Source organism: Pseudoalteromonas phenolica (genome assembly GCF_005886345.1).
Classification (GTDB): domain Bacteria; phylum Pseudomonadota; class Gammaproteobacteria; order Enterobacterales; family Alteromonadaceae; genus Pseudoalteromonas; species Pseudoalteromonas phenolica_A.
Map to the genome: position 1 here is coordinate 1 of NZ_PNEC01000006.1, position 56,422 is coordinate 56,422.

51 protein-coding genes, 1 tRNA gene, 1 other RNA gene and 1 pseudogene are annotated in these 56,422 nt (G+C 40.9%); 13 read left to right on the top strand and 41 right to left on the bottom strand.

Features of this window, described 5'->3' with window-relative positions; all coding sequences use genetic code 11:
- Positions 1-331: 331 nt before the first annotated feature.
- The gene (locus CWB72_RS03180) at positions 332-481 is read right to left on the bottom strand and encodes a hypothetical protein (RefSeq protein ID WP_212747869.1); all 150 of its coding nucleotides are present in this window, start codon (positions 479-481) and stop codon (positions 332-334) included.
- Between the two features lie 341 nt (positions 482-822).
- Positions 823-1,773, bottom strand: a complete 951-nt coding sequence (locus CWB72_RS03185) for an AraC family transcriptional regulator (RefSeq protein ID WP_138629200.1) — start codon at positions 1,771-1,773, stop codon at positions 823-825.
- Between the two features lie 143 nt (positions 1,774-1,916).
- Between CWB72_RS03185 and CWB72_RS03190 the strand changes: the two genes are divergently transcribed.
- The 5 genes from CWB72_RS03190 to CWB72_RS03210 all read left to right on the top strand — a co-directional run bounded on the left by CWB72_RS03190 (position 1,917) and on the right by CWB72_RS03210 (position 5,820).
- A complete protein-coding gene (locus CWB72_RS03190; RefSeq protein ID WP_138629202.1) occupies positions 1,917-2,768 on the top strand; it encodes an NmrA family NAD(P)-binding protein in 852 nt (283 codons plus the stop codon).
- Positions 2,769-2,818: 50 nt separating this feature from the next.
- Positions 2,819-3,274 carry an anthrone oxygenase family protein gene (locus CWB72_RS03195; protein WP_138629204.1) on the top strand — a complete coding sequence of 152 codons (456 nt, stop codon included), beginning with the start codon at positions 2,819-2,821 and terminating at the stop codon, positions 3,272-3,274.
- A 499-nt stretch (positions 3,275-3,773) separates the two neighbouring features.
- Positions 3,774-4,742 carry an MBL fold metallo-hydrolase gene (locus tag CWB72_RS03200; RefSeq protein WP_138629206.1) on the top strand — a complete coding sequence of 323 codons (969 nt, stop codon included), beginning with the start codon at positions 3,774-3,776 and terminating at the stop codon, positions 4,740-4,742.
- 118 nt (positions 4,743-4,860) lie between these two features.
- Entirely contained in the window at positions 4,861-5,142 is a 282-nt protein-coding gene (locus CWB72_RS03205; RefSeq protein WP_138567397.1) for a hypothetical protein, read from the top strand.
- A 237-nt stretch (positions 5,143-5,379) separates the two neighbouring features.
- Positions 5,380-5,820, top strand: coding sequence for a GNAT family N-acetyltransferase (locus CWB72_RS03210; RefSeq protein WP_138629208.1), 441 nt, complete (start codon positions 5,380-5,382; stop codon positions 5,818-5,820).
- Positions 5,821-6,449: 629 nt separating this feature from the next.
- Here the strand turns inward: CWB72_RS03210 and CWB72_RS03215 are convergent.
- From CWB72_RS03215 to CWB72_RS03240, 6 genes are all read right to left on the bottom strand, one after another.
- Positions 6,450-6,953, bottom strand: coding sequence for a hypothetical protein (locus tag CWB72_RS03215; protein ID WP_138629210.1), 504 nt, complete (start codon positions 6,951-6,953; stop codon positions 6,450-6,452).
- A gap of 26 nt (positions 6,954-6,979) precedes the next feature.
- A complete protein-coding gene (locus tag CWB72_RS03220) occupies positions 6,980-7,639 on the bottom strand; it encodes a phytanoyl-CoA dioxygenase family protein (RefSeq protein WP_138629212.1) in 660 nt (219 codons plus the stop codon).
- A 1,040-nt stretch (positions 7,640-8,679) separates the two neighbouring features.
- A complete protein-coding gene (locus CWB72_RS03225; protein WP_138567395.1) occupies positions 8,680-8,997 on the bottom strand; it encodes a hypothetical protein in 318 nt (105 codons plus the stop codon).
- Positions 8,998-9,156: 159 nt separating this feature from the next.
- Positions 9,157-9,327, bottom strand: a complete 171-nt coding sequence (locus CWB72_RS20840) for a transposase (RefSeq protein WP_289508437.1) — start codon at positions 9,325-9,327, stop codon at positions 9,157-9,159.
- Between the two features lie 181 nt (positions 9,328-9,508).
- Positions 9,509-10,123, bottom strand: coding sequence for a response regulator (locus tag CWB72_RS03235; RefSeq protein WP_138629214.1), 615 nt, complete (start codon positions 10,121-10,123; stop codon positions 9,509-9,511).
- The gene (locus CWB72_RS03240) at positions 10,116-11,243 is read right to left on the bottom strand and encodes a sensor histidine kinase (RefSeq protein WP_138629216.1); all 1,128 of its coding nucleotides are present in this window, start codon (positions 11,241-11,243) and stop codon (positions 10,116-10,118) included. The genes CWB72_RS03235 and CWB72_RS03240 overlap by 8 nt, the downstream gene beginning before the upstream one ends.
- Before the next feature lie 153 nt (positions 11,244-11,396).
- Between CWB72_RS03240 and CWB72_RS03245 the strand changes: the two genes are divergently transcribed.
- Together CWB72_RS03245 and CWB72_RS03250 are read left to right on the top strand one after the other, a co-directional pair.
- Positions 11,397-12,566 (top strand): acyltransferase family protein, encoded by a 1,170-nt coding sequence (locus tag CWB72_RS03245; protein ID WP_138629218.1) that lies wholly within the window; start codon positions 11,397-11,399, stop codon positions 12,564-12,566.
- Positions 12,567-12,703: 137 nt separating this feature from the next.
- Positions 12,704-14,185: an alpha/beta hydrolase-fold protein gene (locus CWB72_RS03250; RefSeq protein WP_138629220.1), complete on the top strand. Its 1,482-nt coding sequence runs from the start codon at positions 12,704-12,706 to the stop codon at positions 14,183-14,185.
- A 187-nt stretch (positions 14,186-14,372) separates the two neighbouring features.
- Here the strand turns inward: CWB72_RS03250 and CWB72_RS20995 are convergent, their stop codons facing one another.
- From CWB72_RS20995 to CWB72_RS03280, 7 genes and pseudogenes are all read right to left on the bottom strand, one after another.
- Positions 14,373-14,495 carry a hypothetical protein gene (locus CWB72_RS20995; protein WP_289508436.1) on the bottom strand — a complete coding sequence of 41 codons (123 nt, stop codon included), beginning with the start codon at positions 14,493-14,495 and terminating at the stop codon, positions 14,373-14,375.
- A 97-nt stretch (positions 14,496-14,592) separates the two neighbouring features.
- Complete coding sequence (locus tag CWB72_RS20845) at positions 14,593-14,754, bottom strand: hypothetical protein (protein ID WP_252371485.1); 162 nt, start codon at positions 14,752-14,754, stop codon at positions 14,593-14,595.
- 327 nt (positions 14,755-15,081) lie between these two features.
- A pseudogene (locus CWB72_RS03260) lies at positions 15,082-16,123 on the bottom strand (transposase).
- A 975-nt stretch (positions 16,124-17,098) separates the two neighbouring features.
- Positions 17,099-19,990 carry an aminomethyl-transferring glycine dehydrogenase gene (gene gcvP / locus CWB72_RS03265; RefSeq protein ID WP_138629222.1) on the bottom strand — a complete coding sequence of 964 codons (2,892 nt, stop codon included), beginning with the start codon at positions 19,988-19,990 and terminating at the stop codon, positions 17,099-17,101.
- A 363-nt stretch (positions 19,991-20,353) separates the two neighbouring features.
- Positions 20,354-20,743: a glycine cleavage system protein GcvH gene (gcvH, locus tag CWB72_RS03270; protein WP_130256766.1), complete on the bottom strand. Its 390-nt coding sequence runs from the start codon at positions 20,741-20,743 to the stop codon at positions 20,354-20,356.
- Between the two features lie 56 nt (positions 20,744-20,799).
- On the bottom strand, positions 20,800-21,882 hold the full coding sequence (gene gcvT / locus CWB72_RS03275) for a glycine cleavage system aminomethyltransferase GcvT (RefSeq protein ID WP_138629224.1): 1,083 nt from the start codon (positions 21,880-21,882) through the stop codon (positions 20,800-20,802).
- Positions 21,883-22,006: 124 nt separating this feature from the next.
- Complete coding sequence (locus CWB72_RS03280; protein ID WP_138629226.1) at positions 22,007-22,579, bottom strand: hypothetical protein; 573 nt, start codon at positions 22,577-22,579, stop codon at positions 22,007-22,009.
- Positions 22,580-22,707: 128 nt separating this feature from the next.
- Between CWB72_RS03280 and CWB72_RS03285 the strand changes: the two genes are divergently transcribed.
- Positions 22,708-23,553 (top strand): LysR family transcriptional regulator, encoded by an 846-nt coding sequence (locus tag CWB72_RS03285; RefSeq protein WP_130256769.1) that lies wholly within the window; start codon positions 22,708-22,710, stop codon positions 23,551-23,553.
- A 735-nt stretch (positions 23,554-24,288) separates the two neighbouring features.
- Here CWB72_RS03285 and CWB72_RS03290 read toward each other — a convergent pair.
- Genes CWB72_RS03290 through CWB72_RS03305 form a run of 4 tightly spaced genes read right to left on the bottom strand, consistent with a single transcriptional unit; the run spans position 24,289 to position 28,513 of the window.
- Entirely contained in the window at positions 24,289-25,455 is a 1,167-nt protein-coding gene (locus tag CWB72_RS03290; RefSeq protein WP_138629228.1) for an FAD-dependent monooxygenase, read from the bottom strand.
- The gene (gene ubiH, locus CWB72_RS03295) at positions 25,455-26,636 is read right to left on the bottom strand and encodes a 2-octaprenyl-6-methoxyphenyl hydroxylase (RefSeq protein ID WP_138629230.1); all 1,182 of its coding nucleotides are present in this window, start codon (positions 26,634-26,636) and stop codon (positions 25,455-25,457) included. Before ubiH ends, CWB72_RS03290 begins: the two co-directional genes overlap by 1 nt.
- Before the next feature lie 9 nt (positions 26,637-26,645).
- Positions 26,646-27,956, bottom strand: coding sequence for a Xaa-Pro aminopeptidase (pepP, locus tag CWB72_RS03300; protein WP_138629232.1), 1,311 nt, complete (start codon positions 27,954-27,956; stop codon positions 26,646-26,648).
- Complete coding sequence (locus tag CWB72_RS03305) at positions 27,956-28,513, bottom strand: UPF0149 family protein (protein ID WP_058028872.1); 558 nt, start codon at positions 28,511-28,513, stop codon at positions 27,956-27,958. The genes pepP and CWB72_RS03305 overlap by 1 nt, the downstream gene beginning before the upstream one ends.
- A gap of 346 nt (positions 28,514-28,859) precedes the next feature.
- On the opposite strand from CWB72_RS03305, the gene ssrS reads away from it, so the two are divergent.
- Positions 28,860-29,042, top strand: a non-coding RNA gene (ssrS, locus tag CWB72_RS03310) — 6S RNA.
- 307 nt (positions 29,043-29,349) lie between these two features.
- On the opposite strand, the gene lysS is transcribed toward ssrS, so the two are convergent.
- From lysS to xerD, 5 genes are all read right to left on the bottom strand, one after another.
- Positions 29,350-30,891: a lysine--tRNA ligase gene (gene lysS, locus CWB72_RS03315; RefSeq protein WP_138629234.1), complete on the bottom strand. Its 1,542-nt coding sequence runs from the start codon at positions 30,889-30,891 to the stop codon at positions 29,350-29,352.
- A gap of 27 nt (positions 30,892-30,918) precedes the next feature.
- Positions 30,919-32,017 (bottom strand): peptide chain release factor 2 gene (prfB, locus tag CWB72_RS03320; protein WP_130256774.1). Its coding sequence is split into 2 segments (ribosomal slippage): positions 30,919-31,941 and positions 31,943-32,017, totalling 1,098 coding nucleotides; the frame shifts between segments, so codons are not numbered across the junction.
- Between the two features lie 132 nt (positions 32,018-32,149).
- A complete protein-coding gene (gene recJ, locus CWB72_RS03325; RefSeq protein ID WP_138629236.1) occupies positions 32,150-33,880 on the bottom strand; it encodes a single-stranded-DNA-specific exonuclease RecJ in 1,731 nt (576 codons plus the stop codon).
- A gap of 144 nt (positions 33,881-34,024) precedes the next feature.
- Positions 34,025-34,762 carry a bifunctional protein-disulfide isomerase/oxidoreductase DsbC gene (gene dsbC, locus CWB72_RS03330; protein ID WP_138629238.1) on the bottom strand — a complete coding sequence of 246 codons (738 nt, stop codon included), beginning with the start codon at positions 34,760-34,762 and terminating at the stop codon, positions 34,025-34,027.
- 59 nt (positions 34,763-34,821) lie between these two features.
- Positions 34,822-35,718, bottom strand: a complete 897-nt coding sequence (gene xerD / locus CWB72_RS03335) for a site-specific tyrosine recombinase XerD (protein ID WP_436409842.1) — start codon at positions 35,716-35,718, stop codon at positions 34,822-34,824.
- Between the two features lie 109 nt (positions 35,719-35,827).
- On the opposite strand from xerD, the gene fldB reads away from it, so the two are divergent.
- Positions 35,828-36,349 carry a flavodoxin FldB gene (gene fldB, locus CWB72_RS03340; RefSeq protein ID WP_138629242.1) on the top strand — a complete coding sequence of 174 codons (522 nt, stop codon included), beginning with the start codon at positions 35,828-35,830 and terminating at the stop codon, positions 36,347-36,349.
- 273 nt (positions 36,350-36,622) lie between these two features.
- Here fldB and CWB72_RS03345 read toward each other — a convergent pair whose 3' ends face one another.
- The 11 genes from CWB72_RS03345 to CWB72_RS03395 all read right to left on the bottom strand — a co-directional run bounded on the left by CWB72_RS03345 (position 36,623) and on the right by CWB72_RS03395 (position 47,134).
- A complete protein-coding gene (locus CWB72_RS03345) occupies positions 36,623-37,840 on the bottom strand; it encodes an EAL domain-containing response regulator (RefSeq protein ID WP_138629244.1) in 1,218 nt (405 codons plus the stop codon).
- Positions 37,841-37,870: 30 nt separating this feature from the next.
- Positions 37,871-38,956 carry a protein-glutamate methylesterase/protein-glutamine glutaminase gene (locus CWB72_RS03350; RefSeq protein WP_138629246.1) on the bottom strand — a complete coding sequence of 362 codons (1,086 nt, stop codon included), beginning with the start codon at positions 38,954-38,956 and terminating at the stop codon, positions 37,871-37,873.
- A gap of 23 nt (positions 38,957-38,979) precedes the next feature.
- Entirely contained in the window at positions 38,980-39,447 is a 468-nt protein-coding gene (locus CWB72_RS03355) for a chemotaxis protein CheD (RefSeq protein ID WP_138592302.1), read from the bottom strand.
- 11 nt (positions 39,448-39,458) lie between these two features.
- Positions 39,459-40,286, bottom strand: a complete 828-nt coding sequence (locus CWB72_RS03360; RefSeq protein ID WP_138629248.1) for a CheR family methyltransferase — start codon at positions 40,284-40,286, stop codon at positions 39,459-39,461.
- Positions 40,287-40,300: 14 nt separating this feature from the next.
- Positions 40,301-41,995 (bottom strand): methyl-accepting chemotaxis protein, encoded by a 1,695-nt coding sequence (locus CWB72_RS03365; RefSeq protein ID WP_252371486.1) that lies wholly within the window; start codon positions 41,993-41,995, stop codon positions 40,301-40,303.
- 39 nt (positions 41,996-42,034) lie between these two features.
- Complete coding sequence (locus tag CWB72_RS03370) at positions 42,035-42,538, bottom strand: chemotaxis protein CheW (RefSeq protein WP_130255210.1); 504 nt, start codon at positions 42,536-42,538, stop codon at positions 42,035-42,037.
- Between the two features lie 8 nt (positions 42,539-42,546).
- Positions 42,547-44,706, bottom strand: coding sequence for a chemotaxis protein CheA (locus tag CWB72_RS03375; protein ID WP_138629250.1), 2,160 nt, complete (start codon positions 44,704-44,706; stop codon positions 42,547-42,549).
- Complete coding sequence (locus CWB72_RS03380; RefSeq protein ID WP_130255208.1) at positions 44,696-45,034, bottom strand: STAS domain-containing protein; 339 nt, start codon at positions 45,032-45,034, stop codon at positions 44,696-44,698. The genes CWB72_RS03375 and CWB72_RS03380 overlap by 11 nt, the downstream gene beginning before the upstream one ends.
- A gap of 17 nt (positions 45,035-45,051) precedes the next feature.
- The gene (locus tag CWB72_RS03385) at positions 45,052-45,420 is read right to left on the bottom strand and encodes a response regulator (RefSeq protein WP_130255207.1); all 369 of its coding nucleotides are present in this window, start codon (positions 45,418-45,420) and stop codon (positions 45,052-45,054) included.
- Between the two features lie 42 nt (positions 45,421-45,462).
- A complete protein-coding gene (locus CWB72_RS03390) occupies positions 45,463-46,725 on the bottom strand; it encodes a methyl-accepting chemotaxis protein (RefSeq protein ID WP_138629252.1) in 1,263 nt (420 codons plus the stop codon).
- A gap of 324 nt (positions 46,726-47,049) precedes the next feature.
- A tRNA-Leu gene (locus CWB72_RS03395) sits at positions 47,050-47,134 on the bottom strand.
- A 241-nt stretch (positions 47,135-47,375) separates the two neighbouring features.
- Here CWB72_RS03395 and CWB72_RS03400 point away from each other — a divergent pair.
- Positions 47,376-47,873, top strand: coding sequence for an RDD family protein (locus CWB72_RS03400; RefSeq protein ID WP_138567366.1), 498 nt, complete (start codon positions 47,376-47,378; stop codon positions 47,871-47,873).
- Between the two features lie 85 nt (positions 47,874-47,958).
- On the opposite strand, the gene mdh is transcribed toward CWB72_RS03400, so the two are convergent.
- Positions 47,959-48,900, bottom strand: coding sequence for a malate dehydrogenase (mdh, locus tag CWB72_RS03405; protein ID WP_138629254.1), 942 nt, complete (start codon positions 48,898-48,900; stop codon positions 47,959-47,961).
- A 287-nt stretch (positions 48,901-49,187) separates the two neighbouring features.
- Between mdh and argR the strand changes: the two genes are divergently transcribed.
- The gene (gene argR / locus CWB72_RS03410) at positions 49,188-49,655 is read left to right on the top strand and encodes a transcriptional regulator ArgR (protein WP_138629255.1); all 468 of its coding nucleotides are present in this window, start codon (positions 49,188-49,190) and stop codon (positions 49,653-49,655) included.
- Here the strand turns inward: argR and CWB72_RS03415 are convergent.
- The 5 genes from CWB72_RS03415 to CWB72_RS03435 form a co-directional block, all read right to left on the bottom strand.
- Complete coding sequence (locus tag CWB72_RS03415; RefSeq protein WP_138629257.1) at positions 49,652-50,569, bottom strand: Dyp-type peroxidase; 918 nt, start codon at positions 50,567-50,569, stop codon at positions 49,652-49,654. The genes argR and CWB72_RS03415 overlap by 4 nt on opposite strands.
- 27 nt (positions 50,570-50,596) lie before the next feature.
- Positions 50,597-51,628, bottom strand: a complete 1,032-nt coding sequence (locus CWB72_RS03420) for an ABC transporter ATP-binding protein (protein WP_130255202.1) — start codon at positions 51,626-51,628, stop codon at positions 50,597-50,599.
- Positions 51,625-53,259 carry an ABC transporter permease gene (locus CWB72_RS03425; protein WP_138629259.1) on the bottom strand — a complete coding sequence of 545 codons (1,635 nt, stop codon included), beginning with the start codon at positions 53,257-53,259 and terminating at the stop codon, positions 51,625-51,627. The genes CWB72_RS03420 and CWB72_RS03425 overlap by 4 nt, the downstream gene beginning before the upstream one ends.
- Positions 53,259-54,263, bottom strand: coding sequence for a Fe(3+) ABC transporter substrate-binding protein (locus CWB72_RS03430; RefSeq protein WP_138629261.1), 1,005 nt, complete (start codon positions 54,261-54,263; stop codon positions 53,259-53,261). The genes CWB72_RS03425 and CWB72_RS03430 overlap by 1 nt, the downstream gene beginning before the upstream one ends.
- Before the next feature lie 685 nt (positions 54,264-54,948).
- Positions 54,949-55,617 carry a tRNA-uridine aminocarboxypropyltransferase gene (locus tag CWB72_RS03435; RefSeq protein ID WP_138629263.1) on the bottom strand — a complete coding sequence of 223 codons (669 nt, stop codon included), beginning with the start codon at positions 55,615-55,617 and terminating at the stop codon, positions 54,949-54,951.
- 68 nt (positions 55,618-55,685) lie between these two features.
- Here CWB72_RS03435 and CWB72_RS03440 point away from each other — a divergent pair, with 68 nt between their 5' ends.
- A complete protein-coding gene (locus CWB72_RS03440) occupies positions 55,686-56,222 on the top strand; it encodes a GNAT family N-acetyltransferase (protein WP_138629265.1) in 537 nt (178 codons plus the stop codon).
- The last annotated feature ends 200 nt before the right edge of the window (positions 56,223-56,422 follow it).

The following is a 56,422-nucleotide window of genomic DNA, read 5'->3' on the forward strand; positions in this document are numbered from 1 at the left end:
CTTGCATTGTGCAATATCAGAAAGGTTAACGATTTTGATTAGTAAGCCTTTTTTATGGTTTGACAATTCAGGTTCCATGTATTTATAAGAATTATTTATTTTCCAGCATAAAAATATTAAGTCAAAATAATAGGCGATTGTACTTGTTTCAATTTTTAGTCATGATTACTGCCTTTGTTGTCTGAAAAATTTACAGGGTCAAGTCTTGCATTGTGCAATCCTAAACACAAAACCAACAAACAACTCACATCCCCCTTCTATCACGACTGAAAATAAGTAGGTGTTTCTATCAATAACTGCTCGTGATTCGTCATCAAGCAATAAGCATGAATTACTCTATTGTAACAGTCACAAATATCACTAAGAACTTCAATGAAAGTGACAAAATCAGATTCATTACGACAGATAGGCTTTCGTCATTATCACGAGACGAAACGTGGTAGAGCGCGCCTGTAAACTCTAATCTCAGTGGTCGACTCATCCTTAAACCCCAAAAAAAAGGTCAGCCAAAGTATAACTAACCTTTAAAAAAATCTAACAAAACCGTTTTAACAGCAATGTACTATGCAATACCTAATCCCAATGGTTCTCGCCTACATTAGGGTTGGCAACTCGTGACAAATTGCGCTATTGATGTTGTGGCTTTATGGCTAGCCTGGTCAAATAAAATTATTCGACTATACAGCTATATGAACATCACCATCATGGGCGGCGTGCTCGTTGCTCACGTATTGTCGGACTTTTACGGGCGCGAAATTCTTTCCGAAGATGCGCCAAAGACCATTCTAGGCTCAGATTTAGCGGTATTCGCTGCAGTTGTCCCTATCCTTTTTTCCGCAAAGGCGGCACGCCCATCACGCGTTTATAGGCACGTGAGAATGCTGCTTCTGACTGATAACCTAGCTCCTCTGCCAGCTCAGCCAAGGTCACGGGTGACTGCATAATTTTCATCCGAGCTAGACTCATGCGCCATTCTGTCACGTATTGTTTTACTGAGGTGCCGATCACCTCAGTAAACCTCGCAGAGAACCCGGAGCGCGACATGCCAACTTGTTCCGCCAAACGGTCTACTGTCCAGGCTGACTCCGGCTTTGCATGAATGACAGCTAGTGCTTTACCGATTTTGGGATCTTTTAGCGCGCCGAGCCACCCCTTGCTTGCCTCTTTTGCATGTTCAACCCAATAGCGTATCGCTTGAATAACAATAATATCCGCTAAGTGTGCCACCACGGTTTCGCCACCTGTACCCAGAAACTTGGCTTCTTCGGCCATAAGCTGTATGAGAGGCTGGAGTTGTCCTGGTAACTGACCATTTTCACTTTTCATATGAATATATTGGGGTAATTGCGATACCAGTTTTTGACCGACAGCATGATCAAAACTAAGTACGCCGCAGGTCAAAAGAGTTTCTTCACCTCCACCACCAAAACGCATAAATTCGAATCGTTCAGATAGTTTCTTCACGGGGATGTCGAAAAACGGCTTGCCCTCCTGATGCTCCTCCGATGCGATCACATGCCCTTCGCCTCTGGGCAACAAAGCTAACTCACCTGGTCGCAAGAATAGACTCTCCCGATCAGGAAATCGCAACCAGCAGCAACCATGCGTCACAATATGAAACATCATCTTGCCGTTCATCGGTGGCATGTCTATTCCCCAAGGTGCCGTTAGTTCTGACTTGGCATACATCAGCCCATTTAATCTCAGCGAGTAAAGGGTTTCTCCCAGTATATCTGTAGATTCAGGAATGCTGCGCTGATGTTTTGTTTCCATGAGTTGCTCCATCATTTTAGACAAGCTGCAAATAAATATAGAGATATAAGCATTAATCATCAAGCTTTGTTCTCGTAGACTGAGTACATCACTTAACAGATGGTTTAAACACTAAACACTCAATACTTAAAAAGGTGGAGCAGATGAAAAACGAAGTCACAGGCGTTGTTGGCGCTACAGGGAAAACAGGTATTCGAGTACTCCACCAATTGGAGCAGCTTGGTCATTCAACACGAGGCTTATCAAGAGGTGTAACAGGTGGCAATAACCGCTTCTTTGACTGGACTGACAGTTCAACCTGGAGAGCTGCGTTGGAGGGTCTTCACTCTGTGTATGTAACTTACTTTCCAGATCTTGCTGTGCCAAGTGCGGAAGACGATATTCGCGCTTTTGTTGACTTGGCCAAGGCTTGCGAAATCAAACATATCGTATTGCTTTCAGGGCGTGGTGAAGAAGGTGCACAACGAGCGGAAGACGTTGTCATATCTAGTGGATTGGAGTGGAATATTGTTCGTGCAAGCTGGTTTATGCAAAATTTTAGCGAGAGCTTTATGCATGATGGACTCAAGGCTGGAGAGCTCGTCTTACCTGTACCTAGAGCAACAGAGCCTTTCATTGATGTGGATGATATTGCGGAAGTTGCTGTTGCAGCGCTGACTAGACATGAGTTGCGCAATCAATTACTTGAAATCACCGGGCCTGAACTACTGTCATTTATCGACTGTGTCGAAACAATAGCAACAACTATCGGTCGTGACATTCGATTTACCACACTTCCTGTAGAAACCTATCTTGAAGCAGCCAGAAACGACGGTCTGCCAGACGATATTGCATGGTTGATCAATGAGTTGTTTGTCAATGTGCTTGATGGACGAAACGAATCTGTCACCGACACGGTTGAAAAGGTGCTTGGTCGACCTGCCCGAAGGTTTTCTAGCTATGTTAAAGCAGCTGCAAGCAAGGGTATCTGGGCAGAGGAAAAATTCCCTATCTAAGACTAGAACTTGCGCTAGTTAATAAAACAAAAATTTGGAGTGCATCAAAAATGCTGATTCTACTCATTATTCTGACTGGTCTGATGGCTGGTATTTATCTCGCATTTTCTGCGGTTATCATTAAATCGCTTAATGAATTACCTGCGCTTCAAGCCGCGCAGGCTATGAACAAAATTAACGATGTAATCGTTAATACGATTTTCCTACCCATTTTTTTCGGATCAACACTCTGGTACGCCGGGTTGATTGTCTGGTCCTTGGCAGACTGGCAGGTTGGAAAATCTGGTCTAATCATGTTAGCGGCTTTGGCCTATATCATTGGTATGTTCTTAGTGACCGCCTTTGGCAATGTACCAATGAACAATAAATTGAAGGCAAGCGAAAGTAATGAGGCTTTGCTCATGGATTACTGGAATAAGTACCAGCATTCGTGGACACGCTTGAATCATATACGAACGCTTAGTTGTATTGCATCTTGTGCTCTTCTAATCGCGTCACTGGTATGAAATTAACACTAAAACACTATTTTCGAGGTGTAAAAGAAATGAAACTCTGCTTTGACAAATTTTATCTATTTTTTTCCAGTCTAATCATACTATTTGTAGATGGATTTATCGCACTTACGCCCAATGAATACCTGATCAGTATAGATGCTTACACTTAAATGGCGCTTCATGGTTTATCCCAAGCAAATGTAGCATCGAGAAATTTGATGAGCGACTTACGGGGTATGGGTGACATGCTGCTTTTTATTGGAGCCTTTGTCCTAACTAGTAGCTTTAACAAAAGTTAGCCCACTCTTGCCAATGAGTACGGCATGTTATGTAAAATTTCAACTGGCTCGATTATCTTAATCCAATTATAAAATGCTAGGAAAAAACCACTGTTAATCTACTGAAGGCATTAAATAAAATTACTTATTGGTATGCCAAATTTAGGTCGTGGACAACTTCCTTAAATCGAAATACGCATTAATAAGCTGTTAGCTATCTACTGGAGGCAAGCATGCAAGCTCATATATCTATATTCTTACTATTAATGATATCTGGTTGTTCAGCACAACACGTTACTAATGTTGACGAAAATAAGCGGCCATTAAAAGCCGAGCGCAAATCAATAATCGATAAGCCAATTTGGCTTCATGGTTCTCCAGATTGTGATAACAATAAGGAGCCTGTGCATGACGCCTATATGCACTCTGAAAAAACGATCATCATTAGACAGAATAAATGCATAACTTTTGAAGCTCCATTTATTTATGTTTTAGTCGGTGAGCAAAAAATATTAGTGTTAGATACCGGCGCGATAAATGACAAGCTAGAGCCTTCGTTGGATAAAGACATAGAGATGTTACTCGGTAAAGAGCAATTCTCGAGTAAAGAAATACTTGTTGTTCATTCCCATGGACATAGTGACCACTATCAAGGAGATTATGCTTTTGAGAAGCACTCAAATGTTAAATTGATAAAGCCATCAGCAATAGAGGTCCATAAATTTTTTGGTTTTTCGGACTGGCCTCTAGGGCAGGCTTCAATCGAATTAGGTGGAAGGCTGTTAACCGTCATACCTACTCCTGGGCATCAGGAAGAAAGCATAACTATCTATGATCATGAAACCAAGTGGCTTTTTACTGGGGACACTCTGTACCCTGGCTTAATTTATGTTAAAGACTGGGGATCCTATCGGGAGAGTATTGATAAACTCGCAACTTTTGCCAAAAACAATGAAGTTAAGGCAATTATGGGTTCTCACATTGAAATGAAGAACCGACCAGCATCGTATTATCCAGTAGGTTCTTCCTATCAGCCGAATGAAGCAAAGCTCGACTTAAGTGTTGAGAGCTTACAAATACTGAATGATCGGTTGCAAGAGACAGACAGGCCCACAGAGCTCATTTTTGATGATTTTATAATCCAACCTATGGGAAGAATTCAAAAAATACTAAGTAATATTGTTAGGTGGTTTACACAATAGCTAACAAGGCAATTATGTATGAGATGTCTAAAGCTTGGCTAGCGCCCATTCTTCGTTATTTTTAGCCAAGCTTAATACGTCCCATATTTCGGCGTCAGATGCAGAAGGAGTATCGAGCATGTTCAAATATTTACCTATCATTTCTATCGTTTGTTTATTACAAGCTTGTAAAGCCACTCAACCCGAACCATTTCAAAAAGATCGAGCACCAGAAGATAGAACTGAATACAATGGTTTAAGAGGTATGGTGCAACAACAAAAAGATCAAAATTACCTAATGTCAAAAGAGCTATCAGACAAATGTAATGAAGCTAAGATTGATCTTGCTATTGCTGAGTCAGAAGGTAATTCAAGTGAAATCAAAGAGAATAAAAAAACTATTAGTAAAATGTGCATATAACAAACTGTGTAATATGTTGAGGTACATTAGAAATGTTTAACCGAGGAAGGTATGCCATAAATTAGCTAGTCCATTAGTTTATCGATATATCAGAATAGCTAATCACATATAAAGGGAGTCATAATCAAAAATCAACGATTCTAACCTCATTGATTCGTTAGGTCTCTGCCTTTTATTCCCTTTGTTTTTTGATAAAGGCACCCTACATAGAACATATAAATAACCAAAGGACGATTCATGGCAATTTTTCTAAAGCCCATTACCAAAGAAAACTACGACGCAATCTGTGATATCGATGTTGCTAAACATCAACAAGATTTAGTTGCCTGCAATATGTATTCATTAGTTGAATCATTTTTTAATGAAGGTTACATCACACGAGCCATTTACCAAGATCGTGACCTTGTAGGCTTTTTTATGTGGGTAGAAGAAAGCGCAGAAAAAACGGCTATTTGGCGCTTTATGATAGATGAGAAGTACCAGCAACAAGGTATTGGTTCTCAGGCACTTGCTCTAGCACTCAGTGAAATAAAACAGCGCCCAACAGTTAAAACCATCGAAATTTGTTATAAGCCCGATAACCCCGTCGCAAAATCGTTTTACTCGCGATATGGCTTTGTTGAAATCGGAATGGGTAAGGATAACGAAGATATGTTAGCCGAGATACAAATCACTTAGATCTATTAGTTGTCTTCAAGTGCTTTCTAACCAAATAGACACCAAACTAAAGCAAATTAGAATGGGTGTCTTTGTTATTAGCTTCAGTGGTCGACTCATCCATAACCCCCAACAAACAAAAAGGTTAGCTAAAGTATGGCTAACCTTTTAAAAATCTAACCAAACCGTTTTATCAACAGGGCACAATGCAAGACCTGCCCCCTATGGTTCCAACCAAGGGAAGGCTGAAGTCGATCTCCCCTTGGAACCCTAAGGCGTCCTTCATCACACTTATCGTGCAAAATATACGTTGCGAAACCAGGTTACTTTTGCGCAAGGTGAGATAAGCAATTTTAACTATTTTTCAATGAAACAAGAACGTAAACGCCATGATGGTACGTTTGTATTCAAGCATTGCTTGGCTCGCATTGTCTAAATAGATTTAGGTGCTTGAGATTTGTCGGCAACAAAAATCCCGCCATGGGCATTACTCATCAATTTATTCTTTTCAGGGTGTGATAAAAGGAAAAGGGTGTTGCATGTAATTTATGGTATGTGGGAAGGTTTGAGTTGTCTTTGAGCTCATAGGGTCAAAATGCACAATGCAAGACCTGACCCCTTTGATTCTAGATTCTATAGATAGATTAGCCTTACAAGCTTTCTTTAAGCTCTTTTTTCATTTTTTCGCACAGGTAATCTATTGCTGCATCTTTATTTTCTTCAGACACTAAATTGATAAAATGCTTTTGTGACTCTTCTTCTACAACATTAAAAGAATGGAATGCTATATCATGAAATGTGTATTGCTCTTTGCTAACCTCTTCATTGTTAACAACACTATTGGCTATAAAATCTGTTTTGATTTGATCATTGTTAAGTAAATTATATATAAGTCCCAAAGTCGGTGATATTTCACCTTCTACACGCATAGATACTTTTCCTGGTTTAGCTAAGACTTCAACTTCTCCTTTCAGCTTTTCTATTAACTCGTCATTATTCAGTCCATTTCTTATAATATCCTTATCCTTTTCACTTAAAGCAAACAAATCAAATATAAGCTCCTCACACACATTAAATTTTGCTTTTATAGTCGTGTGATTGGTAACATTATACAGCAATGAAATCAAAGGTATTTCTTTATAATCTTTTTTCATTTTACTTTCCTTAATATTTTTAAAACTTAGGCTTCACAAATAAACTCAAGAGACCAGCAAATTCTTTTACTATCATTCAAGGTAAGACAGTGAAGAGCCCTAGTGGAGAATAGCAAGATATCACCGACATTTACCATTATTTCCTTCTCATTCGAATTAAACTTTTCGACATACTCTGTCTTAACTTTTACAAACTGACCAAACATCGAGTGAGGTAAATTTCCTAAATTATGTGTTTTTGGGATAATTTTGAAGTTTTTCTCTCGTTTATCAGCAATAGGTACCCACACATGAATATCCCCTTTTAAATGCCCACCCAAAGGACCATCCTGATGGTAACCTGTAAACTCTTTTTTAACCTCAGAGGGCATCCATGAAATTAAAGTATGGTCTTCCGATATTGTTATATCCTTATTAATATTTCTAATTATTTCATTCAGCCTAGGATTTCTTACTATTAATTGAACTGCTTCTGTAATCAAGCTTGAATTATGACTTCTTGGGAAGTATTTATTTATTACCTTTGGATTATCTATATGTGGAGTTTCCATATTATCAGTATTAACACCATGGTTTGACAACACATCAAAGCAACATTCTTGCAATTGCTCCAATTCTTTTAGCTCTAATATGTTTTTAAGTATCACAAAACCATTACTTTTATATTCATCTTCAAGTGTTTTCACTTAATACTCCCTTATTATCTATACCTAATTACTTAGAATACCTGCTATTCGAAGTTCAGCTAAGTACCACTTTAGGTGGTTTTTCTGTTGCCCCCTAAAATCATAAAGTCAAATTTTTTGGCCGTAAATACTATAAATGCACAATTCAAGATTTGACCCCTTTGATTTGACTTGTCGATTTCTCAATGCTGAGTATCGTTGAACTTTCTGAACTTCCTCTCTAAATAAAGAACAAATGGCAAACTTATTAAAAACTTAACAAATTCTCCCGATAAGAAAAACGAACCAGAAAACCCTACTGCTATTATGACCCCAAATATTTGTACCCATTCAAAAATATCCCTGAACCTCTGCTTACTTGATAAGTCAAATTTCCATATCAAAACACAAAAAATCAAATATAAAAATACGAATACATCTAAAACCATTTTAGCTCCTTTAATTACCTCTCATAGAAAATAGCGAGCATAGAAGTGGATGAATGTGTCACTCACCACTTGTCTTTAGTCTAACTCTTTGTCGCTTTGCCGACTACAGCCAAGGGGGAGGCTGCCGCCGGTCTTCCCTTGGAACCCTAAGGCGCCCTTCAGCACACTTATCGTGCAAAATATACGTTGCGAAGCTAGGTTATTTTGCGCAAGATGAAATAAGCAATTTTAACTATTTTTCAATGAAACAAGAACGTATACGCCATGATGGTACGTTTGTGTTCAAGCATTGCTTGGCTCGCATTGTCTAAATAGATTTAGGTGCTTGAGATTTGTCGGCAACAAAAATCCCGCCATGGGCATTACTCATCAATTTATTCTTTTCAGGGTGTAATAAAAGGCAAAGGGTGTTGTCTGTAAGTTATGGTATGAGGGAAGGTCTGAGTTGTCTTTGAGCCCATAGGGTCAAACTCTTTGACCATAAATACTACAAATGCAAAACCCGAACCTGTAGTTTCTTGTAAATAGAGTCATAATCAGAAATCAACGACTCTGACTCCTTTGATTCAGAGCTGAACATGTCAGCTCTCATTTTCTTGCATCTACAATTGATTAGTAAACTCTAAGAATACTAAACAAAGGGAACAAGGTTTCGTTTGCATCACGACACTTATTCGAATACGTTTCACCATTATCAGAAGTGTAAACAACCGTTTTACCCGTATTCATCGCAGAATATAAAATACCAAGGTTTTTGTAATACTCGGGGTGAGTTGGTAAAAGCTCTATTTCTTCATAGCGCGATGGCCAAATTCGTGCTGTACCATCTGCCAAGATAGTGATACTTTCGATTTGATCTTTACAAGTTACAAATTTAGCTTGAGCTGTACCAGCCAATAAAAGCAGGGCGATTAATATTAGATTTTTCATTTTAGATTTCCTTATTAGATTAAGTACTTTTGAGGTACAAACCCAAAGTATCGGCTGTTTATTACAAGTAAATCACAGTTATTTTAAGATTTTATTTAGCCTGACTTGCTTAAAGTAAAATGATTGCATTTCATCTGGCTAGTTAATTTTAATCAAAAATCAACGACTCTGACCCCATTGATTCCACAGAGTACCCGTACGTTTATAAGTTTGATTAAAATAGCGAACATAGTAGCGCTCTAAACACTGTATAAACTTGCTAATACCATTGCTTGTAGTCGGAGTTGCCAATAAATGAACATGATTAGTCATCGGTACAAACGCATGTATTTTTACTTCATATTATTTGGCGTAGTTCTTTGGCTTTTCTAAATCAACAACATATTCATCTACTTTAACAAAAGCCCCTTGCCGATTATTTCTGCGCTGAAAAAGCTGAACAATGTGTTGAAGTACATGAGCTTGCGCACTTTAAACGGCTGACTAATGGATGACCCTATTGTCTTAAAAACTAAATTAAATTCTGATTAATCGCTTTTATCACAGCTTGGGTTCTGTCGTTTACTTCAAGTTTTGCTAGGATCTGAGAAACGTGATTACGAATAGTGCCTTCAGAGTTTTTTAAAGTATTAGCAATCACCTTATTTGGCATACCAAGTGACATACATTTCAATACCTCCAACTCTTTTGGAGTAAGTTTTTCTGTTGGATACCCCTGTTGTTGCAACAAATATTCAGTGAGTGAGTTTTGCAACACGCGAATACCCGCTTTAACTTTCTTGATCGCGTCTATCAGAGTTTCAAGCTCGCAGTTTTTCATGACATACCCTTTTGCGCCTAAATTAATCGCCTTTACTAACACGTCACAATCTTCAAAAGTTGTGATAATTAGCACAGGTGGTGGCGCAGGCTTTTGTCGCATTGCTTCTAGCACACCAATACCATCCAAATTTGGCATACGCATGTCTAATAACACGACATCGAATGTCTGTGTGTCCATTATGCTTAATGCCTCAATACCATCTTGAGCCATGGCATCAACTGAGATACCAGGCTCTAGGCTGAGTAAATTTGCAAGCCCTAACCTTACTAAGGTTTGATCTTCAACTAATAAACAACTAATCACCTATGACTTCCTTTTCAAAAGGTAATAAGAGTGTATTCAGGAGTCTTTCATCATGAATTTCTTGAATGTATTGTCCTTTAAAGTGTGCTACGCGCTCATTTAAGCCAGTTAAGCCATTGCCTGGTCTTGGAAGCATATTTTCGCGTTGATTATGAAATGCCAGCGCTTTAAGTATTCCCCCTTCATCTGAGGTCTTTACTTGAATATCAAAAGTAATCTCATTTGCCTTGGTGTGTTTTAACGTATTGCTGATCATTTCCTGACAAAAACGAATAACGCATAGTGCATATTCTTGTGATAGCTGCTCGGCAGTTGATGTTATGCTCAAATGACAACGAAGCTGTGGGGTTAGTGCAAAAATCCCCTCCAGCGCTTGTTTAAGCAATGTGTTGTCGTTACGTTGTGCAGATACAATCGCTCTTACTTCTTCTAGCACCTCTTGGCTCAATTGATGGCAATTAAGCAACGTTTCTTCCATGTCGGCTGGCGCTGTACGCTTTGCAAAGTCTAAATTAATACTCAATGCAGTTAATTTATGACCTAAGGCATCATGCAGCTCTCTGGAAATATGCAGTCTTTCCTGTGATGCATGCAAAGCTCCCATCATCTGCTGAGTCGCTTTGAGCTCTTTATAGTTTTGCCTAGATTGGTAGTGCATATTCAAGCTTTCAACAATACGCCGACTAACAAACCAGTTCATAGTGCAAAAGAAAAACCACACGATAAACATGACCCAAGGAGTATTTCCTTGCCATGCCTCGTAATGTGTCAATGAATAAGTGAGTATGGTGGCAATAATTGCAAAGATAGCTTTTGGCAGCGAAAAGTGGGGACTGAAGATAGCCGAAAACATCACTAAATGAATAAAGATAAGGGATGTTGAAGTTAGCTGCATCAATATCGCTATCAATAAAAAATAGGCTGCTGCAACAAAATTGACGTAACTATTAGGTGCTTTTAAAACATAAAACAATAACGCAAGGATGGCCCCACTCACAGGGATTTGTAACAGTAAGTCGGAATGATTGTTGCTGTAATAAGCACAAGCGATGGTTACCCCTAACCAAGATGCAAGAGTTGAAAAACGCCAGTCTGTGGTATGCCTTATTGCCACATCCATACTATGAGCCTTTTATTTTTTGCCTTATTATTACAAAGATCTTAATTTTTAGACAATGACATATGTCATAGTTCACTATGTGAGATATGTGACTCGCTGAAAGTTAAGTAAGCCAATTATGATAGCTGCTATCACTTACTCATCTGACATATTATGAAAACTTCCCAACGCTTTCACTTTATTGATAACCTACGCAGCATCGCGTTACTGCTTGGCATTATTTTTCACGCAGCACTTGCCTATGGTCCGCACTTTCAAAATATTTGGATTTCAGCCGATACCACTGCAACACACCCATTCTTCGACTATCTCAGTTTATGGTTACACTTATTTCGGATGCCATTATTTTTCTTCATTGCTGGATTTTGTAGCTTATTACTGATCGAAAAATATGGCTCAAAAGGGTTTATCACCCACCGTTTAAAACGCGTATTACTCCCTTTTCTGGTGTTTTTTCCACTGGCTGGTGCAGCTTACTCCCACGCGCTCACTTGGGGGGCGAGCATAGTGCAGTCAGTACCTCCCATATTAACCTTATTCGCGCAAATGGAACCTGTGCTTAGCACCATGCATCTTTGGTTTTTATGGTATCTGATACAGTTTTGCACTGTGCTTTGGTTACTACAAAAAAGCAATACGCAGCTAAAGCTACTGCTAAATAATATTGTTCACCCAGTTTCACTTTGCCTAGTAATACCACTGATAATATTTGTATCACTCATTGATCAACCAGTCCCCTTCCCTGCACCAGATAAATTAACACCAACATTTTGGGCATATGGCTTTTACGGCACCTTATATTTACTTGGCGCCGGTGTTTATCATCGAAAAGATAAAATCGTAAATATCACTCGCTTTTCAAAAGCGGTTACAGTCATTGCCATAATGTCTTTGGTAACTTACTTCATGATTATTCCAGAAGCACCTACGCTTACAATGATAAAACAGGCTGCAGCAAGTGGGCAATTTTCACCATCAGGCAGTTGGCATGTCTTGCAAAGCGCAATACAAACCATTGCAATCATTAGTTGGACTGCTTTGGTGTTGATGCTGGGTCTGCGCTACTTAAACCAGCAGAGTGTTCAAAGTAGATTTATTTCAGATGCTTCATATTGGGTGTATCTTGTTCATGTACCCGTTTTAATCTACATTCAAATGCCGTTAATTAACCTAGAGTGCTCGGCTATTTTAAAGTTTATCATTAGTGTTGCGGTGACGTTCACGCTGAGCTTACTGAGTTACTACTTGTTAGTAAGAAGTACTTGGCTTGGTGTTTTCTTAAACGGTAAAAAGCAAAATACTCGTATCAAAGCAATTAAGTAAAACATTTTTATTTATCAGGCTTTAATTTTTAAGTTAAAAAATTAACTTATTAAATATTTTTCCAATCAGTTAAACCTTTTTAAGAATAACTGCGTCTTAGCCAGTCATAAAAAGTAATAATGTATATAGGACATACGATGGATTTATTTAAAAAGCTAATTTTCATTTTAATGTTGTTAGTACTTCACTTTGAGCTTAAAGCAGAAGAAATAAAAGATATAAAAGATATAAAAGAAATAAAAGAAATAAAAAAAATAAAAGAATATAGCATAGCCAACACTTTCACATTCCAGTCAAAAATACTCGGTGAAGAAAGGAGTATATTGGTTTCTTTACCCAGTGAGTATGATCAAACGAATGATACCTACCCTGTACATGTGATATTAGATGGCAAGCAAAATATTGAGCATGCGGTGGCTACAAGTAGAATGCTATCTAATTGGGCTGGCTTGCCAAAGTCAATTATCGTAGGTATTCCTAGTGTCAATAGAAACAGAGATTTTACTCCCTCCAAAGACGTAGCTTATTCTCCAGAAAGTGGTGGCGCTAAAAAATTTGCTGATTTTTTAGAAAAAGAGGTCATGACATTTGTCGATAAAAAGTATCGAACTCACCCGTTTCGTGTGTTAACAGGTCACTCACTAGGTGGGCTTTTTGCTGTAAATCAATATCTTAAAAAGAATCCTTCTTTTAATGCTTATATTATCGTAGCTCCATCATTATGGTGGAATAAACAGAAAATATTATCAACTCTAGCTAAAGCGAAGCCAACCGAGCTTGCTAGGGGTATACCAGTTTACTTGGGGGTTGGTGAAGAAGATGGCATGACTCCCATGGTTGAACAATTGTACAGACTTTTTACTGAAAACAATGCCTCTCATAGATACGCTTATACAGTGTATGAAAACGAAGGTCATATGTCTGCACCAATGAAAACCTTTTATGATGGTATCAAACATGTATTCTCTGATGCTGTATATGATGAGAGTAAGTGGGAGAGTTTCACGTCAGACTCTTTCATTGAGTTTACAGAATCGATTAAGCATAACTTTGGTTCAAGTGTAAAACAAACAGGTGAGCTTTATAATAAACTTGCCAACTTCTTAGCTACAAAGAAAAACTATGCAGGTGCCATCACTGTTTTAAAAGCGAATGTTCAAGATTACCCTAATTACGCTTTTAACCACAAAGACCTTGCTAATGCATATGCACTTAATGGCAATGTAGACCAAGCTATTTCGGAGTTTCAAAAAGCAGCAGATATCGCACGAAAAGATAGCTCATCTGGTCAAGGTGATGCGCTTCAATATGAGAGAGAAATAAACCGCCTTCGTAATCCGATCACATTAAGTGAGCAGGTTCTAAAAGGTTTCGCTGGTTGTTATAAATCTAAAAGCGGAACGGTGTTTAAATTTAGTCTTATTGATGATGTTTTTACTGGGCATAAAGAAGGATGGCCAGACTTTCAATTGTATGCAGAAAGTGATAATGGCTTCTACACTCGCTTGATGGGGCTAGCGCCATCTTTTAAATTCAATGCTAACAGAGTTGATGTGATTGCAAATGGTCAGACTTATCCTTTGCCTAAGACTGAATGTAAGGCCAATCTTAATAGATAACTGAACATTCATGCGAGCTGAAACACGTAATAACGTCGTTAATAAATCTCATTGATGAACAATACCTAATAGAAATTCTTGTCTTGTTAGTGCTTGTTTTTCTTTCGTCATAATTGATCACATTACTTAAAGTGATTGGTTTGATTATTTTTGCCTGAGAGAATCAATGGGGTCAGAGTCGTTGGTTTTACGCTTTCGACTTCAAGAACGCCTCTAATTCTCTATCTCCTCCTTTTGGCAGAGGAGAGGCTCTTCTACCTGACATTTCTTCAACTTGTTGTTTGAATTTATCATTGCCAAGTACCCACATTTTATCCGTTGCTGTTTTTATTTTTTCTAGCGTATATGGCGGGATGTCTCTTTCAAAAGTGAGCGGTATTGTGCTTGCCTGTTCTATGGGTTAGTACCTAGCCATGTACTTTTACTGCATATTCTTTAGCGTAGGAATTTAGCTTTTCTAAATAAACAACATAACCACCTGCTTCAACAAAAGTCACTTGCCGATTGTTACCACGCTGAACAATATGTTGAGGTACATTAAGAAGATTTAATCGAGGAAGGCGTGCCATAACTTAACCAATCCATTAGTTTATCGTTATGTCAGTATAGCTAATCAAACATAAATGGAATCAAAATCCAAAATCAACGACTCTAACCCCATTGATTAAGGGTGTGATAAAAGGGAAAGCATATTTTAACAAGACAGCCATTTTAACTTTTAAAAACAGAAAGCCAACAACAAAGTCTGTATGCAGGCTAACCTATTCAAATGTCTAAACCTAAACCCAAAAAGGTAAGTAAATGATTAAAAACCACAGGGGGTAACGTAAAAGTATAATTAAGCAACATGCCTATCGATAAACAACCAAGTAAGTACAAAGAAGAGTATGAGATATTTAGGCAAAAAGCCTGTGGCATTGGGTCAAATTGCTGCGCCGCTGTAATTGTACGTGGTCACAATAGCTTTGCAGTGACTGTTCACGGCCTACTGCCCCTCTAAAAGACTTGGTAAATTGCGTGGTGAGTTTTAGCCGGTTTTCAGGGCAAATATTTAACCTAGCTAAAATAGGCTGAGAGGAGTCGATTGAACCTCTTTTATTTGCACGTATGCACTGCCCTGTTTGCTCTACCAGCTGTAGATAATACTTAAATTCAAAAGGCAGACCTTTAGGCATATGTTTTCTGGGACTACCAGAGAAGCGAAGTAAACTCTTGGGCTGCTTTCCCTCTTTTGCTGATTCAATACGTTTTTTAATGCTCGTATGCTCTGAGGTTTCTGGCGTTTTCGCCATCTTAGCGCGAATAGGATTTAAATCTACATAAGCCATACACGCAGCTAAGGCGGCTTCATCTAATAGCGCTTGTGATTTTAAGCAACCTTCCTACAAATTTATAGGGAATAAATTTGAACGTTTTTAAGCGGCCCGAAGGGTGAGCGCCATGGATGGCAGCGAATAAAATCGGCCTGTGCAGTTGTCTTCTTTATTGGCTTTTCGGGCGATATGCTCATTTAAAACCCGCATAAACCAACTGATATCAGACAAGCGCTGCCTAAACTCTTTTATTTCTTTTGCTAAAAAGAACTGCTGACCTTTATCTAACTTTTCACCAGCCAAAAACTTTTGTGTATGGAGCGTGCCTTTAAACAGTTTATGCCAACGTATTAGCAAAGCTTTATCACAAAGCCTGTTTGTTTTTTATCGTCTGCATACAAAACACAGTGGGTGTGATTACTCATAACTGCATACGCACATACATCAATACAAAATACTTTAGATATCTGTTGCAGTTTATCTTCTATCCACTGTCTTCGATGCTCGTAAGATTTGCCCGTATGCGCATCTTCACCACACAAATAGGCACGACGCACACAACGTGAATACAGTGGTAGTACTTGGTATCTTGCAAGCCCACTTGCTGCTCTCGTGCCTTTGTCATTGTATGCGCCTACTTGAAAGTATTGAGTTTAAAAGTAGGCGATGGATGTTTCTTGGTCGATTTTTGAGCTAGGCGTCCTATTTATTCTCTTTCAGAGAACGTACACGTCATGAAGGTACGTCCATATACAAGCATGGCTTGTCTCACATTACCTAAATGGATTTAGGTACTTGGGATTTGTTGGGAAAATAAATCCCACCATGCGAGCTCATCACTCATCAATTCATTTTTTCAGGGTGTGATAAAAGAAAAAGGGTGTTGTCTGTAAGTTATGGAAGTTAGTTCTGGTTCGAGTTGTCTTTAAGCTAAGAATAATGGGGGTCAGGTCTTGCATTGTGCAACCCTAATAACAAAACCCACAGGCAACTCCCTTGCCCCTTCTATCACGCCTGAAAATAAGCAGTTGATGAGTAATGTCAGCGCATGGATGCGCTGCAAGGATGACTTAGTCCATGGATGGACTATTCAGCCGTTTACGTTCACATCAATAGCGTTTTGAAGATTAAGCGTGGTAGAGGGGCGCCGTGGGGTTCCAAGACGAAGGTCGCACCCGAGCGGTCGGCGGCAGCCGCCCCTTGGTTGCCGTCGCCAACGCGACAAAGGGTTAAATTGAAGGATAATTTTAAACCTGTCGCGCTAAAGCACGACCTACAGGCGATGACGAATCGCGATATAAAGTCGCTGCTACCGAGATGTTTTATTCTCTTGTAGGTCGTCGTTTACGGCGACAATATGTATAGCCATAGTGTCAAAATACACAGATTCTGAAACAAGTTCAGAATGACGAAATCGGCTCAAAGACGCTATATAAAATCGCTGCTACCGAGGTCAAGACTAACAACGAGCGCAAAAACACCCAGATTCTGAAACAAGTTCAGAATGACAGCCCCAAACCCCACCCACAAAAAAACCGCCTTAATTGCTTAAGGCGGTTTTCAAAAATCTAAGTCGGGGATTAGCCCGACCTACAATTCATTACTCTGCATAAGTCTCAACTGCAGGGCAAGAACAAATCAGGTTGCGGTCACCTAGTACGTCGTCGATACGTGTAACTGTTGGCCAGAACTTATCTTTAGCAACTGCTTTCACTGGGAATGCCGCGTAGAAACGGTCGTATGCACGATCCCACTCGTTGCCAAGTACGTCAGCTTGCGTGTGCGGTGCGAATACTAGTGGGTTGTTTTCAACAGACCACTCGCCGTTTTCAACTTTGCGTACTTCTTCACGGATTGAAATCATGGCTTCGATGAAGCGGTCAATCTCAACCTTAGACTCAGACTCAGTAGGCTCGATCATTAGCGTGCCCGCTACTGGGAACGACATAGTCGGTGCGTGGAAGCCGTAGTCCATAAGACGCTTTGCAATGTCCATCTCAGTGATGCCAGATGCTTCTTTAAGTGGACGTAAGTCAACGATACATTCGTGTGCAACACGGTTGTTTTGACCGCGGTAAAGAATTGGGTAGTGCTCGCTTAACTTCTCAGTTAGGTAGTTTGCGTTCACGATAGCCATTTCAGTTGCGTCTTTTAAGCCTTGGCTGCCCATCATTGTGATGTATGCCCAAGAGATAGGTAAGATAGCCGCTGAGCCGTAAGGCGCTGCTGATACTGCACCATTGCCTTCAGTTGTACCCGGTACGTTGATAACGCTGTGGTTAGGCATAAATGGCGCTAGGTGCGATTTAACACCGATAGGACCAACACCTGGGCCACCGCCACCGTGTGGAATACAGAATGTTTTGTGGAGGTTTAAGTGCGATACGTCTGAACCAATTGAACCAGGGCTAGTTACACCAACTTGCGCGTTCATGTTCGCGCCGTCCATGTAAACTTGGCCGCCGTGCTGGTGAACAATCTCACATACTTCACGGATAGACTCTTCGTATACACCGTGTGTAGACGGGTAAGTTACCATGATACAAGATAGGTTCTCTGACACTTCTTCTGCTTTCGCTTTAAGGTCAGCCATGTCGATGTTACCGTCGTCGTCACATGCAACAACCACAACTTTCATGCTTGCCATTTGCGCAGATGCCGGGTTAGTACCGTGCGCTGAGCTTGGGATCAAACAAACGTTACGGTGACCTTCGCCGCGTGACTCATGGTATTTACGGATCGCGATAAGACCTGCGTATTCACCTTGTGCACCTGAGTTAGGCTGCATAGATACTGCGTCGTACCCTGTGATGTCTACTAACCAGTCGTGTAGCTCACCAATCATTGTTTGGTAGCCTTGCGCTTGGTCTAGCGGGCAGAACGGGTGAAGCTCTGCAAATTCAGGCCAAGTTACTGGGATCATCTCAGCGGTCGCGTTCAGTTTCATTGTACATGAACCTAGCGAGATCATTGAGTGGTTAAGCGCTAAATCTTTGTTTTCAAGACGCTTGATATAACGCAGCATTTCAGTCTCGCTGTGGTACGAGTTGAAGTTAGGGTGCGTTAAGATTTCGTCGTCACGTACTAGGCTTGCAGGAATACCTGTGATGTCGTCTGCAGATACTTGTGCGTCAAGTGCTGCAACGTCAAGACCATGACCTTCACCTAGGATGATGTCGAATAATGCTAGAACGTCTGCACGTGTTGTAGTTTCGTTCACAGATACTGAGAACTCACCCGCGTGGTTCGTTGCAAAATTAGTCTCTGCCGCGATTGCGCGTGCAACGATCTCTTCTTTGTTGTCAGCTACCACTGTGATTGTGTCGAACCAAGTGTCATGCTTAAGGCTCACACCTTTCGCTTTAAGACCTGTCGCTAAGATGCTAGCGAAGCGGTTAATGCGCTGTGCAATTGTCTTAAGACCCTCTGGGCCATGGTAAACCGCGTAGAACGCAGCCATGTTTGCAAGTAGTACCTGAGCTGTACAGATGTTTGAGTTCGCTTTTTCACGACGAATGTGCTGCTCACGAGTCTGCATCGCCATACGAAGTGCATCGTTACCTAAACGGTCTTTAGATACACCGATGATACGACCTGGTAGTGAACGCTTGTACTTGTCGCGTGTAGCGAAGAATGCTGCGTGTGGACCACCGTAACCCATAGGTACACCAAAACGCTGTGCAGAACCAAGTACTACGTCAGCGCCTAGTTTACCTGGAGCTTTAAGTAGCATTAAGCTCATGATGTCAGCTGCAACACAGGCAATCGCTTTTTTATCTTGTACTTGTGCGATTAGGTCAGTGATGTCTACCACTTCACCTGTTGTTGTTGGGTACTGGAATAATGCACCAAAAATTTCATGGTTAGCTGCATCTGCCGCAGGACCTACTACCACTTCGAAACCAAACTGCTCTGCACGTGTTGTTACAACGTCGATTGTTTGTGTGTGAACGTCGTCAGCGATGAAGAAGATGTTTGCTTTTTTCGCTTTAGATACGCGCTTAGCAAGGGCCATTGCTTCTGCTGCTGCAGTTGATTCATCTAGTAGAGATGCAGATGCTAGGTCTAGACCTGTGATGTCAATCGTCAACGTTTGGAAGTTTAATAGTGATTCTAAACGACCTTGAGCGATCTCAGGTTGGTAAGGCGTATATGCTGTGTACCAACCTGGATTTTCTAATACGTTACGTAAAATTACATTCGGTACATGTGTTGGGTGGTAGCCCTGACCGATGTAAGATTTGAAGATTTTATTTTGGCTAGCAACAGACTTTAGGTAGCTTAGTGCTTCAACTTCTGTGCGGCTCTCACCCACTGCTAAACCCTGCTCTAAACGAATACCAGCTGGTACTGTTTGCGTGATTAGCTCTTCAACGCTTGATACGTTAAGTGCCGATAGCATGTCGCTCACTTGTGCCGGTGTAGGGCCAATATGGCGGCGGATAAAATCTTGCTTTTGCTCTAATTGCTCAAGAGATTTAGCGTTTGACATTAGTCTAGATTCCTATGATCCAAAAAATTTAGGGGGTTAGTGCTGATTCCTGCTGCGGGTACTGCTCTGGCTTCAGCTTTACCAACTTATCGCTAAGTTGATGAAAAGGTTCTGTACTCTGTATGGTTTAGTACGGACCCTTTTGTAAATACCAATCTGCTTAATTAAGCGATCAATTTTGAGGCTAGAAAAACTGCTTGATAGCAAGGCAAAAGTTTCGTTATTTAGTTATTCTAAATGAGAAACTTTTAACACCGCTAGCATCAGTTTTAATCACTCAAAATGATTGAGTATTATTGCGGATTGGTATTCTCTTTTAAACAACAAAAGCCCCACTGGGGGCTTTTGGAATCAACGAAGTTATTAGTCTTCGTCGATTGCGTTTTCGTAACCTTCAGCGTCAAGTAGGTTTTCAAGCTCTGACTCGTCAGACGCTTTAACTTTGAACAACCAACCGTCACCGTATGCGTCGTTGTTAACGTTTTCTGGTGAATCTTCAAGGTCTTCGTTGATTGCTACAACTTCACCAGTGATAGGTGCGTAAATGTCAGATGCTGCTTTTACAGACTCTGCTACTGCACAGTCTTCACCAGCGTCAACTTCGTCACCAACTTCTGGTAATTCAACGAATACCATGTCGCCTAGAAGCTCTTGTGCGTGCTCTGTGATACCTACAGTGTAAACGCCGTCGCCTTCAGCGCGAACCCACTCGTGTGAAGACGCGTATTTTAACTCGCTAGGAATGTTGCTCATCTTTTTGTTCCTTTGGTTCGGTGTAATAACTGGGCGATGGTTCGCCCTTATTAATATTAAATAACTGACTTGCCGTTACGTACGAAGCAAGGCTTCACTACTTTAACGTCAACTAACTTTTTACGCATTTCTACTTGCGCTGTTTCGCCCGTTGAACGAGGAACACGCGCTAGTGCAACACTAAAGCCTAATGTCGGAGAGAATGTACCAGAAGTAATGATACCTTCGCCACCTTCTACGACAACTTTAGAGCCACCACGTAGAACACCTTTGCTTTCAAGTACTAGACCAACTAGCTTGTGTGTGCTCTTTTCAGCACGTTGCTTAGCAACCGCTTCACGACCGATGAAGTCACGATCTTCAGGTTCCCATGCAATCGTCCAAGCCATGTTTGCAGCAAGTGGAGATACAGTTTCATCCATATCTGAACCGTATAGGTTCATGCCCGCTTCTAAACGTAGCGTATCACGTGCGCCAAGGCCAGCCGGAGCGACGCCTGCGTTTAATAATTTTTGCCAAAGGTCTGCTGCATCATCGTTGTGTACAACGATTTCGTAGCCTGCTTCGCCTGTGTAACCTGTGGTTGCAATGAATAGATTGCCAGCTTGTACACCGAAGAATGGTTTCATACCTTCAACTGCAGCGTTTTGCGCGTCATCAAGTACTTTAGCTGTTTTTTCTTTTGCGTTAGGACCTTGTACTGCGATCATTGCAAATTCAGGACGCTCAGTGATTTCTACTGCGAAATCAGCTGCTACTTTAGCAATGTGCGCTAAATCTTTTTCACGCGTTGCTGAGTTAACAACTAGGCGGTATTCAGTTTCAGAAAAGAAGTAGATGATAAGGTCGTCAATTACGCCGCCTTCTTCATTTAACATGCCTGTGTAAAGTGCTTTACCAGGTACTTCTAGCTTAGCTACATCGTTCGCTACAAGCTTACGTAAGAATGCTTTTGCGTCTGCGCCTTTAACGTCCACAATTGTCATGTGAGATACGTCGAACATACCTGCATCGTTACGAACTGCGTTGTGCTCTTCGATTTGTGAACCATAGTTGATCGGCATTTCCCAACCGTGGAAGTCAACCATTTTTGCGCCAGCTTCTACGTGCTTAGCGTGTAGTACAGTTTTAGAAGTCATATCATTCCTTCACTAATTACTGACCTTGTAGTGTATGGCTACAAGATTGCCTCTTCGAGGCGGGGTTAATGCAATAACAGCTAAGGCACCCGTATTGAGTGCCTTAGCAAATTTTATTTGAAATCTAGTTTAGGCTAAAGCCTTGTTCTTGCAACTGTTGATGCCATTTATTCAGAGTGTCTGTTTGGGCAATCAACTGATACTGCTGCAAGTCGTCTGCAAGTAATGACGTGACGAACACTTCACCACTTTGACGGCCGTAGCACACTTGCTCGTCTGATAAACGCAGACCCGGTGTTAAGCCAAACTGTTTGATAATGGTATCAAACGCTTGCTCACCGCTTAATGTGCTCATGCTTAAATCTTTGCGCGCCACCAGCTCAATGTCGTAATCACTGTGGTGGGCTTCAACCAAGTTTTGTAGCTCATCTGCGTGATTTTGTTCAATCACAAAGCGGTAAGCCGTTTCACTGAAGTAATAAACCGTAAATGCCGCACCCGATGCCAGTTGGCCTTTAACGCCTAAACCCGGTGCTAATAGTTTATTTAGATTAATACCTAAAACTTGGTTTAAAAATGGTGTGGTTTCGAAGCCACTGAAGTCTAAGACCAACTGTGCGCTGTCTAACGCTAACGTGTTTAGCGCAGGCGCTGTGCCTTGACGATGTTTTGCAAACATACTGGCTGAAAATGTCATAACCACACCTTAATAAAACTTTAATTTGTGCAGTATATGAGTGCATTTGGGCAACAACAAATTGTATTTATTTATACATTGATAAATAATGCTTATGTAACTTGGTTTTATAAATTGATTTTTTAAATATGAAGAACTTATCGAACGACGGCTTACGCACATTTGTTACTGTGGTTGAATTAGGTGGCTTTGCCAAGGCCGGTGAACTACTGGGATTATCGCAACCTGCGGTGTCATTACAAATTAAACGACTCGAAGAAATGCTCGGCTGTCGATTGTTTAAAAAACAAGGTCAACGACAAGTTATCAATCAATATGGCGAGCTTTTGCTGCCGCTGGCTAAACAAATGCTGCAACAAAACGATGCCATTTTACAGCAGTTCACCTCAGAGAGTGTGACCGGTAAAGTGCGCCTAGGTATTCCAAGTGAATTTGCAGCGCGAATTTTGCCGTCTATTATTGGCGACTTTGTTTCTCTTTATCCTGATGTGGCCCTCGAAGTGAAGTCACGTTTGAGTAAACATTTGTTGTCTGTTTCGCGCCAAGATCAATTCGATTTAGTGCTAGCATTGAATGAAGAGCTTAATTCAGATCAGTTCCCCGTATTCATGCAAGACCAACTGGTGTGGGTCGGCAATTTAAACCTCGCTAAAAACGATGTAGTGACGCTGGTCACCGCACCTGAGGGCTGTATCTACCGCCGCCGCGCCATCGAAGCCCTTCAACAAGCCGGATTAAAATACCGTATTGTTTACAGCAACGCCGATTTAACCGGTTTAATCGCCGCGATTAAAGAAGACCTAGGCGTCACAGTGCTTGCTAAAAGCACCGTACCAAGCGACTTAAATTATCAGTCACACACCCCTCACCTACCCGAGCTCGGTCAAATTGGTATTTGCTTAGTAAAAAATTCCCCCGAGTCTGTGCATGCCGTTGATAAGCTGGCGGAGTTTATTGAATTGAGATTGGGGTAAGCGTTAAGCGTTAAGCGTTAAGCGTTAAGCGTTCAATAGTTTGCGAGTTATCAAGATAATTTCAAAAGCGCGACATAAAGTCGACGCCTACAGAGTGTAAAAATTTGCTTTGAAGGCACGGGTTTCCCCCGCGCTAAGAAACTTAGCTCCGCTCCTCCGCCACCCTGAATTTATTTCAGGGTCTATTTTTAACTACTGGATCCTGACCTTCGTCAGGATGACAGGTTTTGTGTTTGAGCATAGCTCAAAAAGCATGACATAAAGTCGGCGCCTACAGGATAAATATAAATCTAACAGGATACACCCTATCCCCTTCTATCACGCCTGAAAATAAGTAATTGATGAGTAATTCATTTCATGGATGAAATGTAAGGCTGACTTAGTCCATGAATGGACTATTCAGCCGTTTACGTTCACATCAATTATTTATTTGAAGAATTAGCGTGATAGAGGGATGACGAGTGAACGAAACGAAGTTTCGGTCTTAATAATGTTTGGTGAGTATATTACGTCCATGTAGCCTGGGTCCGGTTCGGCCATCCAAGGCCTCACGCTCAACGCTAGTCTTGCTGCGCGCACTACAAATGAAAAGTTTTAGGGCTATGTTGTATTACATCCATGTAGCTACGCCCATCGGGTATCCATACCCTCACCTCCTCGCGCTGCGAAACATCGTTTCGGTCACTCGTCGCCCTTGCGCAAAAGTAACTTTGCTTCGCAAAGTGTATTTTGCACTTACTTACCCACAGCCTCTTTGGCAAATAAGGTTTTAATTGGTCCAAGGTTATCAACCATACTCAAGCCAACACCGCGGATCAGTTTCTTCAACGGGTTATCGCCTTCAAACAGCTCTTTTAAACCTTGCATCATGGCAATGTGCTTTTGTGCATCGAGTTTACGAGCGCGTTCGTATTCACGCAGCACGCGAGTGCTGGCAAATTCTTGCTTGCTGTCGGTGAGTAGTTTAATTAAAAGCGCTGCATCTTTAAGACCTAGGTTCATACCTAACCCCGCCAGCGGGTGGATGGTGTGTGCAGCATCACCCATTAATGCAATCTTGCCGTTTACCCACTGTTGGGCGTAACGCATTTTCAACGGGAACACCGCTCGGTCGTCTTGCACCTCACACAAACCACATTGACCGTCGATGGCGACATTCAATGCTTTATTGAACTCAGTTTTATCTAGCGACATTAAATGCTGTGCTTGCTCAGGTGACGTTGACCACACGATTGATTGGCTGTGTTCATCACTGAGTGGTAAAAACGCCAAAGGTCCAGTTGGTAAAAATACTTGTCTTGCAGTATGGCTGTGTGTCTCTTGCGTCTTAACCGTTGCGACGATAGCGTGATGATCGTAGTCCCAAAACGTAATGGGCATTTTAAACTGAGTACGAATACCCGAATTTGCGCCATCTGCTGCAACTAATAGCTTGGCCATAACTGGCATGCCTGACTCTAAGGTGATTAACACGTCAGTGTCGGTTTGATGAATAGCTTGATAACGAGTATTAAAGCTAAGTGTTGCAGATGAATACTGTTTTAACTGCTGAAACAGCGCATAACGAATAGCGTCATTTTCAATGATGTGGCCAAGCTCAGGTAAATCTAGCTCTGTGCTGTTAAACGCGATTTTGCCAAAACTGTCTTTGTCTCTAACGTCCATATGCGTATAGGCACAAGTTCGCTGCGCTAAAACCTCATCCCAAGCACCTAACTCGGTAAACAACGTTTGACTAGCAAGACTGATAGCACTCACGCGATTAGCAAACTGCTCAGTAAGTGGCGCAGGCTCACTGCCCGCATCAATCACGTGTACGCTAATGTTATTTTTCGCCAGACCTAACGCCAAAGTGAGGCCTACACAGCCACCACCGACAATACATACTTGCGCTTGTTGCATCAGCTTTTTCCTTTAATAACATGACCCATTAGTTGATTGGCTAACGGTGCTTTTAAATTTTCAGACAGTGACATGGCAAGCAGACCGCAACTGCGACCGAGTGCCATTAAACGAGAAGAATTTGAGAACAGTCGCACGAGTGCATCGGTCAGTGTCATCACTGTTTTGATGTCTTGTGCACGCGCACGATTATAAGCTTGCGTAAAGGCATGTTCACCCAAAGCATGTTGCTTTGATGCAATCAGCTCAACCAAGGCTTGAATGTCTCTCAAACCCAAATTAAAACCTTGCCCAGCAATGGGGTGAATAGCATGAGCTGCATTACCGATTAACAGGCTACGGTGATGAACCAGCTGCTCGACTCGACCTAGTACCAGCGGATATTGTGCGCGCATGCCAACCTGTTTGAATACCCCAGCGCGATAGCCAAAGGCAGTTTGCAGCTCAGCAATAAAGGCGTCAGGTTCAAGCGTTTTATAATGTTCAAGGTGTGCGTTAGGCATACACCAAACCAGCGAGTAGCGGTTTCGTGTCATAGGGAGCAGTGCCATTGGCCCATGCTCGGTAAAACGTTCAAACGCTTGACCGCTATGACCACCTTCAACTTCGATATTGGCGATTAGTGCCCCTTGCTCATAGGCCAGACTATCAAAACCTATGTTTAGCTGTTTGCGCGTGGGGGATTGGGCACCATCGGCAACAACTAACAACTTTCCACTTAACTGGGTTTCGTCGTTTAAGGTCAGCTCAACACTAGATTGAGTTTGCTTTAACTCATTAATGGTCGCTGGGCAGTATAGTTGAATGTCCGTTTTAGCTAGCTGTTGATGCAAATAAGCACCAAATGGGTTCACTTCCACCACATAACCAAGGGCATTCGTTTTATAGTCTTGGTGGTGCAATGAGGTTTTACCAAAGTGACCTCTATCAGACACGTGTACTTGCTTAATGGCTTCGGCAAACGGCCAGTCAGCATTAAACAAGTTAAATTGCTTTAAATACTGCACAGACTGATCGGCCAGAGCAATTGAGCGGTCGTCAAAACTAGGGTGTGCTTGGCTTTTTGGTGCAAATGCCTCAATAACGGCAACTTGCAAAGTTGGGCTGGTCTTTTTGATTGCCAAAGCAGCGGTGGCCCCTGCCATACCGCCGCCTACAATCACAACATCAAAGTGCTGCAACGCATTCTCCTACTGCTGCATTAACGCTTCTATTTCTGCTACGGTTTTCGGCACGTCTTGGGTCAGATTTTCATGACCTTTTTCAGTTACCAATAGGTCGTCTTCAATGCGAATGCCGATACCCTTATATTGCTCAGGCACTTGTGCATCTTCATCGAAATACAAACCTGGCTCTATGGTCAACACCATACCCGGTGCAAATGGGCGGTCGGCTTCATCGAGCTTGTATTCACCCACATCGTGTACATCAAGGCCTAGCCAGTGACCTAAACCATGCATATAAAACGCTTTGCATGCTTGTTTTTCAACAAGTGTATCTAACTCGCCAGATAAAATACCGAGCTCGATCAAACCTTGGGTCATTACCGTCATCACCACTTTATTAGCAGCAACCAAAGTACCGCCTGGCTTCACATGTTCAAATGCCGCCGTTTGGGCTTTTAATACCAGCTCATAAATGGTCTTTTGTGGCTCACTGAATTTACCAGACACAGGGAAAGTACGAGTAATATCAGCTGCATAGCCTTCAAGTTCACACCCTGAGTCAATCAACACTAAGTCGCCTGCTTTTAAGGTATCGCTGTTTTCTGTGTAATGCAGAATATTGGCATTATTACCTGAGCCGACAATGGTGCCATAAGCCGGATAGCGTGCGCCATTCATGGCATAATGATGATGAAGCTCGGCTTCCAGTTGGTATTCAGTAGCATCAGGCTTGGCGAACTGCATTGCACGCACATGACCTTCAGCGCTTATTTGACCCGCTTTGCGCATCACGGCAATTTCTGCGTCTGATTTAAACAAACGCATTTCATGAATAAGCGGTCGTGTATCTTTGATAATCTCAGGCGCGCGATAGCCTTTTTTCGGTGCACCGCGCAGAGTATTTAATAAAGCCCACACCTTGTCATCAAACGCACTGTAAGTACCTTGAGCGTAAAATAAAGTGCGATTGCCATTCACTAACTGCAGTAGCTCATCGTCTAACTCACTCAACGGGTAAGTTTCATCAAACTGATAATCTGATTTGGCGCTTTCATAGCCCACTCGGCGGCCGTGCCAAATCTCGGCTGTTTTATCTTTGTTACGACAGAATAACGTGCTTTTGCCTTCACCTTGTTTGCCTTTTGATAAGACTAAAACGGCATCTGGCTCTTTAAAGCCTGTTAAGTAGAAAAAGTCGCTGTCTTGGCGAAACGGGAATTCGGTATCGCGGCTACGAGTGATCTCAACCGCTGCAGGAATAATCGCTACGCTGTGGTTGTCGAGTTGCGCAAGTAATTTGCTTCTGCGCTGAACAAATTCTTGAATGCTGATCATTAGTGTAAAGTCTTTGATGGAGTAACAGTTTCTCTGCCCATTTCAGCAAAACATAACAGTGCTGAAACACGGATATATTCAACGATCTCGTGGAATGCTTGTTGGTCTTCTTCTTCTTCACCGAAGTCAGTATCGAGCTTAGTGATTTCACTAAAATCGCTGATCACTTCTTTGACATCAGCTGACAGCTTGCCATAGTCTTTTTGTTTTAAACCAAAGCCCAATAAAAAGCCCGAAACCCATGCCACTAGCGCATTGGCTTTATCTAGTAGGGTCTCGTCTTCATTCGGCAAGTACAGCTCAAAATTTGGCTCTTCGCTGTTGAAGCATGACATAACATGCGTGAACATTTGGCCAAATAGCCCTTTTAATTCGTTTGAGAAACTTTGTCCGTCGTTAAACACGTCACTTAACATAATTAAGTAGTCTTTTTCATCAATGTTTAAGCCACAAGCCAGCAAACCACTGATGGTGCCGTGTGCTTCTGAAGGCGATACGAAAATATCATGCTTTTCAAGCAGCAGTTGTGCTTGTGTGTAATCGGTCATTTCTGTCATTGCTAATGCTCGTCAAAGAATCTATGTTTATACTCTTTCTACTTGGCGCTGCAAATTTGTAAACTTCGCTTATTACTTCAATCACATAGCTCGCTATGCTCATGCGTTTCTCTTGCTGGTTGCCTGGCTGCAATACCAATTAGATTGAGCACTTAAGAACAAACTTAATTTAAAAAGTACGTCTTAATTTAATTACTATTAATGCTAACACTCACAGTATAGCAACTCCAAACAATTGTCTTTAAAGGGCTTCATTTATGAGCAGCGGCGTTTAATTTGCCAGCAGTTGAACTGATATTTCTTGATTTATGGTTTACCTCTGCTGCAAGTCTTATATACTGAACTTAATTCCCTAGCTCGTAGGACAGCAGATTAAGTCCCTGAGCCGATAAACTTTATCTAGGGGTGTAGTTTGCTTACTATTGCGCAAGCTTGGCATGCACCGAGAAGCCTACGGTGAGCTGTTACACTCCGCCTTGAACCTTAGGGTTCAAGGGCTGACATCAGCATCCGCGAAGCCGGGGAAGTCTTACCTTATTTCTGAATCTCTTTCTCAGTTTTCTAAATTCCCTAAATCTGAATATAAAATGTCTTATACCAATCCTCTTAATTAAGCGACCTATTTTGAGGCAAGAAAAACTTGTCGGTAACGAGGCGAAAATTTTGCTATTTAGTTGTTCTAAATAAGAAATTTTCAACGAAGTTAGCGTCAGTTTTAGTCCCTCAAAATGATTGAGTATTATTGAGGATTGGTATTAACGCTAAATATAAGCTTTTATTAGGCAAAAAAAAGCCCTGGCATTTGCCAAGGCTCTTATCGATAAACTCAATCGAGATTAGTCAGCTTGTGGACGCATGTGCGGGAACAAGATAACGTCTTTGATTGTTGGTGAGTCAGTGAAAAGCATCACTAGACGGTCAATACCGATACCTTCACCCGCTGTTGGTGGTAAACCATACTCAAGCGCTTGAATGTAGTCTGCATCGAAGTGCATTGCTTCGTCATCACCGGCATCTTTTTCTTCAACCTGACGCGCAAAACGTTCAGCTTGGTCTTGTGCATCATTAAGCTCAGAGAAACCATTAGCAAGCTCACGACCGCCTACGAAGAATTCGAAACGGTCAGTGATGAATGGATTTTCATCGTTACGACGTGCAAGTGGAGATACTTCCCACGGGTACTCAGTGATGAAAGTCGGTTGAATTAGCTTGTGTTCAGCTGTTTCTTCGAAGATCTCACATAAGAACTTGCCTGCACCCCATACGCATTTTTCTGGGATCTTAACGTGTACTTTCTCCGCGTAAGCGACTAACTCATCGAAGTGGTTTTCAGGATCTTTGAAGATATGCGCAATTTCTTCAGCATCAGGACCATACTTGATGATGGCATCAGCCATAGATAGACGCTCAAACTTGCTACCAAAATCATATTCGATTGTTTCAACAACTTCACCTTCAGCGTTTTTAACTGTGTTAATCACTGTTGTTGTACCAAGAACGTCTTGTGCAACAGTACGTAACATGTCTTCAGTTAAATTCATTAGGTCGTTGTAGTCAGCGTAAGCTTGGTAGAATTCGATCATAGTGAATTCTGGGTTGTGACGCGTTGAAAGACCTTCGTTACGGAAGTTACGGTTGATCTCAAATACACGGTCAAAACCACCTACTACTAGGCGCTTAAGGTAAAGCTCAGGCGCGATACGTAGGTACATGTCGATGTCTAATGCATTGTGATGAGTCACGAATGGACGCGCCGTTGCACCACCAGGAATAACCTGAAGCATTGGCGTTTCAACTTCCATGAAATCACGCTCAGCTAAGAAACGACGAATGCCTTCGATCACTTTTGAACGGATACGGAACGTTTCACGCGTGTCCATGTTGGTGATCAGATCAACGTAACGCTGACGGTACTTAGCTTCTTGGTCTGTTAGACCATGGAACTTCTCTGGTAACGGACGAAGTGACTTAGTCAGTAGCTCGTACTGCACCATATCTACGTAAAGGTCGCCTTTACCTGACTTATGAAGTGGACCAGATACACCGATGATGTCACCGATATCTAGTTGACCATATTTTTCTTTAAGCGTTTTTTGCACGTCTTTTGATGCATATGCTTGAATACGGCCTTTCATGTCTTGTAACACAAGGAAAGGACCACGTTTAGCAAGGATACGACCTGCAACCGATACCTGATGGTCTAACTCAACAAGCTCTTCCTTCGATTTATCACCAAACTTAGCCTGTAGATCAGCCGTATAGTCTTCACGGCGGAAGGTGTTCGGGTGGCCATTGGCATCACAATTCTCACGAATTGTATCCAATTTAGCACGACGCTCAGCAATGAGTTTATTTTCGTCTTGGATTTGATCTGTCATTTTTTAGCTCTTAGTTTAGCTTGTTGATTAAAGGCCTGATTTCAGGCTGGCTTCGATAAATTTGTCTAAATCACCGTCTAATACCGCTTGGGTATTACGGTTTTCAACGCCAGTACGTAAATCTTTGATACGTGAGTCATCTAATACGTATGAACGGATCTGACTACCCCAACCGATATCTGATTTAGCATCTTCTTGAGACTGCTTTTCGGCGTTTTGTTTTTTCATTTCAAGTTCAAACAATTTCGCTTTTAACTGCTTCATTGCTTGCGCTTTGTTTTTATGTTGTGAGCGGTCATTCTGACACTGCACAACGGTATTCGTTGGTAAGTGAGTAATACGTACCGCAGATTCTGTACGGTTAACGTGCTGACCACCAGCACCCGATGCACGATATACGTCGATACGTAAATCAGCCGGGTTAATATCAATTTCAATGTTGTCGTCAATTTCTGGGTAAATAAACGCAGACGCAAATGAAGTATGACGACGACCTGTTGAATCGAATGGGCTCTTACGCACTAAACGGTGTACGCCTGTTTCTGTACGTAACCAGCCGTAAGCATATTCACCAGATACTCGCACGGTTGCGCCTTTAATACCGGCAACATCACCATCAGTTGCTTCTACGATTTCAACCTTAAAGCCTTTCGCTTCAGCCCAACGTAAGTACATACGCAGTAACATGTTACACCAGTCTTGCGCTTCAGTACCGCCCGAACCTGACTGTAAGTCAATATAGGCATCGTTAGCATCTTGTTCACCAGAGAACATACGACGGAACTCTAGCTTTTCTAATTGACCCACTAGACCTTCTACTTCAGCTTGTGCTTCTTCAAAGGTTTCTTCGTCTTCGGCTTCAACGGCTAGTTCTACTAGGCCTTCTGCATCGTCTGCACCACCAACAAGATTATCAATGGTTTCAACAATTGCTTCTAGATTCGATTTTTCACGGCCCAATGCTTGTGCTTTTTCAGGCTCATTCCATACTGCTGGGTCTTCTAACTCTGCGTTTACTTCTTCTAAGCGCTCTTGTTTTAGAGCGTAGTCAAAGATACCCCCTAAGCAGCTCAGTGCGTTCGCGAATTTCCTTGATTTGGTTAATCACAGGATTCACTTCAAACATGCTCACTACTCCAAAAAAATTAACGTGTCACGTGACCAATATCAACGGCTGAACGCTTTTTCAGCCCATAAAAAAGGCGCGTGATTTTTAAACGCGCCATGATAACAGACAATCTGTGCCCTATAAATGGGTTTATGCGGGTTGAGCTTGAATTTCTCGCACTAATAATTGTAGTGAGAACTTGCCTCTAAACTCATTTATATCGAGCTGATACGCCAATTTGGCATATTGTGCGGCTGTATTTGGCCAAGCTTTTACATCAATGTTAAAAGCGATGGCATCAACTAACTGACCAGAGCTGTGTTTTAGCACCAATTTTAGGTGCTTTTCACCGACAATACGCTGCTGAATGAGTTCAAATACGCCTTCAAATACAGGTTCAGGGAATTGCTGACCCCAAGGCCCTGCTTGCTGAAGCAGTTGCGCAAAGTCTAGATTAAAACAGGTCGCAGGCAACTCGCCATCAGTCAGTAGCACACTTTGCTTATGCTCTTCGGTCAAAATCGCACTAGCAGCACCAGTAAACGCCGATTTAAAACGTTCAAAGTCACGCTCTAAAATGGTTAAACCTGCCGCCATAGCGTGGCCACCAAACTTAGCAATTAGGTCTGGGTGCTGAGTGTTAATTTGCTCAAGTAGGTCACGCATATGCAACCCTTCTATAGAGCGACATGAGCCTTTTATTTCCCCCTCGTCACCTTGTGCAAAAATAATTGCCGGACGGTGATAGCGCTCTTTTAAGCGCCCGGCTAAAATACCAATCACCCCTTGGTGCCAATCGTCTTGATATAAACAGACAACATCAGGCACGCTTTGTTGTGCCGATACCAAGCGCTCCAGCACGGCTTGCGCTTCTTGCTGCATGCCCGCTTCAATTTCACGGCGTTCATGGTTAAGTGCATCAAGCTCGCCTGCTATTCGTCTTGCTTGGTTGATGTCTTTCGATAACAAACAAGCGATACCTAGACTCATATCATCCAGTCGGCCAGCAGCATTCAAACGCGGCGCGAGTGCAAAACCAAAGTCACTGGCAGACAAACGCGCAGCGTTACGTTTTGCCACTTCAATGAGTGCGGTGATCCCCGGTCGCGTTTTACCGCTACGAATACGTGCTAAGCCCTGATAAACCAATGTGCGGTTATTTGCATCGAGTGCTACAACGTCGGCAACCGTTCCTAGTGCAACGATATCAAGTAACTCTGCTAAATTTGGTTCTGGCTGTTGTTGAGTCACAAAATAGTGCAGTTCGCGCAAACTATGACGCAGCGCCACCAGCAAGTAAAACGCCACGCCAACCCCTGCAATACTTTTTGAGGGGAAGTTACAACTATGTTGGTTTGGGTTGACGATGGCATCGGCATTGGGCAATTGTTCACCCTGCAAGTGGTGATCAGTGATAAGTACTTTAATACCGGCATTTTTGACAATCTCAACGCCACTAATACAAGAAATACCGTTATCTACTGTGATCACTAAATCTGGCGCAATAGTAACAATTTGCTCTGCCAGCGCAGGACTTAAACCATAGCCTAAGCTAAAGCGGTCTGGTACAAGATAATCAACATGCTGGAAACCAAATAATGCTAACCCTTCCATCAATACTGAGGTACTGGTTGCACCGTCGGCATCAAAGTCACCAACGATTAATATTTTACTTTGCTGTTGCAGTGCTTCGACCAACAAAGCACAGGCCTTATCCATATCTTTGAATAAGTTGAAATTTAATAAGGTATTAGCACGATTATCGAGCTCAACAGGGTCGCTCACACCGCGAGCTGCATAGATTTGTTTAATGACAGGATGAAGATGCGCAGGAAGATGACTGTCATCCATGCGCTCACGTGTTGCTATCACGGTTTGCATTTATTCTTTTACCCTTATACATGCTCTCAATAATACTGAATTAAGAGGATAAGCATTACAACGTTAAAACAGAGATTTAACAGACAACAAAAAAAGGCCCTTAGGCCTTTTTAATAATACGGTGATTATAGCGAATTTTATCGCTTATGACTTCTTACCGTCTAGCGCTTGCGCCAATGCTGCAGCTGGTTGGTAGCCAGGAATAATCGAACCATCTTCTAAAATGATTGCTGGTGTACCAGAAATGCCAAAGCTCTGACCTAGCTGATAGTGCTCAGCCACAGGTGCAGTACAGTTTTTAACTTCTGCCACTTCTTCACCCGCTTTTGCCTCTGTTAATGCTTTTGCGGCATCTTCAGCACACCACACATTCATTAAGTCTTTGTAGCCCTTGCCACGTAAACCACCACGAGGGAATGCAAGATACTTCACTGTGATACCTGCATTTAAGTAGTCATCTAACTCTCGGTGTAACTTACGACAGTAACCACAAGTAATATCAGTAAATATAGTAACTTGATGCTTTTCGTTTTCGGCTTTATAGACAATCATTGAGTCTTCGTACTCAGTCACACCTTCTTTACGAACGCCACTTAACGCCGACTCAGTTAAATTCTCTCGTTTGTCGACATCGATCATCGTACCTTGAACCAGGTAACGACCATCTGGGCTCACGTAAAATACGCCTTTGTCAGTTAAAACCGTATTTAAGCCAGCGACTGGGCTGTCTTGAATTGCTTTAACTGTTAAGCCTAAGTTATTTAACTGAGTTTCGATTGGGCTTACTGTTGTTTCTACTGCACCAACTAAAGGAGCAGTCACTTGCTCAGCCATTGCGCCTGTAGATAACGCCATTGCTGCAGCTAAAATTAACTTTTTCATTCTGTTCTCATAAATTTCGTTGCTACCCAGTATGACCGGATAAATTCAAAAAAATTCCATCACGCACGAGGATGATGTTCTTGATGCAGCGATTTCAACCTTTCGCTCGCTACATGGGTATAAATTTGTGTCGTCGATAAGTCGCTGTGGCCCAGCATCATTTGCACGACTCGTAAGTCAGCACCATGATTCAACAAATGTGTTGCAAAGGCATGACGTAACGTATGTGGCGATAATGGCGACGTTATGTTTGCCAAAATAGCATAGTGTTTGATTCTATGCCAAAAAGTTTGACGAGTCATACCTATCCCACGTTTTGATGGGAAAACAAAGTCAGTGGCATGCTTAATCATTAAAGCACGACCTTGCTGTATAAATAAATCTATCCAATGCTGCGCTTCTTCTCCCATCGGCACCATGCGCTCTTTGCCACCTTTACCACGCACTAACACCACAGCTTGGCGCAAGTTAATTTGCTCCATGCGTAACCCCACTAGCTCAGTGACTCGCAGGCCTGTCGCATACAATAGTTCTAACATGGCTTTATCTCTGAGCCCCATGGGGTCTTCAACATTAGGCGCATCAAGCAAGGCTTCTACTTCGTTTTCAGTAAGTGTTTTAGGAATTGCCTGCCCAGTTTTAGGGAGTGCTATATTGACCATAGGTGATGCTGAGATTTTTTGCATCTTAACCCAGTGCAAATAAAAACGTTTTAACGCGCTGATGGCTCTGGCTGTGCTACGAGGCTTTAAGCCTAAATCTACACGATACGCCAAGTATTGTTCAATATCTTGCTGCGTCACTTCAAGCAGATTGTCTCTGCCTTGCTCTGCTTTCATATAGGCATCGCACTTTTCTAAATCGGTGCGATAAGCGGCCAAAGTATTCTCGCTCAAGCCGTGTTCAAGAAAAAGAACATCGATAAATGCTTCTATCACATCCTCTTGCTCAGTCATGTCATTTTCAAAATCTGCTAAATCGCTCACTGGTCGCCTGTATCAATTTAAAGTGTCATCAGGTAAAATTTACCCCATCATATCAGCCTTATAAGAAGTGATAAACCGCATGCAAATTGGCTTATTTTATGGTTCAACTACCTGCTATACCGAAATGGCAGCTGAAAAAATTCAAGACATTATCGGCAAAGACACCCTGTCTATGTTCAACATTAAAGATGTGAACTTAAAAGACGCTGAAAATTTCGATTTTCTAATCTTAGGTATTTCGACTTGGGACTTTGGTGAACTACAAGAAGATTGGGAATCAAGCTGGGACGACATTGAAAACGTCGACCTAGCAGGTAAAACCATCGCATTATTCGGTATGGGCGATCAGCAGGGTTATGGTCAATGGTTCCAAGACGCACTTGGCATGCTACATGATAAAATCGCACCACAAGGCGTAACCTTTTTAGGCTACTGGCCAAATAACGATGAATACGAGTTTGAAGCCTCAAAAGCACTCACCGAAGATAAGTCGCACTTTGTTGGTTTGGCTTTAGATGAAGACAGTCAGTACGAAAAAAGTGACGAACGCATTGCTACTTGGATTGAACAAATACTGTTTGAATACAGTGAAACACTCTAACAGTTCCGCTAATAAAGTATAATCTGTGCCGTGTTTATAACGCGGCAATGCCCCCTTGCTTCTTTTTTAGACTGATAGAGCATCTAGTAAATAACAGTCTTTTTTTATTTACATATAACTTAAAAATAACGAATTTGAATATAAATTTGGCAATACTAATGAGAGAGAAAAGCTTAATAAATATATTAAGATTCAAAATCTTGTAGTAACACTCGTCTTATAAAGATAAGTACTCAAATAACATCAGAAAAGATTTTTGACTAATGATGAACTTTATTCGGTTGTTAGATCTTTAGTAAGTTGATTACGAATACCAGTCAAATCATGCGAGAGCCAATCAATAAGTAGGTCTGCCGCCATAGGTTTAGCAAAATAATATCCTTGAACAAGGTCGACATTTAATTGATGAATGAACTTAAAATCTTCCAAGTGCTCTATGCCTTCAGCCACAGTCTCTAACTGCAAATCTTTACTTAAACCCACCGTACTTTTTAGGATTGCCTGTTGTTGAGGATTTGTTGCTACATTGTCGACAAGGATACGATCAAGTTTTAGTTCTGTTGCAGGTACTCTTGAAAGCTGTTGAGCATTGGCAAAACCAGTTCCATAATCGTCGATTGCAATCTTAAACCCCTTGAGACGCAGCTTTGCTAGCGTTTCTATGGCCTTTGATACTTCACCACACAAGGCGTTTTCTGTTATTTCAAACACTATATCTTTAGGGGAGACATGATAGTTTTCGACTTGAGCGGCGATATCATCGGCTAAACTATACTCTGACAAAGACAATGGTGATAGGTTAAATGACAAATGAAAATTTAACCCATGACTAAACCAGTCCGATTTTTGTTTTAAGGCCTGCTCAAATAAATATATGGTCAACTTTGAAATAATGCCATATCGCTCTGCAGCTGCAATAAATTCTACCGGTGAAATATCCCCACGTTTTGGATGATGCCATCTAGATAAAGCTTCAACGCCTTTAAAAAGTAGACCCTTTACCGTTAATTTTGGTTGATAGTGCAGTATGATTTCTTTTTTAAGAATACCTTGGAGAATATCTTGTTCAGTTAAATCTGTTTTCGCTTGTTCAGTTTTTACTTGCGCTAGACCACGCTCAAACCGCTTTAAACTAGTCACCAGATCTTCACCTTTGAGTGGCTTTTGAAAAGAACCTACGACTAATAATCCATCATTTTTTGCCATGGTACCGATACTCATAATAAGAGAAGGATCTTTTGAACTTAAAATAATAACAGATTTAACTAATTTTTTTTCAGCAATTCGTCTTACTAATTCAACACCATCCATAACAGGCATTTCTAGGTCAATAAATGCAAGATCGTATTTGGCCAAAGTCAATTTTTCAAGGGCAACTAGACCATTTTCAGCTATATCAAAATCGTAAATGCCCTGTACTTCACATAAGCCAATCACATGAGCTCTCTGAACTTCACTGTCGTCGACCACTAGTACTCTTGGTTTTTCCATTTGTATACCTATAACAACCTAGCCCAAAAATTAATTAATAAACCTTGTGATATCTTTCAAGTCTACAACTTGTTGAGCAGCATTTAACTTAATAGCTTCCTTTGGCATACCAAATACCACACAAGATGCCTCATCTTGTGCCACTGTTTTACTGCCTGATTCTTTCATGGCTAATAACCCTTTTGCACCATCATTACCCATTCCTGTTAATATAATACCTGTCGCATTTTGTTTTACGTTTTTTGCAAGAGATTTAAATAACACATCAACAGATGGACAATGGCGATTAACGGCAGGACCTTCAGAAACAATCGTTATATACTGCCCACCTGACCGTTTAACTTGTAAATGTCTCCCTCCTGGTGCTATCAGTACTCGGCCTGGTATAACTCTATCTCCAGATGTCGCTTCTCTTACTTCTACCTCACATAAACCATTTAACCGCTCTGCAAAAGCAGCTGTAAATTTTTCAGGCATATGTTGAACAATCACCAAACCGGGACATGTTCGGGGCAATTTAGTTAATATTTTCTCTAGAGCAATCGTGCCACCAGTTGAAGAGCCAATACCGATAACTTTATCAGTGGTCTGGGCTAAACTGGCTAAATCTAAATCATCCACTTTGTCAGTGTCACCATTAACAAAATCCATAACATTATCGTCAGTGTGATTAGATTCAAATGATGAAGTCGGATCAGACAATGTAAATTTGTCTACTTTTGCGACTGAAGCAGCGCGAACTACAGTAATAATTTCTTTTCCAGCACTTTCTAAGAAACTCTTAACTCCCAGAGTCGGTTTACTGATAATGTCAAACGCGCCTGCAGACAGTGCAGAGACTGATAACTCTGCACCTTGTTGCGCCAAAGAAGAACAAATAATCACAGGCGTTGGTCGCTCAGCCATAATTTTCTTTAAGAAGGTAATGCCATCCATCCGTGGCATTTCTATGTCCAAAATAATTACATCAGGCCATTCCTTTTGCATTTTGCTATAAGCAAAAATAGGGTCATTTGCGACTGAACACACATCTATGTCAGGAGCTTCGTTTAGGACCGCTGATATGACTTGGCGGACAACAGCCGAGTCATCAACTATCATTACATTGATTGCCATATCTATCTCCCATTTTTATTCACTTACTGCTCTTGCTGATATCTTTTTAAATGAACATCGCCTGTCGACAAATCTAAAATTAGTGTTCGACACACTTCACCTAACACATCTTCATTCTTAGCGTTTAAACCCAGCTGCTTTAACCACTGATGAGCATAAGAAACGTTTTTTTCACCTATAGTGGAAGAACTTTCAGAATTATACATGTTGCTTCCGCCATAAATGCCAACCTCATATTCCTTTAAATCAGCATTGCACATCATCTGCTGTTTCAAAAATGCTAATGCCTGCTTACCATATTTATAATCGCCTGACTTAGTTGAGTTTGTGTTATCTTTTCTTTCTGATATTAAATAGTGGCATAAACCACCTAATTTGAGTTCTGAATGCCAAACAGTTACCGCAACGCAAGAGCCCAAGAGTGTTCTGATTCGTTTTGGCGCCTTACCGAAATACGCTTCTCCTGCCTGCAAATTAATATCTGTATTCATTTGTACAAACTTTATTCAGACTTAGAATTCAATTTATAAATAGCTGGTTTAATCAATTCAAAATTATGAGATAACCCATGCAACGTTTCAGAATGACTTATAAACAACCAACCTCCTGGTTTCAGAGTTTTTTGTAAATTATTGACAATTTTCTGTTTGGTATCGTCATCGAAATAAATCATGACATTGCGAAGAAAAATTAAGTCGACATGTTCCATATCAGCCATGCTATCAAGCAAATTAAAGTTAAAAAACACTACTTTCTTTCTCAGCTCTGGTTTGACACGTAAATAACCTTCGTATTCGTCAGTTCCTTTCATGCAATAAGCAGTGCGATACTCCGCTGGTAAGAATTTTGCTCGGTCATCAATGTATATGCCTTTTCGAGCATGTTCTAGCACACTGTTATTTACATCTGAGGCTTTTAGTTGCCAGGGCGTAATACAGTGTTTTTGGAGTGTCATAGCAATGCTATATGGCTCTTCACCTGAAGAAGCGGCAGCGCTCCACACTTTGAAGACTTTATTAGGACTAACTTGACTTAGTATTTCATCTTTTAAAAAATCAAAATGTTTTTCTTCGCGAAAAAAGAAGGTTTCATTGGTCGTAATAAGTTCCAATGCACGTTCCATTTCCTGAGCATTTTCTAACAAGTTAATGTGACGATAATACTCACCAAAACTCGATAAATTTAGAGACTTGACACGTTTGAATAGACGATGCCCAAGCATGACACGTTTATGCTTGGGTAAACTTATCCCTAATCTTGAATGTACTAAGCTCTGAAATAATAAGAACTCTTGCTCTGAAGGAACAATTTCATTGGTGCAAATAGTCATCGTCGTCAGTCAGCTTATTTATCGAAGTCTACAAACTTTTCATCATCTGAGTCACTTTCATTGCGACTCTTCCCCAATTTATTGGCCGAGTTACCCGTTGTGCTTTTAACGTTCATTCCCGCCATATTTTTAGAATCTTTATTTGATTTAATTTGTCTCTGTTTTGGTGTTAAAAACTCATCTAAAGTAAAGTAATTTACAGACTCTTGTAAGGTAACTGCTTGAATATTCATTTCTTCTGAAGTGGCACTTAGTTGTTCTGACGCTGCGGCGTTATGTTGCATAGTTTGATTCACTTGAGAAATTGCTTCATTAATTTGATGAACACCCGTAGCCTGCTCTGAAGAGGCTGCAGCAATTTCTTGAACAAGGTCTGCCGTCTTATTTATAGATGGCACCATTTCTTGTAAGGATTTACCTGCTTTGTCGGCACGAACCATACTATCTTTGGCCAGTTCACCGATTTCCTGCGCAGCCACCTGACTACGTTCTGCAAGTTTTCTCACTTCTGAAGCAACGACTGCAAACCCTTTACCATGGTCTCCAGCTCGACCAGCTTCAATTGCCGCGTTTAACGCTAATAAGTTTGTTTGATAAGCAATATCATCAATAACACTTATTTTCTCTGCAATTTTCTGCATTGCATCAACAGTTTCAGAAACCGCAGCACCGCCAGAAGAAGCCTCTTTCGCAGCTTGTTGTGCCATTCCATCTGTGATACTGGCATTTTCATTATTTTGAGAAATAGAAGCAGACATTTGCTCCATAGACGCTGAAGTTTCTTCAACACTTGCAGCTTGTACTGACGCACCTTTAGCAATAGTTTGAGCAGTAGAGTTCACCTGCGACGAGGCAGCACTCAGCGCCTCGGAAGAGCTCCTTACTTCAGTAATAATAGCTGCAAGCTCGTTTTTCATATTACTGATGCTGAGTAACAACGAACCCTTGTCGTTAGCCATTAATCTAATATCAACACTTAGATCGCCTTGTGCAACTTGATTACATACATGCGCAGCATAACTGGGTTCACCTCCGAGTGTTTTAAATAAATCCCAAAAGATAAAGCCCATAACGACCAAAACCAATAATGAACCGAAAACAATAAACGAGCTCAAAGAAGTCTCGGCTTTCTGATACTGAACCTCCATATTCTTAATTGTGTCAGTAATTACTTTCTTAAACAAAGCTTCAGTATCAGCTGCGATTTTTGTCATGCCTTTACTAGCTGGACGATCTACGCCGCGCACACTTTTATCTACCTTTTGACCAGTCAGTCGATCACGCGCATCAAAATTGGCTAATGCAGCCATATATGCGCTCTTTAAGTCAGCATGATCTTTTTTTACATTTGCTAGCTCTTCAGTATCTAAGTTTAATGACTTGCTAATTTTTAAAGCACTAGCCAAATATTCCTGTACTTTGTCTGAGTTAGCTTGAAAACGAGTGGCATATTTATCGTATTGCTTTTTCTCATTACCTCGGATCAAAACATTTTTCCACTCTTGTACTTGGATCTTGAAAATCACATGTGCATTCGTGATATAAGTTAATAACTCTACTTGCTGACTGACTGTTTTAAAATCTCTTTCTGTAGTCTCGTGGAATTCAGACAATTTACTTAATGAAATTTGCCCTAACGACAGCAAAGCGGTGATCACAACAACACCAAGAAATAACACTTTGGCTTTTAAGCTTACTTTATCTAACATGATAATTTCCTCTTGTACCCTTATGATACTTCTTTACAATTATTGCAACTCTGCCTCAACTAAACTTGCCAACTCAATTGGTGACAACGTTTTTTCTGCATCTAGTAAAATAACAAAATCATCTTTAACCTTAGCGATACCCTGAATAAATTCCGCTCGAATTTTAGCGCCAAAAGCAGGTGCATCTTCAACATCTGATAACGACAATTCAACCACTTCGTTTACGGCGTCAGCTAGTAAGCCAAGCACACAGTACTGCTCATAACCATGTAGCTCGACAACAATCACACATGTGCGTTTGTGAATGGTAATTGGCTCTCTGCCCAACCTGACAGATAGGTCAATAACTGGTAAAACTTCACCTCTGAGATTAATGACTCCAGATAAAAACTGGGGCATTAGTGGTACTTCAGTGATACCGGCATACTCTATAATTTCTCGTGTTTGATGAAGTTCCATACCAAAATGTTCTTTACCAATAGAGAAGGTCAGATATTGGCTTCGTTGAGTGGAGGTACTAAGCTGTTCTGCAACTTGACTCATGATTCCTCTTACTCCTGTGTTTTGTTAATGTGTTTCATGCGCTTGTCTTGATCAATCGCAAGCTCTATTAATTGCGGAATATCTAAAATAAAGGCAATATCTCCATTACCCAGCAGACTAGAACCACCTATACCTTTTAATGGTTTAAAAATTGGTCCTAAAGGTTTGATTACTGTTTGCACTTCACCGTGAAGACGCTCAACGGCGATGCCCGCCAAGTTACCGCCAAATTGCACAATAACTAATTCTTCTTTCGGCTGCTTTGCCATTGACGCCTGAGAAATCAACGCATTATCAGAACCACGATTTTGAGGTTGTAAGTTAAAAACATCACTCATGGTTAAATAGGGGATCATATCGCCACGTAAATTAATGCAATTGCGTTCATCAATTTCAACATGACTTGCTAAGTCAAGGCATTCAATGATAGTTGCTTGTGGAATAATAAAATGAGTGCCACTACACTCGACGTGAAAACCATCGATGATCGCCAAAGTCAGCGGTAAACTAATACGAAACTCCGACCCTTTTCCTGCCTCACTTAGAATCTCAATGCTTCCCTGTAGTGCCTCCACATTACGCTTAACGACATCCATACCTACACCGCGTCCCGATAGATTAGTAACTTGTGCGGCGGTTGAAAAACCAGGATGAAAAATCAAATGAAAAAGTTCATGATCACTTAACTCTGTGTGCTGAAAAATTATGCCTTTTTCGATCGCTTTTAATCGAACTCCCTCTTTATTAATCCCCTTACCATCATCACTGATTGCAATAACAATATGTCCTGATTCATGGTAAGCTTTTAATATCAATTCACCTTTAGGAGACTTACCCGAAGCTATTCGCTCTTCAACAGATTCGATCCCATGATCCATTGCGTTTCTAACAATATGCGTTAGAGGATCGGCTATTTTCTCTACCATTAAACGATCTAATTCAGTTTCAGAACCTATGATTGTTAAACCAATGTTCTTTCCTAATTCTTGTGCTGTGTCTCTTACTATTCGTTTGAAGCGCTGAAAAGTCCCGCCTATAGGGATCATTCGTAAATTTAATGCGGCATCACGAATTTGCTCTGTAAAACTCTCGAAGTCATCAACCGCCTCTATAAGTGTTGTATTTCTAGTTTTACCTGCGAGTAAATCGACACGCTGCTGATTAATCACCAATTCACCAATTAAATTGATCAAGTGATCTAGTCGATCTGAATCAATTCTAATTTGCTTACTGGGCGCCGTTTGTTTTATGGGGTTATTTGACGTAGGTTTTTCTGCTAAGTTTATCGGTTTAGTTGATATCTCGGTTAAAGTCGCATTATCTTCAACCTCAGTGTGTTTTTCGTCGAGTGATTTATATGTGCCACATTCTTTGAGTACTTGAATTAAATACTTATTGTCTTCCGGTAATTGTTCTATTAGATCAGCAAAGTCTTTACCTGATGCATTGGGTGGCAAGATTACGATGTGAGAATCGTCTTGGACAAACATAAAAGTGTTCTCAATTTCTTCTTTGTTTGACGCTGACTCTAAAGCTATTTCGTAAGCAAAGTAGAGTTGCTCTGGGTCTAATTTAACCAATTTAGGTACTTTATCAGTGAGACAAACAATTCGGTGGATCACACCAAGCGTTGATAAAAAACGAATGAAAGACATGGGGTCCATGCCGTTTTTTAAACAATCTTCAGATAAGCGAAGTGAAATATGCCAAAACCCATCAGTTTCAGTGCTTGACTTACCTTCTACTTTATTTTCATTTATTGGCTCAAGTGATGCTTGTTCATCGGCCCAAGGTAATAGTTGCTCAATTAGTAATTGGCCTTTTTTTTGAACTTCAACTTGCTGCTTATACTCATCAATAGACAAAGCAACAATGGTTACCATGTGGTCTCTGCATTTGAACAACAAATCTATTAGCGGTTTTTCAATGACTATCTTTTCATCACGTGCTCTATCTAGAACGTTTTCAACCACATGCGTAAAATCAACTATGTGAGTTAGTCCAAATATACCAGCAGACCCTTTTATAGTATGAGCTGAGCGAAAAATATCATTGAGTATATCGTTATTGATATTACCGTCATCCATTTGCAAAAGGTTGTTATCCATTAGCTCTAAATGCTCTTGAGCTTCAACGTAAAATGTTTCTAATGCAGCATCAAGAGACATATTCTACTCCTAGCGAAGATTGCACCTCGTAATTCATTAAAAACTTTAGGTCAAATAACTCACTAAACTCCTTAACAGGTTCGCTGGTACTACTAACTTGATATTGACTGCCTTGCTCTAATAAAGATTTAATGATGGAGGTAATAAGCTGTATACCAGCAGTATCAATCTCTTCTATTTTATCTAGCTTAAAAACTACTAACTGCTTAAAAGTGAATGTCTCGAAGTGCTGTTGATAGGCTTCCATAACAGAGTATATTGTTAGCCCTCCTGCGAAGGAGATTTCAGTAGAATTGTTTCTTTTTTGAGTCACTTTTATGGAAGCCATGGACTGATTTCCTTTTGTTAAGGTAAAACCAACATCGACACTGCTTGAAGCATTTTTGCGGGCTCAAAGGGTTTAACTATCCAGGCTTTTGCACCTGCTGCTTGCCCTTGTCTTTTTTTCTCTTCGGCCCCCTCTGTTGTTAGCATAATAATGGGCGTAAATTTATAATTAGCCATCTGTTTAACTTCTTTAACCATACTAATGCCGTCCATATTTGGCATATTGACGTCTGATATAATTAAATGAATTTTTTTGCCATCAAGCTTAGCAATACCGTCTCTACCATCAATAGCTTCAATCACATTGTAACCAGCCCCTTTTAGCGTCATTGATACCACCTGACGAACACTGGCTGAATCATCAACAATCAAAATATTTTTGCTCATTAAACTCACCCTTTCATATTGATTACTGGCATTATTAACTTACTAAAAAAATGTAATCTCCGATTTCTCAGCTTGCTTCGTTTCTGCTGATTGATCTTCATGCATCTGTACTTGTTCAACCGTTGTATAAGTGCTCTTAAAATCACTTAGCCATTGCTTGGAATTAATCTCTTCAACAGCAGAACCTGCTGATATGTCATTTAAAGCCTGCGAAATTTTGGGGGAGAATTTATTCATATTGATATGAATTTGATCGAGCATTTGACTTACGCGGTCTTGAAATTGTAGTGAGACAATTACTTCTTCTATTGAAGACTTAACCATGCGACTTTCTTCTTCCAAATGCCCTGCAGATTCGATGATTTTCATGCCTGAGTCTCGATATTGGTTAATGACCTCTTCAATTACATTTTCAGCATTCTCTATAAGCTTGACATCTTGTTTAGTAAATTTTTGAGTTTTCTCTAACGTACTGAATAATGTGGAATTTACTTGACCTATTCTCTCAGTGATACGGGTGCCCGTTTCACCAGAACGAGTTGACAGCGTTCTCACTTCATCCGCTACAACAGCAAAACCTCTACCCGCCTCTCCAGCTCGAGCTGCTTCAATGGCAGCATTTAATGCTAACAAGTTCGTTTGAGAAGCAATACCTGCTACCTCATCACCCATGTGAGAAAGCTCCTCTGCAATAGAAGTCAGATTATTTATCTCACTGAGCAACTCGTCTCGCCCAGACATAGCTTCATTTAAGGAAAGAAGTATTTGATTTAGCCTTTTGTCCGCGCGATCAATGATATGAGTTAAACCTGTTTCACTGTGCATGTCCCCTGATGTAGCTTGAGAGGCCTCTATCGCTACCTCAAGTTTATTGCGTATATCAGCAAAGGTAGCAGCTAAATCATTTACTGAATTATCTCCTTGAAAACGAGCTAACTCTAGCTGTTTTGCCCAAACGGGTATCAGCTCTTCAACCCATTGTAAATACTGTTTTAGGTCATCACTAGATTGTGAACTTGGGCTTGTAGAAGTCGCTTTTTCTGCTAATTCGTTTTGAAGCTGAGTTAGACTTGATTGGTGCAACTTAAAAATCGCGGTAGCTGAAACTAGGCATATAGCAAAAAGAATCAACGATATGAGATTGGATAAAGGGCTCGCTATCCATAAAATCAGAATACAGGCTAACATTATGGCCAACCCAGCGGCTGTAAATCGTGTTTCTTTTTGCATGTTTTCTCCGTTTAAGAAGCAATACAACGATTTAAATATAGGATATATTTTTAAAAATGACAGCGAGATATTCATAATTTATCAATACCCTCACCTGATTATTTTAAAAATCTTTTTATAAGAAAATATGCTTTACTTTTATGAGTATAGATTGAAGAAGTAAACTTTTTTAAAGATTGAAACAAGGTTATAAAGTCTATTGCTTTGATAATCTCATATCTATTAGTCATCAAGATAAGGTCATTACAATGGCACTGAATCCAATTTCTTTATCACAGTTCATGTGATTTATTCTATCGGAATTTGGTATCTAAAAGGAGGGAAAAGGATAGTAATAATTAGAGTAAGGGATGAATTTTTGGAATTGCTTTTTCTACTCTTTCTCACTTAAAAAATAGATGGTACCAGTGGGCGGACTCGAACCGCCACGCATTGCTGCGGGGGATTTTGAATCCCCTATGTCTACCAATTCCATCACACTGGCTTAATTTTTCTAAAAAAGAAAATAAAGATAAATAACTATGAGGTAGAGCTTTTATTTACATGCTCTAATCTCTGTACGAAACACTATACAAACATACCTATAGAGGAGCAAGCAATTTTTTGGTCACTTAATTTAACTGCTGATAATTTAATCGCTTAACTTTTATAACCTGCAATTTCGCCATTTTCACTGGCTTTGTGTAAAATAGCTTAACTATTTACTTATTTAAGTGTTGGCTATCATGTCTGAATTTCCTCGCGCTGGATTAATGCGCCGACTTGCCTCTTTGATGTATGACGGACTTGTGGTTATCGCGTTCGCAATGCTGACGACCGTTGCTTACTTACTCATTATTCAGGGCTTTATTTCATTAGGTATGATTTCATTAGGAGATCATGAAGACGTATCTGCACTTATTCAGTCTACCCCCCTACTCTATGGACTACGTAGCGTTTTATTAGTTTTAGTTAGCATGGTTTTCTTCAGCTATTTCTGGACTAAAAGCGGCCAAACGATTGGTATGCGAGCATGGCGCCTAAAGGTGCAAACGCCTGATGGTAAATTATTATCTTGGCCAAAAGCGATGGCACGCAGTTTATTCGCTTTATTGGGCTTGGGTAACTTATTAGTGCTGGTTGATTTTAAACAAAAACGAGCATTACAAGATATGATCTGTGGCACAGAAGTCTTATTACTTAGCAAGGAAGAGAATAAGCGGGTGTATAACAGTTTGGATTAACACGCTCCTTTTTGTGTTTAACAAGTATAAAGTTACTCATAATAAAAAACCCGCCTAAAGCGGGTTTTTTGTTTCATAATTTCAATTATTGTGCAGCCATGAAATCGATACCTTCTTGGATATCTTTGTTTAGTGTTTCTAGCATGTCGTTCTTCGCTTTTTCTTCGAACGCGCTTAGCTCGCCGTAAGAAAGAATTTCTTCAACACCGCTAGTACCTAAACGTACTGGGTGTGCGAAGTATGCTGCATCGCCGTTCTCAACAGCAACGTATGCGTAGTCAACAACATTTTGCTCGCCTTGAAGACCTTTGACTAGTGAGAAGCAGAAACGAGCTGCTGCTGCGCCCATTGAAAGTGTCGCTGAACCGCCACCTGCTTTAGCGTTAACAACTTCAGTACCCGCGTTTTGGATACGTGGTGTAAGTGCTGCAACTTCTTCTTCAGTGAACTCAACACCTTCAACTTGAGAAAGTAGAGGAAGAATAGTAGTACCTGAGTGACCACCAATTACTGGTACTTTAACTTCAGATACGTCAACACCTTTCAGTTCAGCAACAAATGCTTCTGAACGAATAACGTCTAGCGTAGTTACACCGAATACACGTGAAGCTTCATAAGTACCCGCTTTTTTGAATACTTCAGCAACGATTGGCACAGTGCCGTTTACTGGGTTAGTGATAACACCAACTAGTGCTTTAGGACAGTTACGTACGATACCTTCAGCAAGTGTTTTGATGATACCAGCGTTAACATTGAAAAGATCTGCACGGTCCATACCTGGCTTACGAGGCATACCAGCTGGGATAAGAACAATGTCAGCACCCGCTAGCGCTGCGTCAAGATCATCTGCACCAAAACCTGCAACTTTAACTGCAGTAGGGATGTGAGATAGGTCTACAGCAACACCAGGAACAACTGGCGCTACGTCGTATAGAGATAGCTCAGAACCTGCAGGAAGGCCATTTTTAAGAAGTAAAGATAGAGCTTGACCGATACCGCCAGCGGCACCTAATACAGCAACTTTCATGTGGAATTCTCCATAATTTGAAGGTGGAATTGTGTGTGCTGTAAAGATAATGAAAAGTGCAGGTAAAAACAAATTTATCGACGCTATTTTACAGTTTTTTTCGACTATAGTTGTAAAATATCGCTTTCAGTATGCAACCTGCCTTTACAGTTCAAAATACTCTCTTTTCTGATTTGATCAAACCAAATAAGTCTTGCAATCAATTCATGTGATTTTTTTAATGCAAAGTTGGGTCTAGATTAAGAATTGTGTAAAATCTAAGTAATGTTTACTAAACGAGTTCTATTATGCAAGCAAACGAAAAGCAAGAAGCGCTGATAAAAGCATTCAAAGCCCTATTAAAAGAAGAAAACTTTGGCTCGCAAGGTGAAATTGTCGACGCCTTAAAAGATCAAGGCTTTGATAATGTGAGTCAGAGTAAAGTATCGCGCATGCTGAGTAAGTTTGGTGCAGTCAGAACTCGAAACGCTAAACAAGAAATGGTTTATTGCCTACCCGCTGAAATGGGCGTGCCAACAGCCAAAAGCCCTCTTCGACAGCTAGTCATTGATATCATGCACAACGAAATGATGATCATTATTCGCACCAGTCCCGGTGCTGCGCAACTTATTGCTCGCTTACTTGACTCATTAGGCACTGCGGATGGTGTACTAGGCACGATTGCTGGTGATGACACTATTTTTATTGCACCAGCAAAAGTATCTGAAATTGACGCGACATTAGAGAAAGTAAAAACTTTATTTGATAACGTTTAACTTTCAGCTATTTGCGCCATATTTTGCAGAAACTGCACGGATGGCGCAAAAAACGCTGCCCCCATGTCAGCCTGACAATAATCTAACCATGCATCGTAATGCTGCTCGTTTCCTACTCGTGTAGTTAACAGCTTTTGAAATGCATCGCCCTTCGCAGCACAACTCACCCACAAAGATCCCTGCTCAAACACATCTCCGAACGGCATGCTTTGCTCAAGCAACAGTGGTAAGTTGTCTTCATTTTTAAGCTCTGATAGAGCTGCGTGATTATTGGACAAAGGAATCTCTAGCTTTTTATTTTCTAAACGAGAGCGACCCATGATGGCTTCTTGGTCATTCAGGCTTAATTGTTGCCAACGGTTTAAATCAAACTTGACTCGCTGTACATGAATATAGCTGCCTTGATCTTCAAAGCTTTCATTATTTTGCACTAATGCCACTTGACGCTTGAAACGCCCATGAGGCGTATTAGCGCCATAAATAAAGCCGTTAAAGTCTCGACCGTCTAAGAACCGGAAAGTACGAATATGTGCGACCAATTCTACTTTGCCTGCCAACATATGCCTGACACTTTGTGCAAATAGATGATTCACATCTTCTCTGTCAGATCGGATCACATACAACAAATCAAATGGTTGAGTGTGCATTAGGTGCTCATGAGAGCGAATATGCGGAAAGCTTTTTAACTCTTTAGGAATACATTCAGGATATATATGCGGCCAGTATTGTGCCCCAATGGCCACAAAGCTAGATACCATAGACTCAGAGAAACGGTCGCTCAATTCTGACTGTAAGCGTTCACATTGCCCTAATGCTGCTCTAACGGCTTCATCTTGACCATCGAGTACATTAAAAAACAAATGTAGTCCATGCAGATTTGCCTCTGCACACACTCCTGACTGCGGCTGAGCCATGGCACCCCAAGTTATAATAAGTAATGACTATGAAAAGAAATTTACCGCATGTGGCTTAATTTTAAAAGTCACTGGCTCATTAATATTCAGGGCATGTTCACTTTCGACTGGCACTTCGATGATTTGCTCTGCCACTTTTATTTGATAAATAAACTCAGTGCCGATAAAGCGCGATTGCAGAATTTCGACGTCATTCGTCTCGCCATTTTCTAGCTGTATATGAGCTGGTCGAATATAAATTTGCCCAGAGCCTTGCGCATTCCCACACACTTTTGTCGAAGTAAGTTTACCAAATGAAGTTGTGAACTCGCATTTATCTTCAGCCTGCGCTGGAATATAAATGCCCTGCCCTAAAAATTCTGCTACTTCTTTACAAGCTGGCTGTTCAAATAGCGTTTTGGCATCGCCTAATTGGGCAATTTTACCTTTGTGCATCACAGCCAGTTTATCTGCAAAAGCAAAGGCTTCTTCTTTTGAGTGACTAACAAAGATAGCCGAAACCTTTTGATCTTTTATGATCTGTCGAATGTCATTGATAAGTTGGAAGCGCACTTGCGCATCAATATTCGAAAAAGGCTCATCAAGCAATAACAAATTAGGTTTATAAGCAAGCGCTCTCGCAATGGCCACTCGTTGTTGCTGACCACCTGAAAGCTCATGAGGGTAACGCTGTGCAAACTCAGATAAATGCACAAGCTCCAACATTTCATTTATACGTGCTTGTTTGTCAGCCTTATTAAACTTGCTAAGGCCAAACGCGATATTTTGAGCAACCGTTAAGTGAGGAAATAACGCATAATCCTGAAACATCATACCAATATTGCGATGCTGTGGCGCTGTAAACTGCGTGTTGTCGCTCATGGTTTTACCATGAATAACAATTTGACCTTGCTGAGGCGTTAATAAGCCTGCGACAGCCTTTAGAGTAGTAGTTTTACCACAGCCACTGGCCCCCAATAAGCAAACAATTTCATTTTCGGCGACTTCTAAATCTAAATTTTCAATCACTTTTTGGCCATCATATTGATAGCTTAAGTTTTTTAAAGACAAACTACTCATGAATTGTGCTGCTCCATTGAGCGATTAACAAAATACAAAGGCACTAAGCCAACAAGAACAATAAATAATGCCGAGATGGACGCAAGCTCTAACTGCTCGTCACTGACATATTGGAATACATGCGTTGCCAAGGTTTCAAAATTGAAAGGGCGAAGCAATAAGGCAGCTGGAAGCTCTTTCATACATTCGATAAACACCAATAACCCTGCGGTTAAAATACCCCCGCGTAAAAGTGGGATATGCACACTACTTAGCATTTGCGCAAAATTCCTACCCATACTTTGGCTGGCCATATCAAGCGACGGACTAATTCGTACATAGCTAGCTTCAACAGCGCCTTGAGCAATGGCATAAAAACGCACCACATACGCAAATACCATGGCAAAAATGGTACCGCTAAATAGTAGCCCAGGTTCAAATGTGGTGCCTTCTAACCAGTCATTTAGCTTAGTATCAAGCAAAGTAAGCGGCAGTAAAACTGCAATCGCTAATACTGTCCCTGGTAGTGCATAACCTGTGCTTGATACACGCCCTGGCAAGGCCTTAGACTTTTGTTTACCAATGCGCTGATAAAACAACACGATAATACTTAACGCGATTGCAATAACGCTTACCCATAAAGAAATCTTCAAGCTTTGCCAAGCATATAAGAAAAACTCAGAGTTCCATGCTTGATCGAAATAATCTATTGAATAACTAACGAGCACACCAACCGGTAAAGCAAAAGCAAAAAACAACACTACAATACAGTAGATACTGGCTAGCCATGCATACTTTCCTGATAGCACATATAAATGCGTGTCATTTACGGCACTTTGTCTTTCATGCACTGTGGTATTTTTACGGCTGATTTTTTCTAGTGTGATGGCCACAAATAAGAACAACAACATGATCCCAGAAATTTTCGCAGCCGCGGTTAGAGAATAATAGCCGAGCCAAGTATCATACACGGCAGTTGTAAGTGTGCTGACTGCAAAGTAATGCACTGTAGCAAAATCAGCCATGGTTTCCATACTGATCAACGCTAGCGCTGCGACAATCGCGCCCCTTGCAAGGGGTAAACTCACTTTGAAGAAGCTTTGCAATGGGCTCATACCCATTAGCTGACTTGCTTGTAATAACTTAAATGACTGCTCGCGCAAAGCAGTTTTAAAAATAAGGTAGAGGTAAGGGTATAACACCAATGCAATCATCACGATTGCACCGCCTAATGTACGAATATCAAAAAACCAATAATCATCCGGCGATTGCCAGCCAAACCACTCTCTTAAAGCTATTTGTACTGGGCCTGCATAATCAAATAAATCGGTATAAACGTAGGCAATAATATAGGTTGGCATTGCTAAAGGTAGCATCAGCGCCCATTCGAAGTATTTTTTACCGGGAAATTGACAATAAGCGGTAAGCCAGCCGAGCGGTAAAGCAATTAAGCAACTTAAGAGGAGCACGCCGGCAATAAGTACTAGGGTGTTATAAATATAATCCCAAAGCACGGTATCCCACAGGTGGGTAAAAACGTCAGAGTCGCCTTGCAGCGACTCGAAGATTAAAAATGCCAGTGGTGCTGATAAGCAAACGCCTATCAGCCAAGCAAAAACCTGCCATTTAGACAGAGAAAGTAATGATTGCATTAAAGATCAAATTTTACCTCATCGATTAGCTTAAGTGCTAAAGGACGGTATTTACTAATTTCTGACAATGGTAAGTTGTCTTCCTTAAACTCACCCCAAGATGCCACAAGTTCAGAAAGCGCTACACCCGGTTTAACTGGATATTCCATATTCATAGACGCATACATATTTTGCGCCTTATTGTCTGTCATAAACTCGATAAGTTTCAAGGCGTTTTCTTTATTTTTCGAATATTTCGTTAGTACAACACCCGAAACATTTAAATGAGCGCCTCGGTTTGTTTGATTCGGGAAATTGATATAAACAGAATCAGCCCACGGCTTTTGCTTTTCATCTTGCAGCATCTTGCCAAAGTAATAGCTATTACCCAATGCAAGATCACACAGGCCCTCTTTTACTGCTTTAACTTGTGCTCTGTCATTACCTTGTGGTTTTCTGGCTAAGTTTGCTTTAACCCCTTCAAGCCATGATTTGGTTTCCGCCTCACCATGATGTGCGACCATAGATGCAACTAATCCTAGGTTATAAGGGTGCTTACCAGAGCGAGTACAAATTTTTCCTTTATACTTTACATCAGCTAATTCTTCATAAGTTAGCGCATCTAATTTACCTAAACGCTCTTTAGATGAATATACGTTACGCACACGTTTAGTCAGTGCAACCCACTGACCTTCTGGGTCGCGAAAGCTCGCAGGTACGTTTTTGGTCACAACGTCGCTCTTAATCGGCTGGGTTAGTTCCATCGACTCTAATTGCATTAAAGCACTGAAGTTTGATGTTAAAACCACATCAGCACGGCTATGCTTTCCTTCACGTTTAACTCTTTCAATTAACCCTTTTTTTGCAAAAACCACATTCGTCTTAATGCCTGTTTGCTTGGTAAAATCATCAAGAATAGGTTGAATTAAAAAAGGCTGACGGAAAGAATAAATGTTGATTTCTTCGGCTGCCATAGCAGGCAAACACGTGACAGTTGAGAGTAGAATAGCCAATGCTTTTTTCATAAGGCCTCCAAAGCCAAACAATAATTATTATCAACTAATTTTAACTATTCTATTTTTAAAGTACACCCTTTTGCTGATCAAAAACTGTAACTAGATTTTCTATTAATGCCTAATTTGCAATTGGTTATGTAAGAGATCTCTCACTTTAAGTGTCGCTTTTAAGTAAATAGCAGCTCAACTCAACAGTAAATTTAAAAATAAACATTATTTATCATGGGTTTGTGCACCATCCACCAAATCAACTTTTCAAATAATTAAATTTCTAACCTTTTATTACTTCGTCACTCCATTAAACTTTTTGTATCTTTTAGGAAGCCATTGACGGCTGTAAATCACATGATGTGTAATGGACAGTAATAGTTAATTATTGCCAAATACGGTTTAATTAACCTATGGAACAACAGGATGCGCGCTCAAGGTGAGCCATACAGAGTATATATAGGATTAGTGGAGCCATGATGGCAAAGCTCATTATGGATAATGGCAGGAAGCTCGGATAAGGGCATATGGATGTTTGGCATGAGGCCAATGAAGGACACTACAGGAAGTAATACTCGCAAATCACAAAAAAGCGAGTGAAGGGACATTGATTGCATGGAGCTGATCAGCTCAAAACCAAAGCAGGATGCTTAGAAGATTCCGTCAGCGCGGCTCATAGAGCCGCGCTTCTTCGTTATATACTTCATTAACTTTTGCTTCTTTTACCTTTTAAATACGCATCTCTAAAATCAATAAAGTGAGCTGTTAATTTTTCTGCAGCAGAGCTTTCTCCTGCTTCAGCTAACACGACACACGCAACTTCTGCTGTACCTAGCTGATGAGCATGCGGAGCAACTCTGAGTTTATAATCTGATAGAGAGTCTGGGGACACAGAAAGCACCGGGAAAGTATCTAAATACTCACTCTTTCTAAACATTTTTTTCGCTTCGCGCCATGTACCATCTAAAAAAATAAACAATGGTTTTTTAGAATCAATTCTTTCAACCTTAGTAATAACGCGTTCAGGCTCTGCGCTATCAGCGGGGAAAACAACAATAGGTTGATAGCTTGAATCTTTTAGAAGCGATAGCAATGCTTCATCTGGCTCAGTCCTATCCCAGCGAAAAGCATGATTATCAGGCACTACATCTGCGATTAAACGACCCGTATTCGAGGGCTTGAAGCTTTCATTGTGATACATTAATAGACATACTGCACTCTGACAGTCTTCGGCAACTTCTAGATTGTCACAGATGCACAAGTGTTCAGAAAGCAAACAAGACTCACAACGAGATAACTTTGAACCGCGTGCTTTAAACTCTCGCTTGGCCGCAGCTATTTGCTTTTGACGTAGAACTAATACTGAATTTTTCACTAATACCCCTTAGATTATAAGCCTCATATTGTAATAAACTAAGCGCATAATAGCAGTAAGGAACTCAAATGAAGATACAAAACTCGCAAAGATTACGTTATCGACTTATGGATAAAAATGATGCCGATTTACTATTCGAATTAGACCAAGATCCTGCGGTCATGAAATATTTAACGCATGGTAAGCCTAATTCAATGAAGACAATTAGAGAGGTTTTCATTCCTCGTTTAGAGCAGTTCACAAATTTAGAAAAAGGTTGGGGCTTATGGCAAGTAAATACCCTAGAAGAGGACCTGTTCATTGGCTGGATATTAGTTCGTCCGATGGGCTTTTTTACAAGTCAACGTAACGACTGTAATTTGGAGCTGGGCTGGCGCTTTAAGCAAATTAGTTGGGGCAAGGGCTATGCCACTGAAGCTGCTCAACATATTGCTAATACTCTCGTAACTGACAACACATATACCACTTTTTCTGCTGAGGCCCTTGAAGGCAATTTAGGCTCTATAAATATTATGAAGAAGCTGGGTATGCGCTATATAAAGCATTTTATTCATCAAGATGATCAAGGTCAGCATAGCGCCGTGCTTTACTCTAAAGAATTGTAAGCTTTCCGACGCGAAGTAAATTAACTATCGCAGAGGAAGGAATACTTGATTCAGAGTGAGCCTCAGACCGTCTGCTTAATAAGCACAGTAGGTATATAAGTTTCAGGCATAAAAAACCGACACTCAACGGTCACTTCTCACATAAAAACTCTGATGTGGCGAACGCGGGACTTGCTTTATGGAGAGTGAACCTCCGAGAT

Bases quoted from the DNA above. Each gene is read 5' to 3' on its own strand.
- fldB (WP_138629242.1), top strand. From the start codon at position 35,828: ATGCAAATTGGCTTATTTTATGGTTCAACTACCTGCTATACCGAAATG.
- CWB72_RS03440 (WP_138629265.1), top strand. From the start codon at position 55,686: ATGAAGATACAAAACTCGCAAAGATTACGTTATCGACTTATGGATAAA.
- CWB72_RS03200 (WP_138629206.1), top strand. From the start codon at position 3,774: ATGCAAGCTCATATATCTATATTCTTACTATTAATGATATCTGGTTGT.
- CWB72_RS03280 (WP_138629226.1), bottom strand. From the start codon at position 22,579: ATGACATTTTCAGCCAGTATGTTTGCAAAACATCGTCAAGGCACAGCG.
- CWB72_RS03350 (WP_138629246.1), bottom strand. From the start codon at position 38,956: ATGGCAATCAATGTAATGATAGTTGATGACTCGGCTGTTGTCCGCCAA.
- CWB72_RS03240 (WP_138629216.1), bottom strand. From the start codon at position 11,243: ATGGATGTGGCAATAAGGCATACCACAGACTGGCGTTTTTCAACTCTT.
- CWB72_RS03215 (WP_138629210.1), bottom strand. From the start codon at position 6,953: ATGAAAAAAGATTATAAAGAAATACCTTTGATTTCATTGCTGTATAAT.
- CWB72_RS03185 (WP_138629200.1), bottom strand. From the start codon at position 1,773: ATGGAAACAAAACATCAGCGCAGCATTCCTGAATCTACAGATATACTG.
- CWB72_RS03425 (WP_138629259.1), bottom strand. From the start codon at position 53,259: ATGCAATCATTACTTTCTCTGTCTAAATGGCAGGTTTTTGCTTGGCTG.
- gcvH (WP_130256766.1), bottom strand. From the start codon at position 20,743: ATGAGCAACATTCCTAGCGAGTTAAAATACGCGTCTTCACACGAGTGG.
- CWB72_RS03205 (WP_138567397.1), top strand. From the start codon at position 4,861: ATGTTCAAATATTTACCTATCATTTCTATCGTTTGTTTATTACAAGCT.
- CWB72_RS03400 (WP_138567366.1), top strand. From the start codon at position 47,376: ATGTCTGAATTTCCTCGCGCTGGATTAATGCGCCGACTTGCCTCTTTG.
- CWB72_RS03180 (WP_212747869.1), bottom strand. From the start codon at position 481: ATGAGTCGACCACTGAGATTAGAGTTTACAGGCGCGCTCTACCACGTT.
- CWB72_RS03250 (WP_138629220.1), top strand. From the start codon at position 12,704: ATGGATTTATTTAAAAAGCTAATTTTCATTTTAATGTTGTTAGTACTT.
- recJ (WP_138629236.1), bottom strand. From the start codon at position 33,880: ATGCAAACCGTGATAGCAACACGTGAGCGCATGGATGACAGTCATCTT.
- CWB72_RS03370 (WP_130255210.1), bottom strand. From the start codon at position 42,538: ATGAGTCAAGTTGCAGAACAGCTTAGTACCTCCACTCAACGAAGCCAA.
- gcvT (WP_138629224.1), bottom strand. From the start codon at position 21,882: ATGACTTCTAAAACTGTACTACACGCTAAGCACGTAGAAGCTGGCGCA.
- dsbC (WP_138629238.1), bottom strand. From the start codon at position 34,762: ATGAAAAAGTTAATTTTAGCTGCAGCAATGGCGTTATCTACAGGCGCA.
- lysS (WP_138629234.1), bottom strand. From the start codon at position 30,891: ATGACAGATCAAATCCAAGACGAAAATAAACTCATTGCTGAGCGTCGT.
- CWB72_RS03365 (WP_252371486.1), bottom strand. From the start codon at position 41,995: ATGTTAGATAAAGTAAGCTTAAAAGCCAAAGTGTTATTTCTTGGTGTT.
- CWB72_RS03420 (WP_130255202.1), bottom strand. From the start codon at position 51,628: ATGAGTAGTTTGTCTTTAAAAAACTTAAGCTATCAATATGATGGCCAA.
- CWB72_RS03210 (WP_138629208.1), top strand. From the start codon at position 5,380: ATGGCAATTTTTCTAAAGCCCATTACCAAAGAAAACTACGACGCAATC.
- CWB72_RS03390 (WP_138629252.1), bottom strand. From the start codon at position 46,725: ATGAATATCTCGCTGTCATTTTTAAAAATATATCCTATATTTAAATCG.
- CWB72_RS03385 (WP_130255207.1), bottom strand. From the start codon at position 45,420: ATGAGCAAAAATATTTTGATTGTTGATGATTCAGCCAGTGTTCGTCAG.
- CWB72_RS03415 (WP_138629257.1), bottom strand. From the start codon at position 50,569: ATGGCTCAGCCGCAGTCAGGAGTGTGTGCAGAGGCAAATCTGCATGGA.
- CWB72_RS03245 (WP_138629218.1), top strand. From the start codon at position 11,397: ATGAAAACTTCCCAACGCTTTCACTTTATTGATAACCTACGCAGCATC.
- CWB72_RS03345 (WP_138629244.1), bottom strand. From the start codon at position 37,840: ATGGAAAAACCAAGAGTACTAGTGGTCGACGACAGTGAAGTTCAGAGA.
- argR (WP_138629255.1), top strand. From the start codon at position 49,188: ATGCAAGCAAACGAAAAGCAAGAAGCGCTGATAAAAGCATTCAAAGCC.
- CWB72_RS20995 (WP_289508436.1), bottom strand. From the start codon at position 14,495: ATGTGGGTACTTGGCAATGATAAATTCAAACAACAAGTTGAAGAAATG.
- CWB72_RS03375 (WP_138629250.1), bottom strand. From the start codon at position 44,706: ATGTCTCTTGATGCTGCATTAGAAACATTTTACGTTGAAGCTCAAGAG.
- CWB72_RS03190 (WP_138629202.1), top strand. From the start codon at position 1,917: ATGAAAAACGAAGTCACAGGCGTTGTTGGCGCTACAGGGAAAACAGGT.
- CWB72_RS03290 (WP_138629228.1), bottom strand. From the start codon at position 25,455: ATGCAACAAGCGCAAGTATGTATTGTCGGTGGTGGCTGTGTAGGCCTC.
- CWB72_RS03360 (WP_138629248.1), bottom strand. From the start codon at position 40,286: ATGACTATTTGCACCAATGAAATTGTTCCTTCAGAGCAAGAGTTCTTA.
- CWB72_RS03225 (WP_138567395.1), bottom strand. From the start codon at position 8,997: ATGAAAAATCTAATATTAATCGCCCTGCTTTTATTGGCTGGTACAGCT.
- mdh (WP_138629254.1), bottom strand. From the start codon at position 48,900: ATGAAAGTTGCTGTATTAGGTGCCGCTGGCGGTATCGGTCAAGCTCTA.
- CWB72_RS03355 (WP_138592302.1), bottom strand. From the start codon at position 39,447: ATGAATACAGATATTAATTTGCAGGCAGGAGAAGCGTATTTCGGTAAG.
- xerD (WP_436409842.1), bottom strand. From the start codon at position 35,718: ATGACTGAGCAAGAGGATGTGATAGAAGCATTTATCGATGTTCTTTTT.
- gcvP (WP_138629222.1), bottom strand. From the start codon at position 19,990: ATGTCAAACGCTAAATCTCTTGAGCAATTAGAGCAAAAGCAAGATTTT.
- CWB72_RS20845 (WP_252371485.1), bottom strand. From the start codon at position 14,754: ATGGCACGCCTTCCTCGATTAAATCTTCTTAATGTACCTCAACATATT.
- CWB72_RS03305 (WP_058028872.1), bottom strand. From the start codon at position 28,513: ATGACAGAAATGACCGATTACACACAAGCACAACTGCTGCTTGAAAAG.
- CWB72_RS03285 (WP_130256769.1), top strand. From the start codon at position 22,708: ATGAAGAACTTATCGAACGACGGCTTACGCACATTTGTTACTGTGGTT.
- CWB72_RS03430 (WP_138629261.1), bottom strand. From the start codon at position 54,263: ATGAAAAAAGCATTGGCTATTCTACTCTCAACTGTCACGTGTTTGCCT.
- CWB72_RS03195 (WP_138629204.1), top strand. From the start codon at position 2,819: ATGCTGATTCTACTCATTATTCTGACTGGTCTGATGGCTGGTATTTAT.
- pepP (WP_138629232.1), bottom strand. From the start codon at position 27,956: ATGATCAGCATTCAAGAATTTGTTCAGCGCAGAAGCAAATTACTTGCG.
- CWB72_RS03380 (WP_130255208.1), bottom strand. From the start codon at position 45,034: ATGGCTTCCATAAAAGTGACTCAAAAAAGAAACAATTCTACTGAAATC.